General features: G+C 66.5%; 51 protein-coding genes (2 of these 51 running past the window's edge). 26 read left to right on the plus strand and 25 right to left on the minus strand.

From position 1 onward, the window contains the following. Together ACO6D6_RS05010 and ACO6D6_RS05015 are read left to right on the plus strand one after the other, a co-directional pair. On the plus strand, positions 1–1,056 hold the 3' portion of the coding sequence (locus ACO6D6_RS05010) for a hypothetical protein (RefSeq protein WP_484783751.1). Its footprint begins 240 nt before the window's first position; the window shows 1,056 of its 1,296 coding nt (coding positions 241–1,296); the start codon falls outside the window, past its left edge; its stop codon occupies positions 1,054–1,056. A gap of 175 nt (positions 1,057–1,231) precedes the next feature. Then, the gene (locus ACO6D6_RS05015) at positions 1,232–2,119 is read left to right on the plus strand and encodes a fructose bisphosphate aldolase (protein ID WP_484783753.1); all 888 of its coding nucleotides are present in this window, start codon (positions 1,232–1,234) and stop codon (positions 2,117–2,119) included. 19 nt (positions 2,120–2,138) lie between these two features. On the opposite strand, the gene ACO6D6_RS05020 is transcribed toward ACO6D6_RS05015, so the two are convergent. Further along, positions 2,139–3,482, minus strand: a complete 1,344-nt coding sequence (locus tag ACO6D6_RS05020) for an MFS transporter (protein ID WP_484783755.1) — start codon at positions 3,480–3,482, stop codon at positions 2,139–2,141. A 100-nt stretch (positions 3,483–3,582) separates the two neighbouring features. Here ACO6D6_RS05020 and ACO6D6_RS05025 point away from each other — a divergent pair, with 100 nt between their 5' ends. After that, the gene (locus ACO6D6_RS05025; RefSeq protein ID WP_484783756.1) at positions 3,583–4,269 is read left to right on the plus strand and encodes an ArsR/SmtB family transcription factor; all 687 of its coding nucleotides are present in this window, start codon (positions 3,583–3,585) and stop codon (positions 4,267–4,269) included. On the opposite strand, the gene ACO6D6_RS05030 is transcribed toward ACO6D6_RS05025, so the two are convergent. Next, entirely contained in the window at positions 4,259–4,861 is a 603-nt protein-coding gene (locus ACO6D6_RS05030; RefSeq protein WP_484783757.1) for a class I SAM-dependent methyltransferase, read from the minus strand. The two genes, ACO6D6_RS05025 and ACO6D6_RS05030, sit on opposite strands and share 11 nt — an antisense overlap. Before the next feature lie 439 nt (positions 4,862–5,300). Between ACO6D6_RS05030 and ACO6D6_RS05035 the strand changes: the two genes are divergently transcribed. Continuing rightward, positions 5,301–5,828 (plus strand): hypothetical protein, encoded by a 528-nt coding sequence (locus ACO6D6_RS05035; RefSeq protein ID WP_484783759.1) that lies wholly within the window; start codon positions 5,301–5,303, stop codon positions 5,826–5,828. 219 nt (positions 5,829–6,047) lie between these two features. After that, complete coding sequence (locus tag ACO6D6_RS05040) at positions 6,048–6,875, plus strand: hypothetical protein (RefSeq protein WP_484783761.1); 828 nt, start codon at positions 6,048–6,050, stop codon at positions 6,873–6,875. Positions 6,876–6,933: 58 nt separating this feature from the next. Here the strand turns inward: ACO6D6_RS05040 and ACO6D6_RS05045 are convergent, their stop codons facing one another. The 5 genes from ACO6D6_RS05045 to ACO6D6_RS05065 form a co-directional block, all read right to left on the minus strand. Continuing rightward, positions 6,934–8,106 (minus strand): glycosyltransferase, encoded by a 1,173-nt coding sequence (locus ACO6D6_RS05045; RefSeq protein WP_484783762.1) that lies wholly within the window; start codon positions 8,104–8,106, stop codon positions 6,934–6,936. Beyond that, positions 8,103–9,335, minus strand: a complete 1,233-nt coding sequence (locus ACO6D6_RS05050) for an O-antigen ligase family protein (protein WP_484783763.1) — start codon at positions 9,333–9,335, stop codon at positions 8,103–8,105. Before ACO6D6_RS05050 ends, ACO6D6_RS05045 begins: the two co-directional genes overlap by 4 nt. A gap of 15 nt (positions 9,336–9,350) precedes the next feature. Then, positions 9,351–9,965 (minus strand): YveK family protein, encoded by a 615-nt coding sequence (locus ACO6D6_RS05055; protein ID WP_484783764.1) that lies wholly within the window; start codon positions 9,963–9,965, stop codon positions 9,351–9,353. Between the two features lie 8 nt (positions 9,966–9,973). After that, positions 9,974–11,269, minus strand: a complete 1,296-nt coding sequence (locus tag ACO6D6_RS05060; RefSeq protein ID WP_484783766.1) for a nucleotide sugar dehydrogenase — start codon at positions 11,267–11,269, stop codon at positions 9,974–9,976. A gap of 120 nt (positions 11,270–11,389) precedes the next feature. Beyond that, positions 11,390–12,475, minus strand: coding sequence for a glycosyltransferase (locus tag ACO6D6_RS05065; protein ID WP_484783768.1), 1,086 nt, complete (start codon positions 12,473–12,475; stop codon positions 11,390–11,392). A 67-nt stretch (positions 12,476–12,542) separates the two neighbouring features. On the opposite strand from ACO6D6_RS05065, the gene ACO6D6_RS05070 reads away from it, so the two are divergent. The 3 genes from ACO6D6_RS05070 to ACO6D6_RS05080 all read left to right on the plus strand — a co-directional run bounded on the left by ACO6D6_RS05070 (position 12,543) and on the right by ACO6D6_RS05080 (position 16,124). Continuing rightward, the gene (locus tag ACO6D6_RS05070; RefSeq protein ID WP_484783770.1) at positions 12,543–13,832 is read left to right on the plus strand and encodes an O-antigen ligase family protein; all 1,290 of its coding nucleotides are present in this window, start codon (positions 12,543–12,545) and stop codon (positions 13,830–13,832) included. Next, on the plus strand, positions 13,825–15,153 hold the full coding sequence (locus tag ACO6D6_RS05075) for a lipopolysaccharide biosynthesis protein (RefSeq protein WP_484783772.1): 1,329 nt from the start codon (positions 13,825–13,827) through the stop codon (positions 15,151–15,153). The genes ACO6D6_RS05070 and ACO6D6_RS05075 overlap by 8 nt, the downstream gene beginning before the upstream one ends. Before the next feature lie 332 nt (positions 15,154–15,485). Beyond that, a complete protein-coding gene (locus ACO6D6_RS05080) occupies positions 15,486–16,124 on the plus strand; it encodes a PIG-L deacetylase family protein (protein WP_484783774.1) in 639 nt (212 codons plus the stop codon). Positions 16,125–16,142: 18 nt separating this feature from the next. Here the strand turns inward: ACO6D6_RS05080 and ACO6D6_RS05085 are convergent, their stop codons facing one another. Then, positions 16,143–17,996: an SDR family NAD(P)-dependent oxidoreductase gene (locus ACO6D6_RS05085; protein WP_484783776.1), complete on the minus strand. Its 1,854-nt coding sequence runs from the start codon at positions 17,994–17,996 to the stop codon at positions 16,143–16,145. A 145-nt stretch (positions 17,997–18,141) separates the two neighbouring features. Here ACO6D6_RS05085 and ACO6D6_RS05090 point away from each other — a divergent pair, with 145 nt between their 5' ends. From ACO6D6_RS05090 to ACO6D6_RS05130, 9 genes are all read left to right on the plus strand, one after another. Beyond that, positions 18,142–19,470 (plus strand): O-antigen ligase family protein, encoded by a 1,329-nt coding sequence (locus ACO6D6_RS05090; protein WP_484783778.1) that lies wholly within the window; start codon positions 18,142–18,144, stop codon positions 19,468–19,470. Continuing rightward, on the plus strand, positions 19,467–20,546 hold the full coding sequence (locus ACO6D6_RS05095) for a glycosyltransferase (protein ID WP_484783779.1): 1,080 nt from the start codon (positions 19,467–19,469) through the stop codon (positions 20,544–20,546). Before ACO6D6_RS05090 ends, ACO6D6_RS05095 begins: the two co-directional genes overlap by 4 nt. 46 nt (positions 20,547–20,592) lie before the next feature. Further along, positions 20,593–21,846: a glycosyltransferase family 4 protein gene (locus ACO6D6_RS05100; protein ID WP_484783781.1), complete on the plus strand. Its 1,254-nt coding sequence runs from the start codon at positions 20,593–20,595 to the stop codon at positions 21,844–21,846. 52 nt (positions 21,847–21,898) lie between these two features. Beyond that, on the plus strand, positions 21,899–23,056 hold the full coding sequence (locus tag ACO6D6_RS05105; RefSeq protein ID WP_484783783.1) for a DegT/DnrJ/EryC1/StrS family aminotransferase: 1,158 nt from the start codon (positions 21,899–21,901) through the stop codon (positions 23,054–23,056). After that, positions 23,053–23,670: a sugar transferase gene (locus tag ACO6D6_RS05110; protein ID WP_484783785.1), complete on the plus strand. Its 618-nt coding sequence runs from the start codon at positions 23,053–23,055 to the stop codon at positions 23,668–23,670. Before ACO6D6_RS05105 ends, ACO6D6_RS05110 begins: the two co-directional genes overlap by 4 nt. Before the next feature lie 137 nt (positions 23,671–23,807). Then, entirely contained in the window at positions 23,808–25,355 is a 1,548-nt protein-coding gene (locus ACO6D6_RS05115) for a sodium-dependent transporter (protein WP_484783787.1), read from the plus strand. Further along, positions 25,352–25,486 carry a methionine/alanine import family NSS transporter small subunit gene (locus ACO6D6_RS05120; RefSeq protein WP_484783789.1) on the plus strand — a complete coding sequence of 45 codons (135 nt, stop codon included), beginning with the start codon at positions 25,352–25,354 and terminating at the stop codon, positions 25,484–25,486. Before ACO6D6_RS05115 ends, ACO6D6_RS05120 begins: the two co-directional genes overlap by 4 nt. Positions 25,487–25,524: 38 nt before the next feature. Next, a complete protein-coding gene (locus tag ACO6D6_RS05125; RefSeq protein ID WP_484783790.1) occupies positions 25,525–27,903 on the plus strand; it encodes a transglycosylase domain-containing protein in 2,379 nt (792 codons plus the stop codon). Continuing rightward, positions 27,900–28,802 (plus strand): metallophosphoesterase, encoded by a 903-nt coding sequence (locus ACO6D6_RS05130; RefSeq protein ID WP_484783792.1) that lies wholly within the window; start codon positions 27,900–27,902, stop codon positions 28,800–28,802. The genes ACO6D6_RS05125 and ACO6D6_RS05130 overlap by 4 nt, the downstream gene beginning before the upstream one ends. A gap of 122 nt (positions 28,803–28,924) precedes the next feature. Here the strand turns inward: ACO6D6_RS05130 and ACO6D6_RS05135 are convergent, their stop codons facing one another. Continuing rightward, the gene (locus ACO6D6_RS05135; RefSeq protein ID WP_484783794.1) at positions 28,925–29,377 is read right to left on the minus strand and encodes a DUF6301 family protein; all 453 of its coding nucleotides are present in this window, start codon (positions 29,375–29,377) and stop codon (positions 28,925–28,927) included. Between the two features lie 81 nt (positions 29,378–29,458). On the opposite strand from ACO6D6_RS05135, the gene ACO6D6_RS05140 reads away from it, so the two are divergent. From ACO6D6_RS05140 to ACO6D6_RS05150, 3 genes are all read left to right on the plus strand, one after another. Further along, the gene (locus tag ACO6D6_RS05140; RefSeq protein ID WP_484783796.1) at positions 29,459–30,046 is read left to right on the plus strand and encodes an LURP-one-related/scramblase family protein; all 588 of its coding nucleotides are present in this window, start codon (positions 29,459–29,461) and stop codon (positions 30,044–30,046) included. A 283-nt stretch (positions 30,047–30,329) separates the two neighbouring features. Continuing rightward, the gene (locus tag ACO6D6_RS05145) at positions 30,330–30,740 is read left to right on the plus strand and encodes a YchJ family protein (protein WP_484783798.1); all 411 of its coding nucleotides are present in this window, start codon (positions 30,330–30,332) and stop codon (positions 30,738–30,740) included. A gap of 15 nt (positions 30,741–30,755) precedes the next feature. Beyond that, entirely contained in the window at positions 30,756–31,997 is a 1,242-nt protein-coding gene (locus ACO6D6_RS05150; protein ID WP_484783799.1) for an MFS transporter, read from the plus strand. A gap of 144 nt (positions 31,998–32,141) precedes the next feature. On the opposite strand, the gene ACO6D6_RS05155 is transcribed toward ACO6D6_RS05150, so the two are convergent. The 3 genes from ACO6D6_RS05155 to ACO6D6_RS05165 form a co-directional block, all read right to left on the minus strand. Then, entirely contained in the window at positions 32,142–35,459 is a 3,318-nt protein-coding gene (locus tag ACO6D6_RS05155; protein ID WP_484783800.1) for a hypothetical protein, read from the minus strand. A gap of 168 nt (positions 35,460–35,627) precedes the next feature. Next, complete coding sequence (locus ACO6D6_RS05160) at positions 35,628–35,807, minus strand: hypothetical protein (protein ID WP_484783801.1); 180 nt, start codon at positions 35,805–35,807, stop codon at positions 35,628–35,630. A 1-nt stretch (position 35,808) separates the two neighbouring features. Further along, positions 35,809–36,300 carry a peptidoglycan-binding protein gene (locus tag ACO6D6_RS05165; protein ID WP_484783802.1) on the minus strand — a complete coding sequence of 164 codons (492 nt, stop codon included), beginning with the start codon at positions 36,298–36,300 and terminating at the stop codon, positions 35,809–35,811. Positions 36,301–36,957: 657 nt separating this feature from the next. Here ACO6D6_RS05165 and ACO6D6_RS05170 point away from each other — a divergent pair. Continuing rightward, complete coding sequence (locus tag ACO6D6_RS05170) at positions 36,958–37,719, plus strand: hypothetical protein (RefSeq protein ID WP_484783804.1); 762 nt, start codon at positions 36,958–36,960, stop codon at positions 37,717–37,719. A 79-nt stretch (positions 37,720–37,798) separates the two neighbouring features. On the opposite strand, the gene ACO6D6_RS05175 is transcribed toward ACO6D6_RS05170, so the two are convergent. From ACO6D6_RS05175 to ACO6D6_RS05205, 7 genes are all read right to left on the minus strand, one after another. Then, entirely contained in the window at positions 37,799–38,515 is a 717-nt protein-coding gene (locus ACO6D6_RS05175) for a type 1 glutamine amidotransferase (protein WP_484783805.1), read from the minus strand. Further along, positions 38,512–39,786 (minus strand): MurT ligase domain-containing protein, encoded by a 1,275-nt coding sequence (locus tag ACO6D6_RS05180; protein ID WP_484783807.1) that lies wholly within the window; start codon positions 39,784–39,786, stop codon positions 38,512–38,514. The genes ACO6D6_RS05175 and ACO6D6_RS05180 overlap by 4 nt, the downstream gene beginning before the upstream one ends. A 297-nt stretch (positions 39,787–40,083) precedes the next feature. Continuing rightward, entirely contained in the window at positions 40,084–40,587 is a 504-nt protein-coding gene (locus tag ACO6D6_RS05185) for a hypothetical protein (RefSeq protein ID WP_484783809.1), read from the minus strand. 230 nt (positions 40,588–40,817) lie between these two features. Next, the gene (locus ACO6D6_RS05190; protein ID WP_484783810.1) at positions 40,818–41,660 is read right to left on the minus strand and encodes a C40 family peptidase; all 843 of its coding nucleotides are present in this window, start codon (positions 41,658–41,660) and stop codon (positions 40,818–40,820) included. Between the two features lie 211 nt (positions 41,661–41,871). Continuing rightward, positions 41,872–42,726 (minus strand): C40 family peptidase, encoded by an 855-nt coding sequence (locus ACO6D6_RS05195; protein WP_484783812.1) that lies wholly within the window; start codon positions 42,724–42,726, stop codon positions 41,872–41,874. Positions 42,727–44,091: 1,365 nt separating this feature from the next. Further along, positions 44,092–44,571: an NUDIX hydrolase gene (locus tag ACO6D6_RS05200; protein ID WP_484783813.1), complete on the minus strand. Its 480-nt coding sequence runs from the start codon at positions 44,569–44,571 to the stop codon at positions 44,092–44,094. Positions 44,572–44,580: 9 nt separating this feature from the next. Then, positions 44,581–45,657: a branched-chain amino acid aminotransferase gene (locus ACO6D6_RS05205; protein WP_484783815.1), complete on the minus strand. Its 1,077-nt coding sequence runs from the start codon at positions 45,655–45,657 to the stop codon at positions 44,581–44,583. A 241-nt stretch (positions 45,658–45,898) separates the two neighbouring features. Here ACO6D6_RS05205 and ACO6D6_RS05210 point away from each other — a divergent pair, with 241 nt between their 5' ends. From ACO6D6_RS05210 to ACO6D6_RS05220, 3 genes are all read left to right on the plus strand, one after another. Next, positions 45,899–46,717, plus strand: coding sequence for a hypothetical protein (locus ACO6D6_RS05210; protein ID WP_484783817.1), 819 nt, complete (start codon positions 45,899–45,901; stop codon positions 46,715–46,717). A 37-nt stretch (positions 46,718–46,754) separates the two neighbouring features. Continuing rightward, a complete protein-coding gene (locus ACO6D6_RS05215; protein ID WP_484783819.1) occupies positions 46,755–47,162 on the plus strand; it encodes an FKBP-type peptidyl-prolyl cis-trans isomerase in 408 nt (135 codons plus the stop codon). A 119-nt stretch (positions 47,163–47,281) separates the two neighbouring features. After that, positions 47,282–48,592 (plus strand): MFS transporter, encoded by a 1,311-nt coding sequence (locus ACO6D6_RS05220; RefSeq protein WP_484783821.1) that lies wholly within the window; start codon positions 47,282–47,284, stop codon positions 48,590–48,592. Between the two features lie 10 nt (positions 48,593–48,602). Here the strand turns inward: ACO6D6_RS05220 and ACO6D6_RS05225 are convergent, their stop codons facing one another. Next, positions 48,603–49,583 (minus strand): ribose-phosphate diphosphokinase, encoded by a 981-nt coding sequence (locus ACO6D6_RS05225; RefSeq protein ID WP_484783823.1) that lies wholly within the window; start codon positions 49,581–49,583, stop codon positions 48,603–48,605. Positions 49,584–49,934: 351 nt separating this feature from the next. Next, positions 49,935–52,205: an accessory Sec system translocase SecA2 gene (secA2, locus tag ACO6D6_RS05230; protein WP_484783825.1), complete on the minus strand. Its 2,271-nt coding sequence runs from the start codon at positions 52,203–52,205 to the stop codon at positions 49,935–49,937. Between the two features lie 570 nt (positions 52,206–52,775). Between secA2 and ACO6D6_RS05235 the strand changes: the two genes are divergently transcribed. Continuing rightward, positions 52,776–53,951 carry a sensor histidine kinase gene (locus tag ACO6D6_RS05235; RefSeq protein WP_484783827.1) on the plus strand — a complete coding sequence of 392 codons (1,176 nt, stop codon included), beginning with the start codon at positions 52,776–52,778 and terminating at the stop codon, positions 53,949–53,951. After that, positions 53,948–54,610, plus strand: coding sequence for a response regulator (locus tag ACO6D6_RS05240; RefSeq protein ID WP_484783829.1), 663 nt, complete (start codon positions 53,948–53,950; stop codon positions 54,608–54,610). Before ACO6D6_RS05235 ends, ACO6D6_RS05240 begins: the two co-directional genes overlap by 4 nt. 15 nt (positions 54,611–54,625) lie before the next feature. Here the strand turns inward: ACO6D6_RS05240 and ACO6D6_RS05245 are convergent, their stop codons facing one another. The 4 genes in view from ACO6D6_RS05245 to ACO6D6_RS05260 are tightly spaced (each overlapping or abutting the next) and all read right to left on the minus strand, a layout consistent with a single transcriptional unit that may run on beyond the window. Then, positions 54,626–55,522 carry a hypothetical protein gene (locus ACO6D6_RS05245; RefSeq protein ID WP_484783831.1) on the minus strand — a complete coding sequence of 299 codons (897 nt, stop codon included), beginning with the start codon at positions 55,520–55,522 and terminating at the stop codon, positions 54,626–54,628. After that, the gene (locus ACO6D6_RS05250; RefSeq protein WP_484783833.1) at positions 55,519–56,757 is read right to left on the minus strand and encodes a M16 family metallopeptidase; all 1,239 of its coding nucleotides are present in this window, start codon (positions 56,755–56,757) and stop codon (positions 55,519–55,521) included. Before ACO6D6_RS05250 ends, ACO6D6_RS05245 begins: the two co-directional genes overlap by 4 nt. Then, positions 56,754–57,605, minus strand: coding sequence for a hypothetical protein (locus tag ACO6D6_RS05255; protein WP_484783834.1), 852 nt, complete (start codon positions 57,603–57,605; stop codon positions 56,754–56,756). Before ACO6D6_RS05255 ends, ACO6D6_RS05250 begins: the two co-directional genes overlap by 4 nt. After that, positions 57,605–57,671, minus strand: the final stretch of a protein-coding gene (locus ACO6D6_RS05260; RefSeq protein WP_484783836.1) for a flavoprotein. The gene runs 569 nt beyond the window's last position; 67 of the gene's 636 nt are visible here — the last part of the coding sequence; its start codon lies off the right edge, out of view; its stop codon occupies positions 57,605–57,607. Before ACO6D6_RS05260 ends, ACO6D6_RS05255 begins: the two co-directional genes overlap by 1 nt.

The following is a 57,671-nucleotide window of genomic DNA, read 5'->3' on the forward strand; positions in this document are numbered from 1 at the left end:
CCCCCGCCCTTCCGTCTCAAACCTGGTGTGTTCCACCGCGCCCCCCGGCTGCTGTTCAAGGTCCTGCGACATGACCCGGCCCGCTGGCAGCGGGAGGAACGCTCCTTCCGGAACCGGATCAAGCTCTTCAAGCACCGGGCCGCACAGACCGGATCCCTGAACGACAAGGAACTGGCGCGCCTGCTCGAGGACATCGTCGACCTGTTCAGGACCTGCCTGCACGACGGCGCGATGTACTACGGCCTCGGTCTGGTGTGGATGTACTGGAGAACCGGACGCCTGCTCAAGAAACATTCCGGCGACGAACTGGCCGAGAACGTCGCGGCCTATTTCATCCAGCTGCTGCTGACCGATCGGGAAAACCCCCTCTCATCGTTGTTCGAACAGTTCCGGAAGCTGAGCTCCCACACCCAGGATGTGGACCTGCAGGCGTTCGTGGTCTCGATCCCGGATTCCGCCTTCGTGACTGCCAGCACCTCACGGGACATCGAGGACACCATCTTCGAGAAGCTGCGCGCCCTGCCAAAGGGCCAGCGGATCGAATCGCGGATCGACGCCCTCCTGGCTGACCTGCCCGTCGCCCCCGATGCGATCGACTGGCCGTTCTCACCCCGCCCACAGCTCCCGTTCCGGCTGCTGGTGGCCCTCCTCAGCAGCGAACCCATTGAGGGCCTGGACGAGCTGCTCACCGACGAGGACGCCGCGAAACAGGTGGCGAAGAAACTGCCTTTCAGGAAACGTCCCCCCTGGAGGTGGAACGTCGCGAAAACCCGCGGGCTGATGGCCGGGGCGGTGGGGACGGTCTTCCTGCTGCTTGAGATCGTTCCCGTCCTCCAACGGGCTTTCTCCGAGGTGGCGCAACGCCTGCTGAGACGGCACCAGGTGGAGGTAGCGGAGGACCTGATGCTCCTTCGTTTCGACGAGATCATCAAGGCCCTGCTGGATCAGGTGGACCGCCAGGACCTCGTCCTGGAGAACCATCGCGAGCACATCAAGAAACTGGCCGCCCTGCGCTCCCGGCAGCTCGAGGCCAAGGCGGCCGAGGAACTCCGGTAGGGCGACGCCGAAACACCCGTCTCGCGGTGCGGAACCCGGGGAGACCGGCCACGGAAATCCCCGGCTCTTGTGCCCCTCGTGAAAACTATTAACATCGAATCAAGGAGCCGGGCCCGCGTCGCCGCGGGCCGTTGGTCACCGCAACCGGCACTCACAACTGCACCGAGGAGACGCCATGAAAACTCAGCAGATGGACCGAATGCGCAACGGTAAGGGATTCGTCGCCGCCCTGGACCAATCCGGCGGATCCACCCCACGCGCACTGGCGGGCTACGGCATCGGGGCGGAGCGCTACTCCACCGAGGAGGAGATGTTCGACCTGGTCCACGCCATGCGCACCCGGGTGATCACCAGCCCGGCCTTCGACTCCCAGCACATCTTGGCCTCGATCCTCTTCGAACGCACCATGGACTCGCAGATCGAGGGCCGCCCGAGCGCCGACTACCTGTGGGAGGTCAAGGGCATCGTCCCCTTCCTCAAGGTGGACAAGGGCCTGGCCGATGAGGAACACGGCGTCCGTGTCATGAAACCGATGCCCGGTCTCGACGAACTGCTCGCGCGGGCCGTGAAGGCCAACATCTTCGGCACGAAGATGCGTTCGGTGATCCTCCGCGCCGACCCCGAGGGGGTGCGGGCCATCGTCGACCAGCAGTTCGAGGTAGCGCATCGGATCCTCGACGCGGGCCTGGTGCCGATCATCGAACCCGAGGTGGACATCCACGCCCCGGACAAGGCCGAGGCCGAGCAGCTGCTCCTCAAGGACCTCACCGAGCACATCGACGCCCTGCCCGAGGGCCGCGAGATCATGCTGAAACTGACCATCCCCACCGTCGACGGCCTGTACTCCGGTCTCATCGCCCACCCACGGGTGGCGCGGGTGGTGGCGCTGTCCGGCGGCTACAGCCGTGAGGAGGCCAACGAGCGCCTGGCACGCAACCCCGGTCTCATCGCCAGCTTCTCCCGCGCCCTGCTCGCAGGCCTGCGCGACGACCAGACCAAGGAGGAGTTCGACGCCATGCTCGCCGCCTCCGTGGCGGAGATCTACGCGGCCAGCATCACCTGAGAAACCCCACCCGGCGGGGTCAGGCCGGGTCACGCGCGGCCGCGGCCACCAAGGTCGCGGCCGCAATGAAGATCCCGGCTGCCATCAGCATCGCGACGCGGAAACCGGAAGGGGAGGCATCGGCCGCGACCACGCCACCCAGGATGGCGACTCCGGCTACGCTGCCGGTCTGCCGTGCCGCGTTCACAACCCCTCCGGCCGTTCCCGCGAGTTCGTCCGGGACGGCCGAGACTGCTGCGGCAGTCGCGGCGGGCATCGCGAAGGCCATCCCGAATCCCGCGGCGAAGGTGACTCCGGAGACGACCAGGGGCACCGTGCCGGAGCCGATGAGCGCGGTTCCTGCGAACCCCGCAGCCCCGAGGACAAGCCCCGTCAACATCGCGGGAAAGACCCCGAACCTGGCGGCCGCCCTGCCCCCGAGCGGGGCGGCGACAACCGCGCTGCAGGCCTGTGGGGCGAGTGCGAGACCCGCTTCCCAGGCGTCGAGACCCAGGGTTCTCTGGAAGAACAGGGACAGCACGAAGAGCTGGCCGAAGAAACTCACGTTCAGGCAGAACCCGACCGTCACGGCCACCGTGAATCCCCGCCCGGCGAACAGGCCGGGGGGCAGCATCGGTTCGGGAACGCGACGTTCCACGGCGACGAAACCGGTCAACAGCCCGGCGGCGACGGCCGCCGCCGCGAGCTGCGGGACTCCCCAGCCGTGTTCGCCCGCCGAGATCACCGCCCAGGTTCCCGCGGCGAGCCCAAGCGCCGAGAGCCCCGGGCCGAGCAGGTCCAGACCCCGGGGCGCGGTCCCGCGCGTCCCGTCGACCACTCTGACGGTGAGCAGGACGGCCACGGCGATCACCGGAAGGTTGATCCAGAACACCGACCGCCACCCGACCGCGGTCACCAGCATCCCACCGAGGATCGGCCCGACGGCGGCGGCCACTCCCCCGGCCCCGCCCCACAGGCCGATCGCCCGTGCCCGCGCGGCAGGGTCGGGGTGGATGGTGCCCAGTAGCGTCAGCGACCCGGGAACGACGGCCGCCGCACCCACCCCCTGCACGGCCCGCGCCGCCACCAGCGCCCCGCCGGTCGGCGCCATCGCGCAGGCGAGTGACAGGACCCCGAACCCCAGCAGGCCGATCAGGTAGACCCTTCGGGCACCGATGCGGTCGCAGGCGGCCCCGGCGGCGAGCAGCAGGGCCGCGAGCACGAGCGTGTAGGCGTCGACGACCCATTGCAGCGTCCCGATCCCGATCCGCAGGTCGGCCCCGATGCCACCGAGGGCCACGTTTACGACGGTGACGTCGAGCATGACGACGAAAAAACCGAGCAGCACCGCGGCCGTCGCCGCCCACCTGTTGTCGCGCACCATCCGGGCCTCCTCGCTCAACCTCGGTCATCAGAGTTCGGCGACCATGGTCACGCCCGGATGATTCGGTGCGCACCGAACCCGGGGCGACGAGAATGGAGGGGTGCCCGATCGTTCGTTTCCCGAGAGAATGCCGGAGATCTCCTTGGTCGCCGCCGCGTTGGGGGATCCGTCGCGCGCCGCGATGTGCACCGCGCTGATGACGGGCCGGGCCTGGACCGTCGGCGAGCTCGCCCGGTACACGGGCCTGGCCCGCTCCACCACCAGCGAGCACGTCGACGTTCTTGTCGCCCGGGGCATCGCCACCGAGAAACGCCAGGGCCGTCACCGCTACGTCACCCTCGCCGGTGAACACGTGGCGCGGGTCATCGAGGACCTCGGGGTCGTGTCCGACACCCTCCTGCCCACGCCGCGGAGCCTGCGGGCATCCTCCGACGAGGCCCGGTTCCGGGAGGGCCGCACCTGCTACCGGCACCTCGCGGGACGGCTCGGGGTCGTGTTCGCCGACCAGCTGCGCGAACAGGACCTGATCGACGCCGCCTGGCGACCCACGAAACCCGGCCGCGATCTCCTCAACTCGTGGGAAACCGGGCTGGGTTCCCTGGCGGCGAGTTCCTGCATGGATGCGACCGAACGTCGCCTACACCTGGCCGGGCCTCTCGGGACGCGGCTGTGCGGGCTGTTCCTGGAGCGCGGCTGGATCACCCGGGTCGGATCCACCCGGGCGGTCCGTCTGACGGAACGGGGAGAGACAGAGTTCACCGGTTGCGGTATTGATCTCACGTCGTGACGGGGCGGTGCCAGATCAGGGAGTAGCGCCACAACGGGAGGCGCCGCCACACCATCCCGGGCAGCAGTTCGGCGGCCACCCGCTGGACCGTGGTGTAGTCGTGGGGTGGTGGCCACACCGTCGGGGCCGTCTGCTCCCAGAAGCCGTACCGCGCCGAGAACCACCAGTGCTGGAACAGACCCGGGACGTGGATCAGCCGGTCCCCGAGTCTCGTCGCCCGTGCCAAACCGACGATCGCCAGGACCCCACCCGGGGCGGTCAACGCGGCCAACCGTTCCAGGGCCACCCGGAGGTCGGGGATGTGGTGCAGCACGGCCACCGACGCCACCACGTCGAAACGGCGGCCGAATTCATGGGTCAGGACGTCTCCGAACACCCATTCGACGTCTCCGCAGTTCCGACGCGCCTGATCCAGAACCCGCTCATCGGAGTCGATGCCCACGACCTCGGGTACGACACGTTGCAGTTCCCGGGTCAGCAGTCCATCGCCGCAGCCCACGTCGAGGGCCGTCCGGGCCCCTTCCGGTATCTCCCCGAGGATCACGCCGTGGTAGTGGATGTTGTGGTTCCAGCGGCGCGAGGTGGTCGGCATCACCCAAAGCTACGGCACCAGACCGGCAAGACCCAGCCTCGCGTTGAGAACCGGGTCGAGGGTACCGCCCCTCCACACGAACCCCGGCTCTCATACCATGTTCGCGAGGAGATCACACATGAACGGTTACCCTTCAGCCAACAATATGAATCAGCCCGGCGGGCAGTCGCCCTGGGGAGCCCAGCCGAGCCAAGGACCACAGCCCCAACAGGGGTACCCGCAGCAGCCGTCCCAGCCGTACCCCCAACAATCCCAGGGGTACGGGCAACAGCCACCACAGTCATATCCCCAGCAGCCCCAGGGATATGGACAACCGAGCTTTCAACAGCCCTACCCCCAGCAGCCCTACACCCCCGGCTACGGGCAACCCCCACAACCACCCGGCGGAGGCGGCGGAGGAACAAAGCACACCCTGCTAATCGTGCTCATCGGCGTCCTGGTGGTCGCCCTGGGCCTCGGAGCCTGGTGGATCATCACCAAAAACACCACACCAGCCAACCCCGGAACACCCACACCAACCACCACCTCACCCAGCCCAACAGCCACGCAACCCACCAGGACAACCACCTCCCCCAGCCCGACACACAGAAAAACCAGCGCGACACCAACCCCGTCGTCCACCTCCGCGCCGGAGATGCCCAAACAGTTCGGCGATTACAGTTTCGTCAAAACCATTGACAAAAGCAGCGTTTATGAAAATCCTTCGGGTGGCCGGATCGTGGCTCAATTCATGCCACTCGAACTCCTTTTCGAAGTGGAACGCGACAAGCTGGAGAACCCGACCAAGGTCGGGCAGTTCACCTGCGGCCGGAGTTTCTACGAGGACGAGGAAACGAACAAGAAGAATTACTTCACGATGTGCCTAGTCAAAAAGCACAGAGGAGTTCTTGAACTCGGTTCCAGGGAAGACACCTCCGCCCAAGAACTGGGCGCAGAAGGAGAAAAGTTCCTCGAGGCCTGGAAGTAAGAGACCGCGTCAACGAAAACCCGAGGGTTGGGCGCCAGTCAGGAAGACGGGGCGTCAGATCGCCAGACCCGACGTACCGAGGCTGGATGTGGTCTCCGTGGACCCGCACGGAGGCCGGGGATGCTGCGTGCGGTTGCAGCGGCATAGGACCGGCATTTATCGACCCACCCGCCCATCTGACCCGCTCGTTCTCCTACCATGGTTCACGAGGAGCAGTACATGACCAACTATCCCTACCCCAACATGAACCAGCCCGGCGCGCAGCCGCCCTGGGGAGGCCAACCCCAGCAGGGTTACCCCCAACAAGGTCAACCCCAGCAGGGGGGATACACGCAGCAACCCCAGCAAAGCTACTCCCCACAGCAGGGAGGCCATTCACAACAGAGCTACCCCCAGCAGCCACAGACGTATGGGCAGCCTGGATATCAGCAGCCCTACGGCCAGGCTGGCTACGCACAGCCTCCACAGCCGCCCGGCAGCGGAGGGGCGACGCGGACGATTCTGCTTGTGGTCGTTGGTGTTCTCGTGGTCGCGCTGGGCCTGGGGATCTGGTGGTTTGTCACCAAAAATTCCACACCCGCTGACCCCGCCACCCCCAGTCCCACGGCCACCAGCCCCTCGCCCACGCAGTCGTCCCCCAGCCCCACGCCCACTCGCTCGTCGAAGACCCCCACCCCCACGCCCAGCCCCACCCCGACCGCGCCAGCGAAGATGCCCGAGGAATTTGACGGTTTCGTATTCCTCGAAACCCAGGACCACGACAACAACATTTACGAAGCCCCAGACGGTTCGCGGATCGTGGCCAAATTCTTGAAACCCCAGAGACGATTCGAACTACTCAGCAAGGACATCACGGGACAGGTTGCAGTCGGAGATTTCACCTGTGGCTCCATTCACATTGACAACGAGGAAACCAAGGAGAAGGGAGACCTGACGATCTGCATCGCCCGGAAATATGACGGCGTCTTGATGCTCGCCACATCCACCGACAGGACACCTCAGCAACTGGGCGCTTCCGGCGCCAAATTCCTCGAAGTGTGGAAATAAGAAGATAGAAGATTTCCCCGATTGAGGGTTCCCCTCCCTCGAAGCTAGCCGGCCCGCCTCAGGAATCCGTTGCAGTGGCTATTCCCGCTTCAGGGAGGGGTTTTTCTGTGCCCATTTCGCTCTCCGGCACGGGGGCTCCCGTGAGTTCTTCCGCGGCCCGCCGGGCCCTTTCAAGCCAGGTATGTTCGTCGCGCTGGACCAGGACCCGTTCACGAGCCTGTCGAATCTCCTGTGGATCGTTGGCCAGCCTTTCCAGCAGCTCAACCACCGCCTCGGGCGAGTTGTCCACCGTCCAGCCCAGTTCCATCCTTTCGACCATGTCGCCGGCCAACGACCCCTTCGTCACCATCACGGGTTTACCGGCACCGATGTATTCATACAGTTTCACGGGCACCCCGAGTTTCCAGTATTCGTCCAGATCGACGACGATGGCGGCGATATTGGTCCGTTCGAAATACTCCCGCAGGCCATTCCCGTGGGCATGAACCACCTCAATGGCGGGGCACGCCCACTGTTCGTACTCGTGTTTGACCGCGTCCCACTCCTCGGGGCGCAGGCACACGATCAGGCGCACATCCAGGTTCTTCTCCCATGACTGTTTGACACTCGCGAACAGCTCGTGAAGCTTGTAATCGGAGCCGATCCCGCCAACGTAGAAAAGCGACGCCCCTTCCCCCGGGCCGGGCAGCGGTTCGGGGTGCCCGTGTCCTGGTTCAAGGGCCGAGACAGGAACGTTTCCCAGATTGATGTACTCGCCCACCTTCAGGCTCGGCAGGAAAACCCGGTCCACGTGGCGCCGCAGCGTTCGCATGTCCCACTCGTAGGCGGCCAGGGCGGCCTGCAGCTTCAGAAAGGACAACGATTCCCTGTAGTCGGGGAACACCCAGTAGATGTCCCTCAGGAACTGCCCCACCGGAATCCCACTCCCGCGCAGTAATCGGAAGAAACCGACGTCCAGAAACGGGCGCGTCGGTAGGTGACTGGGGTTGGTCATCGTCATGGGCATCGTCGATGACTCGGAGTAGCAGAAATCGAATCGAACCCCACGCCGAATGGCGTAACGCACCTCGGCGGCGAGCCGACCGCGTTCCTTCGTGTACCCGGTGACCTCCCACACCTCGTATCCGAGTTCTTCGAAGGCGCGTCTCATCTGAACCGGCCTGATCCCGGATGCCGATGCGGAATCCGGGACCAGGGGCAGCGGGTGATGGAATATCATTCGTCTGGTCATGCGTTTCTCCGGGTCGAGATTGCCACTGCGGCAGCGGCCGAGAAAAGAAATATCAGGTAGTAGCGGAAGGTTGATGACGGAACAATCCCCAGAATGGGCATCAGAGCGACCACGGCGACGCTGGCCAGGGGTTGCCAGTCAAAGCTCTCCAGTTCCAGTTTCCATGCCCCGCGCCAGACGATCTGGGCCCAGAACACCACGAACAGCAGCGCCACCGGCATACCGAACCAGATCAAGGCCTCCAACAGCACATTGTGGGGATCCATCAACTCGCCCGGGTAGTTCTGATGGGCAGCCAGCTGATAGTTGGAATGCGTACCCCAGCCAAACCAGAACTGCAGATGGGAGTCGGGGGTGATGGACAGAATCCGGTTTATGACTCCCCCTCGTTCCTTGGTCGAGTTGTCCTGAACCCATGGGGAGTTCCACAGGAGCATTCCTCCCGCGATCGCGACCATCAGCACCATCAGCGTCAGCAGCGACATGATCCGCGACGAAACCCGCATCCGCAGATTGATCCAGACCGCTGCCGCGATACCCACCAGCAGCGCCATCAGGGCGCCACGGGAACCCTGGACGAACACCAACGCCGCCGTCAGGACCACCAGGAAAGCCCGCACGGTGGTTCTGAACCACGATGTGTGATCGAACAGGATGCGCACCGCGAGCAGGGTGGCGAACATCGCCAGCACCACGGAGAAGTCGTTGTAGTTCGGATAAAACGCCGACACCTCCAAGCGGCTCGTGGCCAGCTGACTGGAGGATGAGTCCGGGTAGAGCAGGTTGCTCAGCCGGAAACCGGTGGCTATCTCGCCGAGACCGATGAGCAGGGTGAACCCGAAACACCAGTAGCAGGTGGTGATCATGACCCGCACCAGACGCCCTCCGAGAGCGGTTCCGGTCAGCGCCAGGGAGACCAGGAGGAACGCCGCGGTGATGACAGGGAAACCGACCAGCTCAGGTTCCCCCACCACCGTCACGAGGGCGACGGAACTCGTCACCGTGCCGAGCACCAAAGTCCACAGCCACAGCCGCGCCCGCCTGTGGGGAACGTGCAGCGGCAAGGCAAGAAGCTGCAGGACGGCTATCGCCACTGTGACGAACAGGCTGCCCGGAATCCGGAGGACCAGCAGCGTCACCATGACGGCCGTCAACCACTCAACGGTTCGGTCAACCGAGGCGAAATGCCTTGTCAGGCGGGTTTTCTCGGCGGGAGGGAGTGCTGTCAAGGCCGGTTCCCGAGGTCAGGATCGGCGGGGCAGGATGGCTGCGGTTCCCACCCCGACCATCACGCTCACCAGGAACACAGCGGCCAGTAGCACGGCCCGTCCCGAACGCGCCGGGCCCACCGTCACCTGGGGCAGGGGATCGAGTCCGATGCGCAAGTATTCCGGCGACTGGGCGAATGCCTTGGGGGCGTTCTCGGCGAGGCTGGCGGAGACGTCACGCAGCAGGGCCTCGGCCTTGTCCGGGTCCGGGTCCGTGACGGACAGTGAGACGCTGATGAGGCTCGGGGTCTCGAAGGTCACGCGCTCGGTGAGCGCCTGAAGGTTCGGGATGTCGGGGTGTTTCTCCAGGATCGGGCCGCCGACCGACGGGTGCTTCAGCAGAGCCGTGTAGGTGGTCACCAACGCGGGCAGCATCGCGGCCTGCTGGGTGGCCTGGGATTCAGCGGTCGTCTCGGGGAACTTGAACACAAGGAGCTGCTTGGCGGTCTGCCCCTCGGGTTTCGTGAGCACCCAGCCGCATCCGACGGCGAAGACGATCAGGAAGGACAGCAGAAGAGCGACTTTCCTCTTCCAGACGCGTCCCAGCAGTTCGGGAATGTTCAGGATCCGGCTCTGCGCTTCGTTTTCCATGGTTTGCTTCACTCTCCGTCACCGATTCGGAAGAACGCTGTGCCGTCGAAGTTCTCGCGCTTCAGCATTCCGCGTCCGTCGATGATTGCTTGGATTCCGGGTAGGTCTGTGGGGGTGAGGTCGAGGTATTCGGGATGGTCGGCCTGGAGGATCGCGGCATCAACCGGTTCACCCAACCGGTAGGGGGTGAACCCGAACCGGGTGAGTTCCTCATCGCTGTACATCGGATCATGCACCAACACCACGGCCCCCTTCGAGGCGAGGATTTCGACGGTGGGGAACACACCCGAGAACGCGGTCTCCTTCACCCTGCCCCGATACGAGGCACCCAACACCACCACACGACGACCCGCCAGATCCCCCAACAGGCCCTCGACCAAACCAATCGCATACCCCGGCATGGTCATGTTCGCCTCCCGGGCAACCCGCACAATCGACGCCTCCGGATCGGTGTAGAGATACAACCGCGGGTAGACGGGGATGCAGTGCCCACCAACCGCGATACCCGGCCGGTGAATATGACTGTAAGGCTGCGAGTTCGACGCCTCAATCACCTTGTACACATCAATCCCATGCGCGGCGGCGAACTTCCCGAACTGGTTGGCCAACCCAATGTTGACATCCCGATACGTGGTCTCAGCCAGCTTCGCCATCTCCGCGGCCTCCGCCGACCCCATGTCCCACACCCCATTGCCCCGCGGCAGATCAGGACGCTCATCAAAACTCAACACCCGCTGATAGAAGTCAACACCCTTCGCGGTGCCCTCCGCAGAGAGCCCACCAACCAGCTTCGGATACTTCCGCAGATCCTCAAACACCCGCCCCGTCAACACCCGCTCCGGGGAGAACACCAGATGGAAGTCCCGGCCCTCCACCAAACCGGAGACCTCCTCGATCAACGGCTTCCACCTGCCCCGGGTGGTACCAACCGGCAACGTCGTCTCATACGACACCAAAGTCCCCGGGGTGAGGTGCTCCGCGAAGGACCGGGTAGCGGCCTCCATCCAACCAAAATCAGGCTGCCAGGTCTCATCATTGACGAACAACGGCACAACGATCACGATCGCATCGACCCCCGGAATCGCCTCCGAGTAGTCACAGGTGGCACGCAACCCCCCGGCCGGCACCAACCTCGACAGTTTCTCCTGCAGATGAGCCTCACCCGGGAACGGCTCAACACCGGCATTGACCGCATCCACCACGGCCTGCTGAACATCAACACCCACAACCTCGTGCCCCATGTCAGCAAACTGGACAGCCAACGGCAACCCAATCTTCCCGAGTGCGATGACGGCAATCTTCACGAACGAATCCTCCCAACGGTGAATGTGGCGCGCTGCCGCAGGTGATTCTACCCATCGGGATTCGCGGATCCCGCACAAGCGGTCGACCGGCTGCCCCTCGTCATCGACGATTCCCCTTCCTCAGGTGCCGTTCGACACGCCGAGGTAGGAGCTGAGAGCCCCGGCCGAGGCCCTGCCGTTGTGCCAGCTGCGCGTGAACTCGACCCCGTCTCGTCCCAACGGATGGTAGTGGTCGCGGTTCTCGACGATCTTGACTATGGTCTCCTCGAGTTCGTCAGGGGTGGTCTGCACGATGGGCGGGACCTCGGGCATCAGGTCCAGCACCGGGCCGGCGAGACGCCCGACGGTGATCCGGCCGGCGCTCATGGCCTCGATGGCCGCCACCCCGTAGGAGCCGGCCAGCAGCTGGTCCACCACGATGTCGACGCCGTGCACGAGGGAACGCATCTCAGAGTGTGGGATCGACTCGGGGCAGACGTACTCGATCTTTCCCGCGCGGTCGAGCTTCCGGAGCACCGGATCCACGAACTGGGTGCCCTTGATCGGGGGGTTGCGTTTGCTCGGGACGTGCAGCACCCGCGGTTTGTCACGTTCCAGCAGCGGGGCGTCGGTTCTCCAAGCGTTGAGGTTCAGGCAGACCGGTAGCCACTCGCCGTCCTCCAGGTCGATCCCCAGGTCGGGGGTGGAGTAGAAAACCGGTCGCCCGGAGCTCTCCGCGATGGCGCGGTGCAGCCGGGCGGCGCGGGCCAAGTCGTCACGCCATTCCGCATCCCCGGCGAGATACATGGACCATTTCCCGTTGATCTCGATGTGACGGCGGGGGTCGCGGACATCGCTTCCGTGCGCGATCAGAGCAGTTTTGTAGCCCGCCATGTTCAGCCAGGCGAGGTCGCCGGCGAACTTGTGTCTGCGTTTCAGGTGGAAATAGGGCTCGAAACCGTCGAGGGCGACGTGGGTGACGTTCGCGAACAGTTTCCTGCTTCGTATCCCGCGCGCCATCGGGTTCCGGAACAGGGCGCGATGAATGGGTTTGTCGACATCGAATCGGAAGCCGCCCTTGCCGACCGGCGCCTCAGCGAACGACCACGCGCTCACCTTGAGGTATTTCTCGACGGCGGCGGCCCAGGCGGTCGCCTGCCCGGCATAGTTCGCCGGACCGATGGCCAGACTCGGCGGTTTCAAACTTTTCGAGGTGTGGTCCGACACGGCCCAAGGCTATCGCAGCGACGAGCAACCCGGGGAGTCCCGTCTGCGGACCTCCTATACTTGCCGCGTGCCGAGCCAAGCCAGGACGTGGGTCGGGCCGCTCGCTTTGGCAGCGGCCTTTCTGCTCCCGATCCTCGCGACCGTCGCCCTGTACCTGCCCGGCGGGTTGTTGATGCCGGCCCGGTTGGTGACGCTGCTGCTGGCGGGGATCGCGGTGGCGCAGTTTCTTTTCCGCCGTGAACCGCCGCCCAGGGGTGTCGGCGTCGCGGTGGGGACGGTGTGTGGCGTGTTCGTGGTTTGCGGGATCGTGGGGGCCATCCGGTTCCCGGGGGCCTCGTCGGTCGAGGTGGCGACGGTGTTCTTCCTGTTGCTCGGGCTGGCCGCTTCCCTGGTCCTGTCGGAGCGTCTCCGTTTCGTGGGTGCGTTGATCGCGGGTTGGGAGGTTTCGGCCGCGCTGGCGGCCGTGGTCGCGATCTGGGAGGTCGTGACCGCCAAGCATCTGCCACTCAGCGTGGGCACCCGTTCCTTCGAGGGCGTCGAGGACTGGAACGAGATCACGTCCTTCTTCGACAACCCGAACCTCTACGCCTACCACTGCGTCGTGGCGCTCCTGTTGCTGCCGATGGCGTGGGGTTTGCTGGGGAGTTCCCGGTGGCGGTGGGTGTTGCCCGTTCAGGGTTTGCTGTTGACCGGGTTGTTGTTGCGTTCCCACGGTCAGATGGCGTTCATGGCCTTCGTCCTGGGCGCCGCTTGGTGGTGTGCGAGGTCGCGGTGGGGACGGGTCGCGTTGCTGGGTGGGCTCGTCACCGTGGCGGGCACCATGGCCCTGCGGTTGCCTCCCGGGTGGAACCTGTACCGTTTCGTGGAGGTTGCCCTCGACGGCCTCCGCTGGGAGGACAAGTCGGCCTACATCCGTGCGCATCTTGTGCAGAGCGGCTGGTGGATCTCGGAACGCACCGGTTTCCTCGGTGCCGGACCCGGGGGGTTCGAACGGATGGCCCTGGACGAGGCGAATCCCCACCGATCCACTGGTTTCTCGAACGCCCATTGGGGAATGATCGAGGTGCTCGTCAACTACGGGGCCCCGACCCTGGTGGCGCTGTTGGCCGCCCTGGCGGCCGGGGTGGTGTGGGCGGCGCGTTCCGCGCGGAGGCTCCGGATCGGCGGCGACTCCGCGGGGGCCGCTGTGATATTCGGGGCGGGCGTGCTGGCGTTGACCCTGCCGGTGGTGTCCATGTCGCACTCGACGTGGCTGGTGCAGCCGCTGACCTCGGTGCATCTGATGATCTTGGTGGCGGCCTTCGCCGTCGGCGGGCGACGCCTCGGGAAATTGGAAGAATCTGGAAGTAATGATTGAGAAGCTCCGCGACAAGCTGTCGAAGCACGAGTTCCTGAAACACGTGCTGGTGCTCATGAGCGGCACCACCATCGCCCAAGCCATCCCGATCGCGGCCTCTCCCATCATCTCGCGTCTCTACTCGCCCCACGAGGTGGGGGTCTTCACGATCTTCATGTCCTTCGTGGCGGCCCTGGTGACGGTGTGCACGGGACGCTACGAACTGGCCGTGGTGCTGCCCCCCGAAGAACCCGAGGCGCGGGCGCTGGTGAAGCTGTCACAGCGGGTCAGCACCTGGGTCTGCGCCATCGCCGGCGCCATCCTGCTGCTGTTCGGGGGCCCCATCAGCGAGGCCGTCAACGCCCCCGAGGTGAGGTTCTGGCTGCCCTTCGCGGGCCTGGTGGCCTGGGCCTACGCGCAGGTGTCGATCTTCAACTACTGGTGCAACCGGCGCAAGAAGTACCGCCTGATGGGCACCAACCGGATCAACCAGCAGGCCACCACCGTCAGCACCCAGCTCGGCATGGGGTTCCTCCACTTCGGGACCACGGGGCTGATCGTCTCCACGCTGCTGGGGCAGCTGGCGGCCAGCTTCACCATGTGGCTAAAGAACCGCTCCGAGGTGAAGGAACAGCCGGTCGGCTCGCTGAGGGCCGTCGCCTCCGAGCACAGGAAGATGCCGCTGGCAAACGCCCCGGTGGCGGCCCTCGACGCGGTCCGCACGGAGGGCACCCCGCTCATGATGGCCGCGATGTTCTCGACTGCCGCGACGGGCCAGTTCGGGCAGGCCTGGAAGTTGCTGCAAACCCCCGCCAGCCTGATCAACACGAGCCTCTCGCAGGTGTTCTTCAGGTCCTTGGCGACGACCCCGCGAGGTCACATGTCGTCGCTGGTGCGCAAGAGCATTCTGCGTTCCGCCCTCATTGGCGCGGTTCCGTTCCTGATCATTTTCTTCGCCTCCCCACCGCTGTTTCCCTTCGTTTTCGGTGATCGCTGGGCCGAGGCCGGTTTGATCGGCTCCGCCCTGGTTCCATGGCTGTACGTGAACTTCATCACCTCGCCGATCTCCATGCTGTTCGTGGTGACCCGTCGGCAGGGAATCCAGCTCTGGTTCGCGATCCCGTTCACCGCCACCCCATTCGTGTCGATGCTCCTGTTCCACGACAACATCCTCCAGGGCATCTGGGCGCTGTCCCTGGCCATGGCGACGATGTTGTTGGTGTTCCTGGGGTTGGCGCTGTGGGTGGCGTACTCCTACGACCGGGAGACCGAACCCGAGCCCGACAAGCCAGCCGAGGCCACGGAGGAGCCCGTGGAAACCGAGGAGCAGACCACCGACTGACCGGCAGGCCGGCTCCTTGAAGCTCCTTCTATCACCCGGGTTGGAGCTCTCCTCATACCTCGGTCCATTCCTTTCCGAAGCGCTTTTTCTTCACGACCCGAGGGGTTACGCTTCCGGCGTGCCCCGGTTCGGGAGGTGCCCGATCGGGCACCTCCCGGCATCCACCGGAAAGCACACCAGGTATTGATTGAGGTGTTTCCACCGAACGGCAAAGCCGCAACACCGCCGCGTCGCCGTCGGGAATTCCTCGAAACGGAAATTCCCGGGTCCTCCCGGCGACAATTCGGGTCTGACCCCGGGAATGCTCCCGGGCCGGCGGAAAGGCAAGCACCTTGAACCTCCCACGACGCATCCTCGTCCTCGCCCCGCACACGGATGACGCCGAACTCGGGGCGGGCGCCTCCATTGCGAAATGGATCGAGGAGGGCAGTGAAGTCCACGTCTGTGTGTTCTCGACGGCGGAGGATTCCCTTCCGAAGGGATCGCAGCCAACCCGCCTCGCGGAGGAATGTCACGCATCCCTGGATGTGCTGGGCGTCCGCGACGACCGACGCATCGTCTTCCGCTACCCGGTGCGCAAGCTCAGCTACCACCGGCAGGACGTGCTGGAGAGCATGGTGCAGCTCGGGCAGGAGATCGCCCCGGAGTGGGTGGTCATCCCATCCGGTTCCGACCTCCACCAGGACCACGCCACCATCCACGACGAGGCCCTGCGCGCCTTCAAACACAAGACCGTGCTGGGCTACGAGCTTCCCTGGAACCACATCACCTTCTGCGCCTCGGCCTTCGTGACCTTGGAGCGCCGGCACCTCGACAGGAAATGGGAGGCCCTGACCCGCTACACCTCCCAGCTCGAACTGGGCAGGCCGTATTTCACCAAGGAGTTCCACGAGTCCCTGGCCCGGGTGCGGGGCCTCCAGGTCAAGAGCGACTGGGCCGAGGCGTTCGAACTGATCCGCGTGGTTTTCTGACCCCTGCGGGGCCTCCGGTCAGCTCTCGGGGCGTTCCAGTTCGATGCCGTCGAGACCCTCCCGGGCCTCCTGCAGCGACTTCTTCCGGGCGGCCTCCGCGTTGTGCTGGTGGGTGAGTTTCGTCAGCGACTCCGGATCGGAGCCGTCGACGGTGTCCAGCAGCTCCGGGTCGAGCGGCGGGACGCTGACCCGGTTGATCAGCTCGTGGTTGGTGGCGGTGCGTTCCTCGTCGCCGCTGAACAGCACCTCGTGCATCTTCTCGTTGGGACGCAGACCCGTGAAGATGATCTTGATGTTCTTCCCGGAGCGGCGGATGAGACCCTTGGCGACGTCGAGGATGCGCACGGGCTCACCCATGTCGAGCACCAGCACGTCGGCGGGCCGCCCGATGGCTCCGGCCTGGATGGTCAGCTCGCAGGCCTCCGGGATGGTCATGAAGTAGCGGGTGATGTCGGGGTGGGTGACGGTCAGCGGGCCGCCCGCCTCGATCTGGGCGGTGAAGGTGTGCAGCATCGAGCCGCGCGAGCCCAGCACGTTGCCGAACCGCACCGAGAGCCAGGTGCGGCCCGTCTTGTGGGCGTAGAACGCGGTCAGTTCCTCGGCCAGGCGTTTGGTCTTGCCCAGCACGCTGGTGGCGTCGGCGGCCTTGTCGGTGGAGACGTTGACGAGCCGCTGCACCCCGTACTTCTCGGCTGCGCGCAGCACGTTGAGGGTGCCGAGGGTGTTGGTCTTCCAACCCTCGAGGGGGTATTGCTCCAGCATCGGGAGGTGTTTCAGCGCCGCGGCGTGGAACAGCACGTCGGGGCGGTGGTCGGCGAACACCTTGTCCAGGGCGTCGTAGTCGCGGATGTCGCAGAGCACCATGTTCGGGGTGTCCAGGAGACCCTGGTTGAAGATCGACAGCTGCGTGCCGTGCAGACCGGACTCGTCGCGGTCCAGCATCACGAGTTCCTTGGGGCCGAAACGGTAGACCTGCCGCGCGATCTCCGAACCGATGGACCCGCCCGCCCCTGTGATGAGAACGACCTTCCCGGACAGGTAGTCGGCGATCTCACCCAGGTTGGTGTGGATCTGGGCGCGACCCAGCAGGTCGGTGACGTCGAGGGCGTGGAGGTTGGACAGCTGCACCTGTCCGCTGACGATCTCGCGGGTCGGCGGCATGACCAGGACCTTCAGGTCGGCCTCGTCGGCGATCGCGGAGATCTCGCGCATGAACTGCCGGTCCGCCGTCGGGATCGCGACTATCACGGTGCGGGCCCCGTTCCGGGACGCGGCGTCCACGAGGTTCTCGCGCGTGCCGAGCACCTTCGCGCCGGAGATGTGGAGGTTCTTGCGGCTCGGGTCGTCGTCGATGAAACCGACGATGCGGTAGGGGGCGTCGGGGTCGTACTCGAGGAGCCGGCCGAGCTGCTGACCCGCGTTGCCCGCGCCGTAGACGATCACCGGTTCCGCGGACGAGTCGTGCCGCGACGGCCGCATCACGGAGCGGGCGATGAACCGTCCGGCGGCCATGAGGATCACGGCGACGAAGGGCACCGTGAAGGTCACGACCCTGGGGTAGGTGGAGGGGGCGTAGAGGGCGAACAGCACAGCGAGCCCTGCGCCGATCCCCAGCGCCACGACCGCGAGGAGCGAGGTTTCCTCGAACGACGCGATGCCGTGCCTGCCCCGGTAGAGCTTGGTGGCGAACCCGATGGCGATCTGCAGCGCCATCGCGGAGGCCGCGTAGATGAAAACTATCTGGGTCTGTTCACCGGTGAGGACGAAGTTGTAGCGGGTCAGCACGAGCCCCAGGGCGGCAACCGCCCAGGTCAAGGCGTCCCAGACCGCCAGTCCGGTCCGCACCAGACCGATGCGATTACTCTTGCTCAACGCTTCACTCCTCACAGCCGGAACCTCAAGCGCGATCCTATCGCGGTCGGCGGGGCGAACCGCCCGGCCGGGCCCCGCGCGCCGACCGGAAAACCGGGCCGCGTGGTAGCGTTGCGGCATTGTCCCGACCCGGTTTCGAGAGGTGATGGTGCCCGAGCGCGACGCCCCGACCAACGGATGGCGCATGCTCGGGACGGTTGTTTCGTTCGGTGTCGTCCCCCTGATCCTGCTCCTCGGCGTGGTCGATTCCAGGCGGATGCCGAACGGCCAGTTCGGGCCGTGGACGCTTTTCCTGATCGTCGGTGGCGTGGCCGTCGCCGCCGGGGTGCCGTTGGCTTTGAAGGCGGGGGCCTGGGCGCGCACCTCCCGTCCCGGACGCTGGCTGGTCGCGGCCTTCGCGGCGCTGATCGCCTGGGGAATCGTCTCGGGTCTCAGCCACGTCCAGGTCGCCTACGAACGTCTCGGTTCCCGGGGGTCGGTCGTCGTTCCCCACGTCTACGTCGTGGTGCCGATGCTGAGCGCGCTGATCGCCTGCCTGCTGGGCTGGGCCGTCGCCCACGCCATCGAGCGACGACTCCTGCCCGCGCTGCTGGCCTGCGTCGGTTGGGCGGTCCTGGCGGTGGTGGCCGTGGCGATGGTCCGGATGGCGATCAGCGGCTCCTGGGGGCAGCGCCTCAACACCCCCATGGCGGGGGCCGCGAGCGTCCACGTCGCCCTGCTGCTGGGGGCGGCGGGCTTCCTGGGGCTGGCGGCCGCGGGACGGGCACGCGTGTTGAACGCGACCGCGGCGTGCGCCACCCTGCTGGGTTTGTTCCTGACGGCCTCCCGCGCGGGGGTGGCCTCGGCGGGGGTGCTGCTCCTGGTGCTCCTGTTCAGGTGGCGTCCGCGACGCCACGCCGTCGCCTTCCGGCTGGCCCTGGGCGGGATCGTGGTGGCTGCGGTCGCGGGTTTGGCGCTGCTGCACCCGGAATTCTCGCGGCTGCTGAGCCTCACCGACGAGTACCGCGCACGGAACACCGAGACGGGCCTGGTGGCCGTTTCCCAGGACCTCGTGACGCTGCTGTTCGGCAAGGGCGAGGCAACGATGTGGCCGTGGATGGCCTACGAGTCCGGTCTGGTGCGTCTCGAACCCGACTGGGACCTGTGGACCCCGTTCGGTCCGGTGCTGCCGAATCCGCACTCCACCTACCTGTGGGCCTTCGTGGAGTTGGGGATCGTGGGTCTGGTGCTGCTGCTGGCGGCCCTGTGGCCGGTGCTGCGGGGCGGGCTGCGCCGGGGACTGCCGCCGCTGGTGACCCCGGTGGCGATGGCGCTGCTGCTGTCGCTGGTCTCGTTCGCCACCGACACCCACCTGGTCAAGAACTTCCCCGTCGCCCTGGTGTGGTGGTTCGGGGCCTTCGTGATGCTGCGCGTCATCACCGAGGACGACGGAACCGGGACCGAGGTCCCCGTCGAGGAAAGGAACAGGTCGTGAGAATCCTGCTGCTGGGCAATGCCGCGTCGATACACACCGTGAAGTGGATCAACGGGTTGGCCTCCCGTGGACACGAGGTTCACCTGGCCACCCAGGACGACGCCGCCGAACACCGGATCTCGGACGAGGTGAGGGTCCACCGGATGCGTCACGGCGGCGGGCTCGGCTATTTCCGCAACTCCGGTCAGCTGCGGCGGCTCGTCGCCGCGATCGGACCGGACGTGGTCAACGCCCACTACGCCAGCGGCTACGGCACCACCCTCAACCTCGCCCGCCTGAAGGTTCCCACCGTCATGAACGTGTGGGGTTCGGACGTCTACGACTTCCCCCACACCTCGTGGCTGCACCGGGCGTTGATCCGTTCGAACCTGCGCCGCCCCACCCGGATCGCCTCGACGAGCCGCTGCATGGCCAGGGAGATCGTTCCCCTCATCGAGAACCGCGACGTCGCGATCACGCCCTTCGGTGTGGACGTGGCGGCCTTCTCCCCGCCGGAACCCGACGAGCGGCCGACGGGGCTGATCGGGACCATCAAGAAACTCGACTCCAAGTACGGCATCGACACCCTCATCGAGGCGTTCGCGAAACTGGAGTCGCAGGTGCGGCTCGTGATCGCGGGCAGCGGACCGGACCGGGAGGCCCTGGAGGCCCTGGCCACCCGGCTCGGGGTTGGGGATCGCGTCGACTTCCTGGGGGCGATCCCGAACTCGGAGGTCCCCGACCTGCTGCGACGGTTGGACGTCTACGTCGCCCTGAGCCGCCTGGACTCGGAGAGTTTCGGGGTGGCGATCGTGGAGGCCGCGGCCTGTTCCTGCCCGACGCTCGTCTCCGACGCGGCCGGGCCCGCCGAGGTGGTCGTAGACGGGAAGACGGGGATCATCGTTGCCCGCGACGACGCGGACGCGGCCGCCGCGGCCCTGACCCGGTTGCTGCAGGACCCGGACCTGGCGCGGCGGATGGGAGAGGCCGGCAGGCGCCACGTGGTCGCCAACTACTCGTGGGATCACTGCCTGGAGGTGATGGAGGAGGTCTACGAGACCGCCATCGCCGACCACCGGGCAGGCAGGCGACGCTGAGAGGCGCGACGGGGTAGCATCGTCGGCCACCACAGGAAGGATCCCAATGAGCGCAGCACCGAGCCCCCCGGGCTCGCACCGTCACGTCTGGATCGTCAACCACTACGCCGACATCCCCTCCAAGGACGGCGGATCCGCGCGACACCTGGACCTGGCCCGTTACCTGCCGGAGCACGGCTGGTCGGCCTCCCTGATCGTCGCCAGCACCACCTACCCGCAGGGGAAGCAGGCGATGAAGGGGTTCCGGTTCAGGAAGATCACCGAGGAGCTCGGCGTGCCGGCGTTGTGGGTGCGCACCATGGCCTACGGCACCTCGACGGCCCTGCGCTTCGTCGGGATGGTGATCTTCGCCCTGATGACCCTGATGCCGGGCATGACCCGCGGGTTGCGCCGCCCCGATGTGGTGATCGGCAGCACCGTGCATCCGTTCGCGGCCTGGGCGGGCATGCGACTGGCCCGCCGCTACCGGGTGCCGTTCATCTACGAGATCCGCGACGTCTGGCCCGAGACCCTGATCCATCTCGGCAAGCTGTCGGAGAGCAGCCCGCTGGCGAAGGTGATGTCGCGGTTGTCGCTGAAGCTGTGCCGCAGGGCCTCGCTGGTGCTGTCCCCGCTGCCCCACGTCGACGAGTACCTGCGGGAGAACGGCATGGCCGACAAACCCTTCCTGTGGGTTTCCAACGGTTTCGACGGTGCCCCGGAGGATCCCGAACCGACCCTGCCGGAACGCGACACCTTCACCTTCATGTACCTCGGCAACCACAGCACCGGCGATGTCCTGGACGGCGTGATCGAGGCCTTCGACAAGGCCAGCGCCGCCCGCCCCGACCTGGAGCTGAGGTTGCGGCTCGTCGGCGACGGCACCCTCAAACCGGAGCTGCAGAAACAGGCCGCGGCCCTCCCGTCGGCGGCGAACATCGTCTTCGACGACTGGATTGCACCGACGAAGGTGCTGGAGCGTTCCCGGGAGGCCGACTGCCTGACGGGCAGCCTCCTCGACAGCCCCCTCTACCGCTACGGGATCAGCCTGAACAAGATGTTCAGCTACATGTACGCCTTCCGTCCGGTGGTGTTCGCCACCAGCGCCCCGAACAACCCGGTGCGCGAGGCGGATTCCGGGATCGTCGTGGCGGGCGACGACCGCGAGGCGCTGGCCGCGGCGATGGTGGAGATGGCCTCCGCCCCGATCGAGCGGCGCAGGCAGTGGGCGAGGAACGGTTACCGCCACCTGCAGGAGCACTACACCCCGCGGATCCTCGCGGGCCTGCTCGCCGAGGGTCTCGACTCGGTGACCCGCTGAGAGGTTCCGCACGCGGATGCCGCCGCGGGCCGGGGAAAGGTATCCTCGGCCCGTGACCGAACGCATCTTCCTCTCCCCACCCGACATGACCTCCTTGGAGCAGGAGGCGCTGTCCCGCGCCTTCGCGGGGGGCTGGATCGCGCCGCTGGGCCCGGAGGTGGACGCGTTCGAGACGGAGCTGGCCGCCTACTGCGACCGCAAGCACGCCGTCGCCCTGTCCTCCGGCACCGCTGCCCTGCACCTGGCGGGCCTCACCCTGGGGTTCAAACCGGGGGACGTGGTGGTCACCGCGTCGATGACGTTCGCCGCCACCACCAATGCGATCCTCTACACGGGCGCCACCCCCGTGCTGGTGGACTCCACCCCCGAGGGTGACATCGACGTGGAACTGACCCGGCAAGCCGTCGCCGAGCAGCGGGACAAGGGACGCAACGTCGTCGCGATCGTGCCCGTCGACCTGCTGGGCCACGTCGTCGACCAGGAGGGTCTCAGGTCGGTGGCCGACGAGTTCGGGCTGCGCATCCTCAACGACGCCGCCGAGTCGCTGGGCGCGGTGCACAGGGGCCGGCCCGCCGCGGCCTACGGGGACCTGGCGGCCGTGTCCTTCAACGGCAACAAGGTGATCACCACCTCCGGTGGTGGCGCGGTGCTCACCGACGATGCGGAGCACGCCTCCCACATCCGCTACCTCGCCACCCAGGCCCGCCAGCCGGTGCTGCACTACGAACACACCGACGTCGGCTACAACTACCGTTTGTCGAATCTGCTGGCGGCGCTGGGACGTTCCCAGCTGGAGCGGCTGCCCCGGATGCTGGAGCGTCGGCGCCAGCACCGCCTGTTCTACCGCGCCCTGTTCGACGGGGTCCCGGGAGTCACGTTCTTCGGGCAACCCGACGGCTCCGAGCATCCCATCGGCCAGGGCGACCACGACAACTTCTGGCTGACCTCGGTCGTCATCGACCCGCGGGTCGCGGGTTTCTCCCGTGACGACGTGATCAAGGCCCTGGCCGACGACAACATCGAGTCGCGGCCGCTGTGGAAACCGATGCACCTGCAGCCGGTGTTCCGGCATCTCGACGCCTACGTCAACGGCAACTCCGAGCGCCTGTTCGCCAACGGCGTCTCCCTGCCGAGCGGATCGGCCCTCGACGACGCCGCCATGAAACGCGTCGCCGAGAGTCTGCGCACCGTCATCGGACGGTCCCGATGAGACGCCGCCCCTACGACCTCTTGAAACGGGCCCTCGACATCCTGATCGCGGGCCTGGCGCTGATCCTGACCGCCCCGATCCAGCTGGTGGTGGCGCTGCTGGTGCGCATCAACCTGGGTTCCCCGGTGCTGTTCAAGCAGGAAAGACCGGGCAGGAGCGGTCGCATGTTCAAGATGTACAAGTTCCGCACCATGCGCGACATCACCGAGGATCTCGTCAGCGACGAGGACCGCATCACCCCGTTCGGTTCGTGGCTGCGCTCCACCAGCCTCGATGAACTTCCCGAACTGTTCAACGTTCTCAAGGGCGACATGTCGATAGTGGGTCCCAGGCCCCTGCTGCCGGAGTACCTCCCGCTGTACACGGCCCGGCAGGCCCGCCGTCACGAGGTGCGGCCCGGGGTGACGGGCCTGGCGCAGGTCAAGGGCCGCAACGCGATGCCGTGGGCGGAACGTCTGGCCTGGGACGTGCGCTACGTCGAGACCCGCTCCTTCGCCCTCGACTGCCGCATCGTCCTGGACACCTTCAAGGTGGTGCTCGCACGTGAGGGCATCACCGAGGAGGGGCAGGTGGCCATGACCGACTTCGAGGGCGCCCCGGACGTGGAGGTCTGAAAAATCGCCCATTTCGTGGACATTTTTTCGTTTCACATCCCGGACGTACTAGGTTGAAGCGTTCGTCGTGAAAGTTCCGCGGCCCTCGGGAGCACAACCCAGCCGCGGGACCTCGTAAAATCCTTGGAGCTGATTCGATGGAAAAGCGTGTGCCCAAGCAGGAGAGCTTCAACTCCCGCAACTACTTCATCCTGGCGGCCATCGGGTCGGCCGTCGGGTTGGGCAACATCTGGCGCTTCCCGTACGTCGCGTTCAAGAACGGTGGCGGGGCATTCATCCTTCCCTACCTGATCGCGCTGCTGGCGGTGGGCATCCCGCTGCTGTTCTTCGACTACGCCCTCGGGCACCGCTACCGCGGCTCGGCCCCGCTTTCGCTGCGGCGGATGGGGCGCTGGACGGAGAGCCTCGGCTGGTGGCAGGTGATGGTCTGCTTCGTGATCGGCATCTACTACGCGGCCATCATCGGCTGGGCCGGGATGTACACCCTCTTCAGCATCAACCAGGCCTGGGGGTCCGACCCGAAGGCCTTCCTGATGCAGGATTTCCTGCACGTCGCGGACACCCCGGGGGTCGGCCTCGACTTCGTGCCCTCGCTGTTCGTCCCGATCCTGGCGGTGTGGGCGGTCACCCTGATCACCGTCGCGCTGGGAGTCAACAAGGGCCTGGCGATGGTGAACAAGATCTTCATGCCGCTGCTGGTTGTGATGTTCCTGATCCTGGTGGTGCAGTCGCTGTTCCTGCCCGGCGCGGGCACGGGAGTGAACGCCTTGTTCACCCCCGATTGGAGCGCGCTCGGTGACCCCGCGGTGTGGGCGGCGGCCTTCGGACAGATCTTCTACTCGCTGTCGGTCGGGTTCGGCATCATGCTGACCTACTCCTCCTACCTGAAGCGCCGCACCGACCTGACCGGTTCCGGTCTGGTCGTCGGTTTCGCCAACTCCGGTTTCGAGCTGCTGGCGGGTATCGGTGTCTTCGCGGCCCTCGGTTTCATGGCGAACCAGGCGGGCCTCGGGGTTTCCGATGTCGCCGGCCAGGGCCTCACGCTGGCCTTCGTGGCCTTCCCGACGATCATCTCCCAGGCCCCGCTGGGTTCCCTGATGGGTGTGCTGTTCTTCGCCTCCCTGACGGTGGCGGGGCTGACGTCGCTGCTGAGCATCGTCGAGGTGGTCGTCTCCGCGGTGCGTGACAAGCTGGGCATCCCCAAGGTGCAGGCCACCCTCGTGATCGGCATCCCGATGACCATCCTGTCCGTCTTCCTGCTGTCCACCACCACCGGGCTGTACTTCCTCGACATCACCGACGAGTTCATCAACAAGTACGGCATCCTCGGCGGCGCCCTGGCCTGCATCATCGCGACGGTGTGGATCGTCCGCAAACTCCCGGTGCTGCGCAACCACCTCAACCGTTTCTCCAGTTTCAAGGTGGGTTGGGGCTGGATGGCGCTGGTCGGCGTTGCCGCACCCCTGGTGCTGGGCTACATGCTGATCAACGACTTCATCAGCAAGCTCGGCAAACCCTACGAGAACTACCCGCAGCACCTGCTGGTGATCTTCGGCTGGGGCATGTCCGCGGCGCTTGTCATCATCGCAGTGGTTTTGACACTGCTCCCCTGGAGGCGCAGTATCCACACCAAGTTCGACGAACAGAACAACGAACACGAGGTTTCCGAGGAGGTATCCGCATGAATGCAGCGGCCATCGTCATGATGATCGTCGCCATCCTGACCCTGTGGGGTGGGCTGGCCGCCGCGACCGTGAGCCTGTTCCGCCGGCCGGATCTGTCCGCCCTGGACGACGAAATCCCCCAGGAGGCATGAATCTTGGCCTGTCGTGAACCTCACGTACACTTTGGGCCATGAAGACGCGCGCGCCCAGAAGCAGGGGCAAATCCGTGGCGATGTTCTTGGCCGTCAGCGTACTGTGTGGGCTTCTGCTCTCAGGGTTGGCGGTACCGTTCGTCGCTCTCGCAAGCGGCTTCACCAAGGCGGCTTCCGACAACATGCAGTACCTGCCGGCGGAGTTCGAGACCCCGCCGCAGTCGGAGAAGTCCAAGATCCTGATGGCCGACGGATCGGAGCTGGCCACCTTCTTCGAGGAGAACCGCACCTACGTCGCACTCGAGCAGATCTCCCCGCTGATGCAGAAGGCGCAGATCGCCATCGAGGATCACCGCTTCTACGAGCACGGAGCCATTGACCTCCAGGGCCTGGGGCGCGCTTTCATCCGCACCCTCAGCGGCTCCACCCAGGGCGCCTCCACCCTCACCCAGCAGTACGTGAAGCAGGTGCAGATCGAGGCGGCCAAGGACCGCGGCGACGAGGAGGGCGTGCAGGCCGCGCAGGCCGTCAGCATCGACCGCAAGATCCGTGAGATGCGTTACGCCATGGCGGTCGAGGAACGTTTCAGCAAGAACGAGATCCTGGAGCGCTACCTGAACATCGCCTACTACGGCGACGGCGCCTACGGGGTCGAGGCGGCCGCGCACCACTACTGGAACACCACCGCCAAGGACCTGACCCTCGCCCAGGCCGCGATGCTGGCTGGCATCGTCCAGAACCCCGTCGCCTACAACCCGGTGAAGAACCCCGAGAAGGCCATCGAGCGCCGCAACCAGGTGTTGAAGCGGATGGCCTCCTCCGAAGTGGGGGTCATCACCAAGGAGGAAGCGGATGCCGCCATGCAGGAGGGCTTCGACAAGTCCAACCTGCAGACCACCCCGAACGGCTGCACCGCCTCCCAGTTCCCGATCCTCTGTGACTACGTGGTGCGCACCCTGACCTCCGATCAGATGCCCTCGCTGGGATCATCCAACGAGGAGCGGACGAACCGGCTCAAGCGCGGCGGCCTGACCATCAAGACCCTCATCGACCCGGCGGCCCAGCAGGCCGCGGAGGCGGCCGTCTCTCAGACCGTCGGTGCCACGGACCCGGTCTGGGGTGGGTCCGTGCTGATCCAGCCGAGCACCGGCCTGATCACCGCCATGGCCCAGAGCCGCACCAAACTGGGCAGCGGCGAGGGCGAGACCTGGCAGAACGTCAATGTGTCCACCCAGTACGGCGGTATCGAGGGCTTCCAGCCCGGGTCGACCTTCAAACCCTTCGTGATAGGCGCCGCCCTGGAGCAGGGCGTGCCGACCAGCACCTCTTTCGACGCCCCGCAAACCATGCAGTTCAGGGGAGCGAAGTTCAAGAACTGTGAGGGCACGTTCACCTTCAATGGCAACTGGGAACCCAAGAACTACGACAAGGCCTACGGCGTCATCGACATGCTGAAGGCCACCCAGAACTCGGTGAACACCTACTTCGTCCAGCTGGAGCAGAAGGTGGGCATCTGCGCCTCCATCGACATGGCCCAGAAACTCGGTGTGAAACTCGCCGACGGCACCGACATGCGCAACATGGCGGGCTACCCGTCGTGGGTGCTCGGCACCGCGTACGTGACGCCGCTGTCCATGGCCGAGGCCTACGCCACGTTCGCGAACCGGGGGGTGCACTGCAACCCGATCATCCTGCAGAGCGTGCAGGCCAAGGACGGCACCGAGATCGAGATCCCGTCGGCCGACTGCAAGAAGGTGATCGAACCCGAGGTGGCCGACGGCGTCAACCACGTACTTTCGACGGTCATGACCCAGGGCACGGGTAGCAGGGCGCGCATGTCGGACGGCAGACCCCAGGCGGGCAAGACCGGAACCACCGACGACTCCATGTCCGTGTGGTTCGCCGGTTACACCCCCGACATGGCGGGCGTGGCCTACATCGCAGTCGACAACATCAACCCGTACTACCAGAACCACAAGAAGTCGATCGACGGGATGCGGCTGTCCACGGGCACCGTCCTGGAGGGTTCTGGTGGCAAGGACGCGGGCGGCATCTGGCGGGCCGCGATGGCGGCGGCACTCAAGGGCGTCTCCCCCACCAGCTTCGAGGCCCCGAACAAGCGGGTCCTGGAGGGCGAGAAGATCCCGATCCCGAGCGTCGCGGGCATGAGCTACGAGGAGGCGAAACAGACCCTCGAGGATGCCGGGTTCACCACGGCCAGGATGGATGTCTTCAGCCCCCAGCCCGCTGGAACCTATCTGGGCAAGATCAGCCCCTCGGGTAGCGCGGCGAAGTTCTCCACCATCCGGATGCAGTTCTCCAAGGGACCCCAGCCGACCACCGCCCCGACGGTGGGGCCCCCGACGGCCGCCCCAGGGCAGCCGATACCCTCCCCGGTCCCGACCGGTGAACGGTGACAACGCCGTTCAAGGTGGCGAGGGGGCTCGCCGCGGTGGCGGCGGGCTGCTTCGCCTGGGGATTGGTGGAGGCCACCCGTTTCCGGGTGCGTCACGTGACGGTTCCGATGCTGCCCGCGGGTGGGCCTGAGCTGCGGATACTGCATCTCAGCGACATTCACCTGCTGCCCGGCCAGCAGCTGAAACTGAACTTCCTGCGGTCGCTGGCGGAGCTGGAACCCGACTTGGTGATCAACACCGGCGACAACATCGCCAGCGACGCCGCGACGCAGCCTTTGATGTCGGCGCTGGGACGGTTGCAGGAGGTGCCGGGCGGGTTCGTCTTCGGGTCCAACGACTACCACAAACCGGAGTTCAAGAACCCGCTGTGCTACGTCCTCCGGGGGCGTTCCGAGGTGTCCGGGACCCCCCCGGAGCGGCTGGCCACCGACCAGCTGCGGGAGGCCCTGACCCGCAGCGGCGCCTGGCTTGACCTGAACGACCGCCGAGCCGTCGTCGAGGCCGGTGGGTATCGCATCGAGCTGCGCGGCACCGACGACGCCCACCACGACCTGGACCACTACCCCGCCGTCGTCGGGCCCCCCTCCGCTGGGGTGGATCTCAGCCTGGGTGTCACACACGCCCCGTACCGCCGCATCCTGGATGCCATGACAGCCGACGGGGTGGAGTTGATCCTCGCTGGTCACACCCACGGAGGCCAGGTGTGTGTTCCCGGTCACGGGGCGTTGACCACCAACTGTGACCTCCCGACGGACCGTGTCAAGGGCCTGTCGGAGCACAGGGTGGGGGAGCACCACGCCTGGCTGCACGTCTCGGCCGGGATCGGCACCTCGCCGTTCGCCCCGTACCGCTTCGCCTGCCCCCCGGAGGTCACGGTCCTGACCCTGGTGGCGCGCTGACCAAAACCCTCCAAAGCCGGCTGAGTCGAAACCACCCGGCAACCGAAAACCAAACCCGACCACATGCCCCGAGGCGATCACCATGGTTTAGACACGACCGGCTCAACCGGCTTCGGGCCGGCTCATCCGTAGATGAAAGACCCTTGGGGTGTGAAGAAGGTCGAGAGGATCAGGTCGGGGCCGCCGACGATCTCGGCGACGGTGTTGTTGGGAAGCCGCCAGGCGACGGTTGGGTCCTCGCTCGGGTCGGTGTAGAACGCTTTGCCCCAGGCCTGCGTCCCGGCGGTTTCGTAGGAGACGAACAGCTCGTTCAGTCTCGCGGCTTCCTCCTCGGATTCGCCCGGGGGTTTGATGAGGGGGAAGGACATGTTGTGGATTCCTCCCGATCTGCCCCCGAACAGCACCATCCGTCTCGACCCGCTGGTGAAGTCCACCACGAACTCCCAGGGCCTGTCGGTCGGGGACCATCCGAAACCGACGGCCGTTGCCCGGAAGGCATCAAGGGTGAGGGGCCAGGGCAGCCTGGCGAGCTGGTCGGCCCAGGCCACGAAGTCTTCGGCACTCAGCGGGTTCATGACCCCTCCTTGGATCAAACGGCCATCGCATTTCCCCCTGCGTCAGCCTATCCTGAGCCTCCGGCCTCCTACCCTTGGGATATGAGCAGTCAAGCAGGTCTCCTGAATCAGGATCTACTCATCCTGCAGCAGTTCCGCAGCGGTCTCTCCCCCGAGTTCGACATCCTCGACGACCAGGGACGGGTCGTCGGCATGGTGGCTGGCACGGAGAGCGGTACCCGTCGATTCTTCCTGGGGGCTCGCGAGTTCGACGTGCTGGATACCGACGGCAGCCGGTTGGCGCACGTCAGCGACGTTCGTGACCTCTGGCGGGACACCTACGAGATCGTGCGAGGTGACGGTTCCATGTTGGCGACCATCACCAGGAAGGTGGCGTTCTTCTCCCACAGGTTCTCCATCGCGCTCACCACCGGGGAGGAGTTCACGGTGGAGGGAAATTTCTTCGACCGCGAGTTCGATGTGGTCAACGCGAACAGCGGAGGGGCCGTCGCGCAGGTCAGCAGGGAGCGGGTGGGCTTCGCCAAGGCGTTTCTCGGCCACGACCGGTACGCCCTGTACTACCCTGCCGGCACCTCCCCGGACCAGCGGTTGGCAATTCTCGGCGGCATGATCGCCCTGGATCTGATGCGTTCCAAGGACGCCAATTCCGCGGCCAGCAACAGCTCGTGAGCGACCCTCCTCCCCGAAGCTGGCTGAGCCCACACATGAGCGACCCTCCTCCCCGAAACTGGTTGAGCCGGACCGCGAGGAACGAGCGGCCCGAGTCGAAACCACCTCTGGCACCCGGTAGCCAGACCCGACCACAGGACCACCCACACCCTCACCGAGGTTTCGACTCGGGTCGCTTCTTCGTCGCAGGCCGGCTGAACCATTCGCCCTCCCCCGACCTCACCATTTCCCATTTGACGACATCGATTGAGCGTTATTGACCGTCAGGCGACATACTGGGTTTGTGAGCGATCCCCCCGACATCTGCCCCTGCGACACCGGTCGCCCCTACGAGACGTGCTGTGGCCCCCTCCACGACGGCAGCCGACCCGCGGCCACCGCGGTCACCTTGATGCGCTCGCGGTACAGCGCCTACGCGCTGGGGCTCAATGATTACCTGTTGGAGACCTGGCATCCCAACACCCGCCCCGAATCGATCGATCCCGAACCCGGACTCCGCTGGACCGGCCTGACCATCGAACACAGCGGAGCAGGCAAGGCCTGGGACGAGGAGGGAATGGTCGCGTTCTCGGCCTCCTGGGAGGAGAACGACCAGACCGGCACCATGCGGGAGGTCAGTTCCTTCCTCCGGGTGGACGGCCGCTGGTTCTACGTCAACGGCATCCCCCACACCGCGGGCCACCACACCCCCTGAGGGGCACGAGAAGACGTGACGAAACGGGCCGGCCCCACCGGCTCCCACGCGAGGCAAGTGCTGGTCGTCTCGGTGGCGCAGGCGCTCAATGCGTTCGGCAGCGGCATCGCCCCCATAGCGGTGGCCTTCGCGCTGCTGGGTGACCGCGACGGGGTGGCGAAGTTCTCGGCCGTGCTGGCGGTGGGTGCGCTGGCCCCGGTGGTGATGACCCTCGCGGGGGGTGTCCTGGCGGACCGGGGACGCAGCCCGATCCGCACCACCCAGGTGCTGCGGTGCCTGGCGGGTGTGGTGCAGGTTCTGCTCTGGGTGGGTCTGCTGCACGCCAGGTCGAGCATCGTCGTGATCGGCGGTCTGTTGTTCCTGGGGGAGGCGTTGTCCTCCCTGACCCTTCCGTCGTCGCGGCGGATGATCGCCGAGGTCGTCGAGGGCGAGGAGTTGACCAGGGCCGTCGCGACGCAGGCGACGCTGGTCAATCTGGCGCGGATCGCCTCGCCGGCCGTCGCCGGTGTCCTGATCAGCGTGGTCTCCGCCGAAGTGGCCGTCCTGGTCGACGCGACGACCTTCCTGCTCTCCGCGGCACTCCTGCTGGCGGTCGGGAAAGGTTCCGGTCCTGCCGGCGGCGATGTAGACGAATCGGATGCCGGGGTTTCTGCCGGGGGGTTTCGTGCGCTCCTGCGGGGCTCGCCGTGGCTGGTGGCCTGCGCCGTCTGTGGTTTCCTCGCGGCCGGCGCGTGGCTATCCGGTTATCAGCTGCTCGGGCCCGTGCTGGCCGCCCGCAGTTACGGCGGTGCCGCCGGCTGGGCGATGTTCTCCACCGCCCATGTCGCGGGCCTGCTGGTGGGTGGTGTCGCGACCCGCTGGGTTCCCGATTCGAGGCCGCTGCTGGTCTCCTCCGTCTGTTCCGCGGTGGCCGCCGTCGCTTTTCTCCCGCCGGGTCTCGGCCTGCCCGGTGCGGTGGTGGTCGCCGGGTTCTTCCTGGCGGCCGTCGCATTGGGGATGGCGATGAACCTCTGGTTCGTCGGATGTGTGAAGGTGCTGCCGAAACACTTCCTGGGTCGCGCCATGGCGGTTTCCAGTTCGAGCGAGCTGGCGGGCGGGTTCGTCCTCATCTGGGCCTGCGGGCTGCTTCTTCCGCACGTCTGTCCCGCTCTGCTGGCCCTCGCGTGTGCCGGGGTGCTGCTGCTGTCGGGAATCGCGCAGGTGTGGGCGCTGTTGGTCTGGCCTCCCACCCCGACGGCCCCACGAACCACCCACTGACCCCCACCCTCGATGTCGTTATGTCATTTGGAAAGGTTCTGTCGAGATCGTGAAAGATTTTGTGGCGTGTACGGTACAAATTCTTTCCAAATGACATAACGACGGGAGGGGCCGGGGTCGGGACGGGAGGTCGGGACGAAGTGGCTACCGGGGGCCGACGTGGATTTCCCGGGCCCAGGCGGCGACGGCCGGCACCGGGTGGGAGCGGGCGGTTCGCAGCCGGGCGCGCCAGGCGTCGTCCCAGCCCACCTCTTCGCCCGCGTGCCCCAGCAGCGCCAGGGCGATCGCTCCCCCGACCGGGTCGCCGCGGGCCAGCAGTTCGTCGGTGACCTCGGCGAAATCGACGTGCAGCCGCGCCTCACGCAGCTCTTCGAGCGTCTGCTGGGTGAGTTCGAGAAGTTCGCGGGCGCGCAGCGGATCGGTGACGACCTCGGCGAGCTCGGTCAGATCGGCCAGCGGATCGTTCCAGTCGGTGGCGGCCAGCAGCACCTGCCAGTGCTGCCGGGCCGTGTGCGGGAAGGCCGCCAGGGCCGCGGCCAGTTCCTTCAACCGGGCGCGCCGCTCCATCCGGACCCGGGGGCCGTACGGCAGGAGAGCGGCGACCACGTCCTCCAGCAGGCGCTGGTTGGGAAGTTCCTCCATGGAATCGTCCGGCTCGTCCGCTGCTGCCGCGGCGATCCCGGCCACCGCCACCAGCAGCATGCCCCAGCGCAACCCGGAACCCGCGCTGCCCAGCGCCCGGACCGCGGCCTCCCGGACGGGAATCTCCTTCGAGGAGAGCAGTTCGACGATTCGCCCGGTGATCTTCGGGGTCCAGAAACCCCACTTGGGCAGGGCGTCCACCAGTGCCGGTTCCGGCCAGGCCTTCGCGAGGATCTCCCCGAACCTGCCCCGGTGCCTGGCCGACATCCGGCCCGGGTCGATGCCGGCCAGGACGATGGCGGACTCGCGACCACCCGCCGCGGCCTCGGACAGCGCCTCCCACGCCCATTCGTCGCCGAGGAGTTCGATCAGCCCTGCGGTCGCCGCCAGCCGCACGTCACGGTGGATGGTGACATCCATTGCCAGGTCAACCAGCATTTCGGCGGCCTCGGGACGGTGCAGGCGCGCCACCTGCCGCACGGCCTGTTTGCGGACGTTCACCTTCCGCCACTGGTCGGTGGCGACGACCATCAGCGCCTCGGTGGTCTCGGCGGGCGGCAGTTCGTCGATGACACGGTTGGCGGCCAGCATCGCGGCCGGGGCGAGGTCGGTGTCCAGCACGGTCAAAAAATCCGTCAGCGACCACTCCACCGCGGGAGACCGGAACGCCGCCGTCAGCTGCGCCTCCCGGATCACGGTTTCCGGGCTGTCCGGTTCGAGCGCGTCGGGGGCGAGCCAGGGAAGCCGGCCCAGCACCTCGACGGCGGCCAGCCGCCGCCACCGGTCCTGGGTTTCGTCGTCGACGAACCTGGCCAGGGCCTGCGAGTAGGAGCGGCTCTGCTCGGGCAGCCACCCGTCGAAGGGCCCCGGGGCGATCCCGACATAGGGGGTATCGTCGTGCAGGCGCCCGGAGATCGGGATCTTCCGGTACAAAATGGCTGCCAGATCGGGACGGTGACGGCAGATGTCCGCCTGGACGTGTCCGAGGGTCGCGAACGAGGGATCGAGTTTCAGCAGTCCCGCCAGCCTTTCGCCGCGGGTCCGCGGGGGCGCCAGCCACACCAGGATTGCGCGGTCGATGGTGTTGGGGTCGTGGGATCTGATGGCCCGGCGCAGGATGCCGGTGATCTCCGGCAGGTCGTGGCGGTCGCGGCCCAGCAGCACGGCCAGGCAGTTCACCTGGTCGTATTCTCCCCGGTCGGCCTCGGTCCTGAAGGTCTGCGAGAATCCCGCCACCAGGGTTTTCGCGGCGGCGGCCGGGATGGGCAGGAACAGTTTCCCGCCCACGCCCAGGACCCGGCCGGCGGCAAGGACCGCCCGGGCGGAGCAGGAACCGGGCAGCCAGGCCAGCAGCTCCACCTGCTCCTGGACCGGTTCCCCCAGCTGGGCCCGGTGGACCAGCAGCCGCCAGAGCGCGCCCTGCAGGTTCATGAAGGTGGCGGAGGATGTGTCGCGGGCGTCGATCAGTATGCCCGCCAGCTTCTTCAGGCGTTCGATGGGGATCAGCTCGAGGGTCCGGCCGCTGGCCACCGCGAGGGCCGACATCGCCGTGTTCCGCACCGGGTCCTGTTCACCTGCCAGGGCCTCGATGCGAGCGAACGCGACCACCACCGCCCGCGGGTCGCGGCTGCGCAGCGCGGCTGCTAGGACCGCCCGCCAGGCGGCTCCGCGTTCCTCGGCGTCGCTGGAGTTCAGGCAGGGTTCGGCGACGGTGATGGCCTCGCCGGGAGCGAGGCAGGCGGCCAGCCACAGCTGATCTCCCCGCGCCTGGTTGACGGGCAGCGCCGCCATCCGGGCCGCCTCGGTCTCCCGCAGCTCCCGGGGCAGGGCGTCGAGCAGTTCCTCGCTCCATTCCCGGTCGCGCAGCTCGACACCCTCGTAGGCGTCGCTGAAGGCCTGGGCCCGTTCCCGTGGCGGCAGGCCCCGCAGGAGGTCGGCCACCCGGCGGTCGTCGTTGCGTTCGGCGCGCAGGATACGGGCGCGTTGTTCCCGGTTCAGTTCCCGGAAACGCCGGCGCACCTGTTTGCGCAGCACGACGCCACCCCAGAGCCAGTCGGTTGGGGTGGCCGCCAAGAGCCGGGACATCTCCTCGGGGGCAGCGTTCAGCAGCGTCCCGGCGACGCCACGAAACAGCGGCGGCAGCCCCTGCGAGGCCTCCGAGGCGGCCAGCAGGAGCGCCAGTTCCCGGGGACGGTTGTGGGCCAGGTGACGTGCGGCGGGCGCGGCCCACAACCAGATCGCGGAGCGGCGATCCGTCGGTGCCCCCTCGAGACGACGACGCAGCTCGGCCAGCAGGGCGTCGGGATGCCGGTTCGCCAGGGCCGCCAGGTTCGGCACCAGGTCGCCCAGTTCGGGCATGTGATCCGCGACGACCTCGGGGTCGCAGGCGATCAACAACCCTGCGCGTTCCCGGTCGGGCAGGGGGGCCGCCAGCAGCGCCGCCGCCAGTTCGTGATGGCCCTCGTCGATGATCCGGCGGCGAAGGCGTCGCCGCTCCCCGATCGGCCGGGTCGCGTAGTCGGCGGCAAAGGCCTCCGGATCCTTCACCCTGAGGGGAAGACAGGCCGCGGCCCGGAGCCGGACGCGCCGCGACGAGTGCTTGGCGAGTTCCCGCAGCCGGTCCTCGTCGCCCAGCGCCTTGGCGGCCTCCACCGCCAGCAGGGCGTGGTAGCTGGACTTCCCCGCCAAGGCGTTGAGCAGCACCCGTAGCCGCGGATCGTCGGCGTGCGCGCGGACGAGTTTCACGACGTGGTGCACCCGGCTGGAGTGCGACGTGACGGGCAGGCTGCGGTTCAGGGCCGGCAACGATGGCAGGGGCACCCATTGAGGCTATCGGATGATCAGCCGCCCCGGGGACCGGGCCCAGAACCGATGGAGGGGGCTCGCGCAAAGCACACGGTTGCGCAACCGCTGTTTCACCGCCACCGAGGATCAGGTCAGGACGCCACCGCTGATACGACTCCGAAGCGCCCGGTGTCGTCGCGCTGGTCAGAGGTACTGGTTGATTTCTTCCTGGAGCGCGGCGATGGTCGGGGAGCCCTCGTCCAGGACGCCGTCCCGGGCGAGCCCGTAGCGGCCATGATGGTGGCGACACCTGGAACGCGCAGGCCCGGGGCGGAGATCGAGGCGACCGGTGCGGCCGTCCTCCCCCGGACCTGCGCGGGCCACCTCATCCGACGTGCTTGTTGATCTCGTCCTGGAGCGCGGCGATGGTCGGGGAGCCCTCGTCCAGGACGCCGTCGGTGATCGTCCCGTAGTGGGCCTGCAGGGCCCGGATGGTGGTGGGGCCGATCAGCCCGTCATCACCGACCCCCAGCCAGCGCTGCATCAAGGCGATGGTCGCCGAGCCGCTCGCTTTATCGTCGGGAACCCATTCCCAGGCCGATCCCAGGCCGGGATTCACCGATGCCCAAGAGGCGGGCTGGCTGCGGATCCACCCGCCCTGGTTGAGTCTTATCCCGCGGAACACGATCTGCCCGAGGAATTTCTCCAGGGCCAGCGAGGTTCCCATTCCCCACATGCCGTCAACGGTCAGCTTGGTTGCCTTCGCCGCGGGGGCGCCGAACAGGTTCACCGCGCTCAGCACACCCATGGCGGGCACACCGATGGCGGCGGTTCTCAGCAAATGACGACGCGACATTCCGGGTTTTTCAATGGTCATTGTTTGATCCTTGTCTCTTGGATTTTGGGCACACTTCACCAAAGGCGGGACAGCTGTGAGGGGTGGAAGAAGATTTTCCGAGAAACGCATCCCGAATGGATGCGGAAATCGCGTCCCGGCCGCGGTTTCACCGGTTCAACGGCCCGGCTCAGGGCAGGGCTGAACCCGAGGGTTTGATCACCCTGAGGGGAATCTGGGTTTGTGGGAAAGCACTGATTCTGCTCCTGTCGATCCGTCTCGAACGTCTTTCGCGTTCGCCGAGTCGGCGACGCCGGGAATCCGGGGTTCACCGACTCGAACCGGTGCCCACTGGTGGGCACGTGATCATCTGGACATTCAGTTTTGTCGCGGAAACACGAGCCGTTCCGTTCGGCGCGTCCGCACACGTCCCGGCAAATGATTTACTTCCGCAAGCTCCGGTGTCTCCACACTAAGAGGCGAGGGGGTCACCTTCAACCCTGCACGCCGATTTTTCCCGGGGTTTCCCCTGCCCGGTGGGTGTTTGAGTCCCACCCTGCGGGGTTGAAAAAAATTTCGGCCCGGGACCCGCCGCGGAGTCGCGCGTCCCCGACCCGCTCCGGTAATAATTTGTTGTCGGGGAGCGCATAGCGCATCGATCAGCGCCTCCCCCGTGGACACCGTCGTTGGGAGACAGGCATGGACGCATCGAAGAAGGAGACCCCGCTGTACGTGACCCTGGAGGAACCCGTCACGGTCGGCGTCCTCTGCCGTTGCCTGACGAACCTGCTGGCCGGGGCCCTCCTCGGTTTCGCCCTTATCCTGTTCAGCGCGGTCCCCGGAGGGTCGCCGTCCGGCGGCCCGGCCCAGACGCCTCCCGCCAGCATTCTCCTCGGTCTCGTCGTCCCGGTGGTGATCGGGTTCCTCTCCCAGGGGAATGCCGCGGCCCTCTTCTCGGCCGGCACCGGCACTCTCCTGCTGGTCCTGCCGCTGTCCATGGCCGCCCCGCTCAAGTCGATGCTTCCCTGGATGGGCGGGGCCACCTTCATCGCCGCGGGAGCGGCCCTGCTGCTGCGCCACTCGTCACCTCCCGACGACAGTCCCGAGCCGATGGGACACCTGAAGTCGGTGGTGGCCGGGATATTCGCGGGGTTGCTGGATTGCCTTTTCCTGTCCTTCCGGGTCACCCCGACAGCGGCCCTGGAATCGGGACTCATCCCCTGCCTCGCGGTCGTCGCGATGACGCTGCTCAGCTTCAGGATGGTCTCCAACGGAACCTTCCTAGGCCCCATCGCCCTGGCCATCACCTGCACGGCCATGGCCGTGTACACGAACATCGGAAAGGACGGCTTCCTGATCGCCATGCTGTTCGGGGTGATCACCCTGTCGGCGGCGCTCCCTTCGATGATCGAGGAATCCCGCGAACCCCGGATCCTCAAGGTTCCGGTGCTCCCCGATTAGCGGCGCCACCCGGGCCGTGAGATCCCGCATGGCAGGGGGCAAGGACCCGGCCAGTCGGCTCCACCCCGTCCCCGGGGTTTCATCGCGGGCGGTTCTTGGCGGTGCGGTGGGCCTTCGCGGCGACCTCGTCGACGGGCAGCGCCGCCAGGTCCGCCGGCATGCCGCGACGTTCGAGGGCCTTGGTGATCAGGAAGTCCGCGACCCTCGGGTTGGCGGGCAGGATCGGGCCGTGCAGGTAGGTGCCGATCACGTTGCGGTACCGCAGCCCCTCCTGCTGGTCCTCACCGTTGTTGCCCGCTCCCCGCAGCACCTTGCCGAGGGGCTCGTGGCCGTCGTCGACGTAGGTGCGGCCGGAATGGTTCTCGTAACCGACGACCTCCCCGAACTCCGGGGATTCCAGGGTGACGTTGCCGATCAGCCGGTCGGTGCCGGCGCGGGTGTCGAGCGGCAGGATGCCCACGCCCTTGATGATCTTTCCCTCGCCGGTGACGAAGGTGCGTCCCAGCAGCTGGTACATGCCGCAGATCAGCAGCATCGGCGCGCCGTCCTCGACGAGGCGGCCCAGTTCGTCGATGTGGCGTTGGAGGTCTTCCTGGATCTTGTCCTGCCCGGCGTCCTGGCCGCCGCCGCCGAGGAAGATGTCCCCGGATCCGAGGTCGGTGTCATCGCCGGGGTTGTGGTCGACGATCTCGGCGTCGATTCCCCGCCACTGGAGGCGTTTCTGGAGCACGCGCGCGTTGCCCCAGTCGCCGTAGAGGTTCATGTCGCGCGGGTAGAGCTGAACGATGCGGATCATGCCACCGCCTCCTGGTCCTGGCCGAGGGCCAGCCCGGACATCAGTTTCCGCAGGGCTGTCATGGCGGTGTATGTGGTGTAGATGCGTTTCGGTCTGCCCGGGTTGAGGGCGGCGAAACGGTCGAGGGCGCGCTGCAGGTCGGCCTCCATCCCCCCGACGGGGACGTCGTCGTAGGCCAGGCGCAGCGCCATCCCGTCGGCGCGGGTGCCGGTGACCAGAGCGACGGAGTCGAGGGGGGTGAAGTCGACGTCCCACAGCCAGCTGATGTCGCGGCCGTCGGCGTAGTTGTCGTTGATGGCGATCATGTTGTCCGCCCTGCCGTCGGCGAAGGACAGCAGCGACAACCGGAAACCGCTGGGGTTCTTCACCAGCACCAGTTCCATCGGGACACCCTTGTAGGTGATGGTCTCGCCGCGGCCGAACGCGGGCCGCACGTTGCCGAGGGCCTCGAGGAGTTTCTGTGTGGGCACCGCGTCGCCGACGATCCGCCGCACCAGGGTCAGGGCGGCGGCGGCGTTGATGAGGTTGTAGACGCCGTTCAGGCTCATCTCGACGACGTGGTCGGTCCCGTCGATCTCGTAGGTTGCGCGTCGCCCGTCGATGGCCTTCAGCAGCACATCGGCGTGGGCCTCGTGGTTGGCTTGGGCCTGGCCGCCCTTGAGGGTGTCGTCGGTGGGCATCAGGGCAAGCAGTTCGTCGGTGGTGCCGAAGTAGACGGCCTCGGCCTTGGCGCGTTCCCGGATGCGGTAGACACGTGGGTCGTCGCGGTTGAGGATCACCGCCTCGGTGGCGGCCTCGGCGTTCTTGGCGAGCATCTCGGCGGCGGTGTCGATCTCACCGAACCGGTCGAGCTGGTCGCGCATCACGTTCAGGAACAGGCTCATGCGCGGTTTGACCTGGCGGACGAAGTGCACGGCCCAGGCCTCGTCGAGTTCCAGGACGGCGATGTCGGCATCGAGTCTGCCGCGCCAGTTGACCAGCGGCAGCAGCTCGGAGATCACGCCGCGGGAGAAGTTCGATCCGGTGCGGTTGGTGAACACCTTGTAACCGACGGCCTGCAGCAGCTCGGTGACCACCTTCGTGGTGGTGGTCTTGCCGTTGGTGCCCGAAACCAGCACGACGCCGCCGGGGAGGGGTTCCAGGGTGCGCCTGAGGTATCCGCGATCCATCCTCTCGACCACCAGCCCGGGCAACGCCGAACCACTGCCCCTGAGCCGTGCCACCTGTTTGACGAGCTTCCCGATCATGGTGCTGATGGTGTGACGAGGCATGAGGGGAATCCTAGCTCCTGCCGCTCGCAGGTCGACTCAGCCGGCTTCACCACTTCCAACCCGGTTGAGCCGGACCGATGGACAGCAGCATTGCATGCCCCTCCCGTGCACGACTCACGGAGGCTCGACGGTTCAACGTCACCACACGACGTTGAACCGTTCCTCTTCCGCGATTCGTGTACAGGGGAAGCGGGAAGGAGTGTGGCTTAGCCAGCACAGCCCCGGACACCCCCGCCATGGTTTCGACACGCCCGGCTCGCAGAGCGAAGGGCGGCTCAACCAACTTCGGGGGAGTCGCTACTCGTTCCCGGGTTGCTTGTACTCCTCGCCGTATTCCTCACCATTGGGTTCCGCCGGTTCGGGTGCCGCGGGTTCGGGATCCGTGGGCTCGGTTTTCTCGGTTTCCAGGTTCACGGGCCTGCTTTTCATGACCTCGCGGCCCTTGTCGCTGAGTTCGCGGAAACCCTTGTTGATCTCGTCGACGAACCGGTTCAGGTGGCTGCCGAGCTGCTCCAGGAACTCCTTGGCACCCGGGGATTCGACGTCCGGATGGGTCTTGGCGTACTCGGAGCGCTGCTCGTCGTAGAAGGCCCTCGCCTTCTCCCCCACGAACCCGGCGAATCCGGCGACGGCGTAGGCGGCGTCCGCCATGAACCTGAGTGCGGCGTCGTCGAGCCTTTCGTTGTCCGTCCTGTCCCGCCCGGTCCCCTCGGGAATGATCTCCCCCTCGGGAGCCCCGGCCTGTCCGGGTCGGGTGTTCTCGGCCTCGTGATTCTCCTGGCCGCGTTGTTCTTCACTCATTTCGTCCTCCGTTTCACAACGCCTCGAACTCCAGTGTCTCCGCACGAGCACGAAGACACCAGAGCCTCGTGCCCCTGAGCTTCCCCGGAACGGCCCCTGAGATCAGTTCGACGGCCCGGGGCGCCGGCACGATCCTGCCGGGTTTCCGTGGTGGAGGTCTCGTTTTCTTTCGCCACAGGAGAAGATGCCGGGGCGTGGGCCCACTCCGGTCCCACGCCCCGGGGCATCAATCAGAGGGCGCCGTTGTTGAGTTTCTTCTGCAGTTCCATGATGCAGGCCGAGCCTTCCGAGAAGTACCCGTCCTGGGGCGTGCCGCAGTATCCCTGGAGCGCCTTGATGGTGTTCGTGCCGATCAGACCGTCGGCACCGACCCCCAGCCGCTGCTGGAGAGCCTTGATGACCGTCGACCCGGTCGCCTGGCTGTCGGAAACCCAGTCCCAACCGCTGGTGAGTCCCGGATTCTTCGCCTGCCAGGACACGGCCTGACTCGAGACGATCCCGTCGACGGGGGTGCCGAGCACCTCTTGGAGGCGCCGGGTGGTGGTGGTACCCCAGTAGCCGTCAACGGCCACGGAGCCGCCGCCGGGGTCACGGCCGTAGTCGATCCCGGGAACGAGCCCGCCGTTGGTCCATCCGGGGTCGGTGTTGAAGTAGCCAACCGGCACGGACTCGTCGCGGGCCTCGAAGGAGGTGCTGTTGTCGCCACAGGAGATGCCGATGTGCCCCTCGAACCACAGGATCGCGCCCGGGGTCACCCAGGCCTGCTCGAGGCTGATCGGCTGGCAGGCGTTGTACTGGGCTTCGGAGACACGCGGGAATGAAATCCCCAGCCGGGCGAGCGACCACTGGACCAGCCCAGAACAGTCGAAGGCATCGGGGCCGGTGGCACCCCAGACGTAGGGGCACCCGGCCCTGGTCTCGGCCATCTGGAGAAAGTCACGCCCGGAAGGACCAGCCGAGGCGGGCGCGGCGCCGATGAGGTTGGCCGCACCCAGGAGCCCCATGGCGGGGACACCCAGCGCGGTGGTGGTCAGCAGGCTCCTGCGGGACATCTGTTGCTTTGCGGTGTTCATTGATTTCCACTCCTTGAAGTCGTGGTCAATCCCTGGCAGGTCAGGTCCTTCCGCCAGTGGATCGAACCTTTTTCCTTTGCGCCGGTCCTCACGACATAGCCGTCAGGTCAGAGGCGACGCGGCCTCTTCCCCCCAAGCACAGTGGCGGTGATCATCCGCACGCCACCCGGGTCGGTCTCCGCTTCCGTGGCTGGCCCGGGCGGCCCCACGGTCAGAACGTGTTGTTGTTGAGCGCCTCCTGGAGGGCCTTGACGCAGCTCGAGGATTCCGTGATGGAGCCGTCCTCGACAGTTCCGAAGTGCGCCTGGAGCGCCTTGATGGTGTTCGTGCCGATGAGACCATCCGCCTCGGTGCCGAGTTTCTGCTGAACCGCGCGGATCATCTCCGATCCTTGGGCGGAATCGTCGGGTTTCCATTCCCATCCGCTGGTCAGGCCCGGATTCCTGCTCTTCCAGGATTCGCCCTGACCCGAGACCAGGCCGTCGGCGGTGGTGCCGAGCACTTCCTGGAGGCGGCGGGTGGTGCTGGATCCCCAGTAACCGTCGACGGTCAGGCTGATGGTCTCGGACAGGTCGGGGTAGATCAGGCCCGGGACGAGACCGCCCGAGACCCACGGGCTGGTTCCCGGCTCGGTGTCGAAGCGTTGGAGCGGGTAGTCGTAGTTGCGTGCCTCGAAGGTGTGGACGCCGTCACCGCAGGAGATACCCACGTGACCGAAGTGCCACATGATGGCCCCCGGGGTTTTCCTGGCCAGTCCCAGGTCGATGACGCTGCTGGCCCCGATCTGCAGCTCCGAGGTGCGGGGGAAGTCAACCCCCAGCTGCCGGAGCGCCCACTGGATCAGACCGGAGCAGTCGAAGGCATCGGGGCCGGTGCCACCCCAGAGGTAGGAGCAACCGGTCCTGGTCTCCGCGGTCCCCAGGAAGTCGGCCCCGGTCCTCTGGGCGGCCGCTGCGGGCGTGGCTCCGGAGAGGCCGAGCACACCCAGGCTTCCCAGCGCGGGGAGGCCGAGCATCGTGGTTGAGAGAAGTTTTCTTCGGGACAGTCGTGATTTTGTGGTCTGCATCGCCTTGATTCCTTGATCGTGATTGGTTCGCGGCGGATGAGGTTCCTCGTAATCAGCGGGCTGGGCCCTTCTAGCCCGCACTGAAACCCTGCGACACCGGGTACGTTGTTCTGTTTTGAACGTCGCGCCCTGCTGCGGATCACCCGCCTGGCACGTCCTTGCCCGGTTACCACCTTCGTAACACATCCCGACCCTGCACTCAAACCATTCCTGAGGATTCTCAGCTCATCCCCGGGGGCGGTGACACCGTCCGACCTCCTCCCCAGTTCACCCGGCCGGACCTCACTGGGATCGTCGATTTCGCCCATCACAAGGGGTTTTCTCAGGGTTTCCGTTTGCGAACGGGCCGGAGGGACGAGAGGGACAGGTCGCCGGTCGCGACTCCGGAGGGTCATCCAAACGTACGACACCTCATTTTCTGAGAAATTACTGAGAAGCCCCGGGGGTTCCGGCCGGACCCCCGGGTCGCCCGATCAGGCCTTCGTCGCTGGTTCCGTTCTCCGTTTTGCAGAACCTCTGGCTCCGGCGCCACCGCTCGATCCCGGTGACACCAGGTCTTTCCGGAACCCCCCTGAGGCGACTGAGCCGACGGAACACCTGCGGTCGCGGTCAGATCGTGAGATCCGTTCCCCTTGGAACTCACGCGCCGCGGCGGCCGATCAGGCGACCCGGGCGGGGTTGGGGCTGTTTCCGAACCCCAACCCCCTCGGTTTGGAGACATCACCCGTTGTCGTCCCCAGGTGGGCCTCCTTGAACCTCCCGGAGTCCGACACGCCTTGCACCCCATGCACGCAGCGGTTTTCTCCGCGAGGTTCTCGTCCGGGATGATCTCGAACCGTCACCGCGCAGCCCGGGACAACCGGCCCAACGCCAGTTGACCCCGCCCTCGAGCCGGAACACAGGACCGCGCGACCGCCGGATTCATGACCGTGGAACCGTGGCCGCCTCATGTGCTCTCAACTCCTTTCGCGGTGGGACGGAATCGTTATCCATGCCGACGCGCCGAGACTAGCATCCGGAGAAAGGTTTCCTAAAATATTCTCAGGCTTCTATCAGGCTCCCGGGACGGCCTCCCAGCGGGCCCGGAAAACCGTCGAAACGGGCCCCGGAAGAGAGCAAAACCCTCCCGGCCGAAACCGCCAAACCGGCTTTGACTAGGTGGTTCACCGCTTCCCGCGGCGCGGCGGCGCGCGGCGGCGGACGGGCGAGGTACACGCCAGGTCTCACAACCCCCGGAATAAGACAACCACCCCGCCGACCAAAAGTACGACAGCCAGGCTTGTTCAGCACATTGCCTGAGGTTTATCTGAGAGCTCCCTGAGACGTCTTGCCGCCCCCTCCGGTGCCGGGGTTTCCTCCGCGGATTCAGGTACGCGTGACCCTCACCGCCCCGGGAATCACCCGGCCGTCGCGGTAGGGGATGACGGCGTGGAACTGGGGTCCGCCGTCGAAGACCAGGGGCAGGAAGTGGCGGTCGCCCTCCCACATGGGCAGGTCACCGAGTTCGGCGAGGGGAACCCAGCGCAGCGGGCCGTCGTCGTTGCGCTCCGGGGGTTCGCCGTCGAAGGCGTCGACGAGGAAGACCAGCCCGAACCAGTCGCTGCCGTCCGAACCGAATCCCGGCCAGGCGATGCTGCCGCGCAGCCGCAGGGAGGTCGCCTCGATCCCGGCCTCCTCGCGCAACTCCCGCCTCAGGCAGGCGACGGCGTCCTCACCGGGTTCCAGTTTGCCGCCGAGACCGTTCCACTTGCCGCGGTGGTCGTCGCCGGCGCGCTGGCGGTGCACCAGCAGCACCCGGCCGTCGCGGACGACGTATCCGAGGGTACCGATGACGGCCCGGAACACCACCGGACCTCAGACCACGCGGCGCAGCCAGCCGTGCCGGTCCTCGGCGCGGCCGAACTGGATGTCCAGGAGGTGGGAGCGCAGTTCGCGGGTACGCGGCCCGGGCTCCCCGTTTCCGACGGTCTGCACGCCGTGCTCGGGGGAGTTGAAGCCGACGATCGGGGTGATGACGGCCGCCGTGCCGCAGGCGAAGGTCTCGGTCACCCGGCCCGAGGCGATGCCGTCACGCAGCTCGTCGATGGAGATGGGTCGCTCGACGGGAGTGAGGCCGTGCTCGGGCGCGAGGGTGAGCAGCGAGTCGCGGGTGACGCCCTCCAGGATCGACCCGAGGGCGGGGGTGACGAGTTGGTCGTCGGCGGTGACCATCATGAAGTTCATGGTTCCGCACTCTTCCAGCCAGCGGTGCTCGGCGCCGTCGAGGTAGAGCACCTGCCCGCAGCCGTGGGCGGCGGCCTCGTTGGCGGCGGCGAGGCTGGCGGCGTAGTTGCCGCCGCACTTCGCGGCGCCGGTGCCGCCGGGCGCGGCCCGCGTGTAGTTGGGGGTGACCCACAGCTTCACGGGAGCCGGGTAGTAGGTGCCGACGGGCGAGGCGAGCAGTCCGTAGCGGTAGTTCTTGGCCTCGCGCACCCCGAGGTAGGGTTCGTCGGCGATCTCGAAGGGACGCAGATACAGGCTGCGTTCACCGTCGGGTTGCGGCACCCACGCCTGCTCCAGCGCGACCAGTTCGTCGAGGGAGGCGAGGAACAGTTCCTCCGGGAGGGGGGCCATTTCGAGGCGTTCCGCGGAGGAGATGAAACGCCGCGCGTTCTTCTCGGGACGGAACAGCCACACCGAGGAGTCGGCGTGGCGGTAGGCCTTCAGCCCCTCGAAGATCTCCTGCCCGTAGTGGAAAACCGCGGCCGCGGGGTGCAGCTGCCACTGTCCCGTCGGGATGATGCGGGCATCGCGCCAGCCAAGTCCCTCGGTGTACTCGGCGACGGCCATGTGATCGGCGTAGAACTTACCGAACACCGGATCCGCCACGATGGCGGCGCGCTCGGCCTCGGGCGTGGGATGGTCGGTGCGGTGGAGTTCAAACAGTGACATGACCGAAGAGTAGTCCACCGGCCGGGATGAAACGGGCATCACACCTGTTCGCGGAACACCGCGGCACGACCACCCGCCCTGAAACCCGGGACCCGGCGGCCATCCCCCCGGCATCGGCTCATATCACACGATCCGGTCAATTTGGATATGCCAGGGTTCACCCCGACTCTCCCCTGAACTTGACTTCCTGAGAATCCTGAGAGAGTCTTTCCCAGTCCGTACCCGAAAACAGGAGATGCCGATGCGCAAGCTTGTGATCTGGTTGACCGCGGCCGCGGTGGCCATCGCAGGAATTGTTCTGGCAGCATCTGCAACCGCCAAGGGCGAGAAACCCACGGTGGGACCTTCGGTGGTCGGCATCCACGCTCCCTGCCCCGCCACCCATCCCTGGCCGGGCGACAAGACCCCGATCTCCGAGATCACCAAACAGCTGGCCGACAACTTCGGCGTGACCTTGGCCGGCAACGGCTGGAACGACACGAACCGCACCCAGATCAGCGTCGTGTGGCAGGCCCTCGACGCCGTCTCCTGCACCGACTTCCTGCCCAGCCTCAAGGCCAAGGCGAGCGGCACCATCGGCATCAACGCCGCGAACATCGGCGGATTCGCCTGGGGTGACTGGTCACTGACGAAACCCGGCTACCTGACCTTCGACTTCACCAAGTGGAAGGAAGCCGTCGACCTCGGCGACATCGGCCGCCTGTCGCGCATCGTCATCCACGAGTTCACCCACATCTTCAACGCCGACCGGGACTCCAACCCCAAGTACTGGACCGAGTTCCAGGCTCTCGCGGCCAAGCAGGGCGTCTTCAGTTCCTACGCGGGCAGGAACAACCTGGAAACCCTTCCGGAGGTGGTCGGCTACTACGTGGCCCGCTGCGCCAAGGACAACCCCTACGACACCGGCCAGTTCAACGCCTACTACGAATGGGTCAAGACCAACATCTTCGCGGGCCGCGAGTTCGGTCCCGCCCCCGGCACCAAGGCCAACTGCGACGTGACCCGGGAACAGATTCCCACCCCCACCCCCGACTGGGTGAAGGCGCTCAGCGGCGACTGACGGCGACCGACCCCGGGAGTCGATAGGCTCCTGGCACATGAGCAAGACCAACATGCCCTCCGTGCAGGGCGCCAAGGGTTCAAAACCAACCCTCACCTTCCCCGGCACCGAAGCCCCCGAAGGTCTTCACGTACAGCTGCTCGACGCCGGAACCGGCCCGGAGGTCAAGGCGGGTGACACCATCTCGACCCACTACCTCGGGCAGTCCTGGGCAGGCACGGTCTTCGACAACTCCTACGACCGGGGCCGGCCGCTGAGCTTCCGCGTCGGCGTCGGCGAGGTGATCCGCGGCTGGGACGACGGCCTCGTGGGTCAGCGCGTCGGTTCCCGGGTCCTGCTGTCCATCCCCGCCGAACTCGGCTACGGCGACCACGGCGTCCCGCAGGCCGGCATCAAGGGCGGGGCGACCCTGGTCTTCGTCACCGAGATCCTCGGCATCGCCTGAGCGCTCCCTTCCCAAGCCGGGTGAGCCGGGTCGCGAGGAACGAGCGACCCGAGTCGAAACCGACTGCACAGCCCGGAACCTCTACACTTTCCGCGGACGTGGTGGGAAAGGAGCACGAGGTGGCAAGGACCGGGCGGCTGGCCTGGATCGTGTGGGGCGTCGGCATCCTCGCCTACTGCATCGCGATCATGCAACGCACCAGCCTGGGGGTCCTCGGGATCCAGACGGCGAACCACTTCGGCACCAGCGTCGGTATCATCTCCACCTTCGTGATGGTCCAGCTCGCGACCTACGCGCTGGCGCAGCTGCCCGTCGGGGTGCTGGTCGACCGCTACGGGTCGCGGGTGGTGATGATCGCGGGTTCCGGGGTGATGGTCGCCGCGCAGGTGATCATGGCCTTCGCCGACTCCCTGCCCCTGGCCTTCGCCGCCCGCATCCTGCTGGGCATCGGCGATGCCTGCATGTACGGTTCGGTGCTGCGGCTCATCCCCGAATGGTTCGCGCCGTCGCGGGTGCCGGTCCTGACGCAGCTGGCTGGGTTGCTGGGGCAGATGGGGCAGGTGGCCTCCGCGACCATCCTGCTTCCTCTGTTCAACACCCAAGGCTGGGTGTGGGCCTTCCTGGGTGCAGCCCTCGCCTCCGTGGTCGCGGGGGTCATGAGCGCCGTGTGGGTTCGCGACGTACCCCCCGGCCGGACGCGACCCGCCCCGAAGGAGGAGAAACTCTCCGACCTGCCCCGCGGCATCGCCGACGCCTGGCGGCATCCCGCGACCCGGCTCGGGTTCTGGGTGCACTTCACCAGCGGCTTCAGCGTCAACGTGTTCGCGATGATCTGGGGCATCCCGTGGCTGCAACAGGCGGAGGGACGCTCGGAGGCCGAGGCCGCCTTCCTGTTCAGCCTCACCGTCTACGGCTCCATCGTCTTCTCGCCGCTGCTGGGCTGGCTGACCTCGCGTCACCCGCTGCGTCGCAGCAACCTGGCTCTCGCCGTCATCGGGTTCAATGTGCTCGGATGGGCGGCGGCGCTGCTGTGGCCGGGAAGGGTGCCGTGGTGGCTGCTGATCCTCCTGGTGGTCGCGATGTCCGCGGGCGGTCCGGGCACCGGCATCGGATTCGACTATCCCCGCACCCTGCTGCCCCCGCACCGCCTCGGCGCGGCCAACGGCCTGGTCATCACCGGTTCCTTCACGGGCGCCACCCTGAGCCTGCTGGCCATCAGCGCCTTCCTGGGCTGGCTCAACCCCTCCGGCGACTACACCGCCGAACAGCTCGACCAGGCCATGGCTTTGCAGTTCCCGTTCTTCGCCGTCGGCCTGATCGGCATCTTCGGCACCCGCCACCGGCTGCGCACCATGATGCGTCCCCACGGGGTGATCGTCCCGACCTGGCGGGAGGTCGTGGAAAGAATCCGCGCCAGCAGGCGGCGCTGAACAACCGGAATCAGAACAGGCCCTCGGGTTCCTGGGGTTGGGCGTAGGCGGGATCGACCCCGTTGAACAGTGTCGAGACCGAGTTTCCGCTGTGAATCCGGGCGATGGCCTCCGCGAACAGCGAGGCGACGCTCAGCACCTTCAGGCCCGGGAAGTTCTCGGGTGCGGGGACGGTGTTGGTGGAGACCACCTCCGAGATGTGGGTGGCGGAGGTGAGCCGCTCCACCGCCGAGCCGGTGAACAGTCCATGGGTGCAGGCGATGGAGGCCTCGACGCACCCGAAATCGGCCAGCCGGGAGACGATCTCGACGATCGACCCGCCCGTGGCGATCTCGTCGTCCAGGACGATTGCCTTCTTGCCCGCGACGTCACCGACCACCGACGAGATCACCACCTTGTCGTCGGCGAGGCGCTGCTTGTTGCCGGCGGCCACTGGCAATCCGAGGAGCCGCGCCAGCAGCGTCGCCTGTTTGGCGTTGCCGAGGTCCGGGGAGACGACGACGTGGTTGCTGAGGTCGCGGCCGCGGTAGTGGTCGGCGATGACGCCGAGCGCCGTGAGGTGATCCACCGGCACGGAGAAGAACCCGTGGACCTGCGGGGCGTGGAGGTTCATCGTCAGCACCCGGTCGACGCCGGCGGTGACCAGCAGGTCGGCGACGAGACGACCGCCCAGGGAGATGCGGGAGGCGTCCTTCTTGTCGGAACGGGCGTAGGCGTAGTGCGGGATCACCGCCGTGATCTGCGCCGCCGACGCGCCACGGGCGGCGTTGACCATCAGCAGCAGTTCCATCAGGTGCTCCTGGGTGGGTGGCACGAGCGGCTGCACGATGTAGACGTCGCGTTGTCGGCAGTTGGCGAGCAGCTGGGCCTGGAGGCAATCGTTGCTGAACCGGGAGATCTTCACGTGACTCCGGGGAACCTCAAGGTGGTCACAGATCTCGTCAGCCAGCGCATGATGGGCGGAACCGGAGAAAACAACGATGCCCTTCACGGTCTCTCCTTGTTAGACGGCTGTACATCCCCACCCTAGTGGGGAGGTCATCGGCGAGACCGTCAAGGTCGTCGCGACACGGTGGAGCTTGTCAAAAACTCTTCTCACCGGCCGCCAGCTCTCCCGTCAAACGCCAGCTCTCCCGTCGTTCGCTTGCTCTACCGTCGTTCGCTTGCCCTACCGTCGTCCGCCTGCCCTACCGTCGTTCGCCTGCCTTCCCGACGGAAACGCCAGCCCAACCGTCAAACGCCAGCGCTACAGCGCAAGCAAACGACCACAAGGCAAGCGAACCCCAACTGGCCCCGCCCCGGACAAGCGAACCCCACCCCCACCCCACGAGGTAGGCAGACGCTATCCCCGACCCGCGAGGCGACGACGCAGGGCACGACCCATCCGGGTGAAGTCATCGCCCAGTTCGTTGTCGGTGACGGTGTAGGCCCAGGTGGCGCTGGGAATCCGGGCCCCCAGCGACTCCAGGTCCAGCCGCCCGTCGACGACCGCAGCATCCAGGAGGGTGGCGACGGCGTCGTCGAGGATGCGTCCGGAAAGACCCTGGTAGGCCGCCCCCATCTCCTTCTCGAACTCGGTCAGCGGATCCTCACGGGCCAGCACCCGCAGGTGGATGCCCTCGCGCAGCTCGGCGGCGTGCCCGAGGTGCGCGCTCCAGGCGGCGTCGATGGCTGCGACCAGCGCCAGTCGCGCCGCCGCCTCGAGTTCGTCCGCCCCGACCCGCTCCCCCAGCCCCACGACCTCCTCGGGTGCGTGTTCGGCGAGCCGGTCGAGGGCCTCGGGCCCCTCGAGACAGGTTTCGCGCACCTCGACGAGGTGGGCGCGTTGGCGGCGCAGCAGTTCGCCGTAGCGCCACGACAACCACCTCAGGTTGCGCTGCTCGCCGTCGCTGACCCGCTGCGCATGGTCCACGGCTCCCAGGACGCGACGGTTCGCGCGGCACTGTTCGACCTCACCGTCGCCGTCCACGACCGCGGGTTCGGGATGGTCAGGGTCGTTGTCGGTGACGAGACGGTCCGCGAGGCTGGCGAGGAACACCGACTCCCCCGGATCACCCTGCCGGCCGGCGCGGCCGCGGAGCTGGTCGTCGAGCCGGGCGCTGGGGAAACGCCCCACCCCGACCACCAGCAGCCCACCCGCCTCGACGGCCTCGGGTGAGGGCACCACGTCGGTGCCGCGCCCGGCCATCTGCGTCGAGACCGTGACCCGGCCCGCCTCACCGGCCCGCGAGATGATCGCGGCCTCCTCGGTGGTGTTGCGGGCGTTCAGCAGCACGCATTCGATGCCGAGGCCGCGCAGCAGGTCCGCGATCCGCTCCGATTCCCTCACGCTCTGGGTCGCGACCAGCACGGGTCGCCCCCGCTCCCCGGATTCCCGGACGAGGTCCGCCAGGGCCGCGTCGCGATGCTCGGAGGTGGCGTGGAGCCGGGTGGGGTGGTCGGTGCGGCGGCACGGCAGGTGCGACGGGATCACCGCGACCTGCAGCCCGTACAGGGATTCGAGTTCCTCGTCGGCGGACCGCATGGTCGCGCTCATGCCGACGAGCCTCTCGTAGCCGCCGACCAGTTCCGCGATGACGAGCTGGTCGAGGACCTGGAGTCCGGGGGCGGTCTCGAGGGCTTCCTTCGCCTCGACGGCGAGCTGCAGCCCGTCGGGCCAGCGTTGCAGCCGGTCCACCCTTCCCCGCGACCCGCTGACGAGCCAGACGCGGTCGTCGGCGACGAGGTAGTCGACGTCGCGTTCCAGGGCGGCGTGGGCGTGGAGGGCGAGGTTCAGCGAGACGAGGAACTCGGAGTCGGTGCCGAACAGGTCGCGTCCGGGGTGGTCGTCCTCGACGCGGCGCAACCCGTCGTCGGTGAGGTGGACGGTGCGGCGGTCGGGCGCGACGACGTAGTCGCGGCCCGCCTCGAGGCCTCGCACGTAGGCGGCGAGCGCCAGGGCGTGTTCGTCGCGGTGCGGTTCGGCGTCGGCGGCGAGCACCAGGGGCACACGGGCCTCGTCGAGCAGGACCGCGTCGGCCTCGTCGACGAGCACCACCTCGCGGCGGGCCCCGGTGCGGTCCCCGGGCCGGGCGGCGAGGCGGTCGCGGAGCAGGTCGAAACCGGCCTCGGCCACCGAGGAGTAGGTGATGTCGGCGGCGTAGGCGACCTGCCGGGCGGGCAGGTCCTGGTCGGCCTGCACGGCCGCGCAGGTCAGTCCGAGGCCGCGGTACAGCGGACCCATCCAGTCGGCGTCGCGGGCCGCGAGGTAGTCGTTGGCGGTCAGCACGTGGACGTGGCGCCCCTCCAGGGCCCAGCCGGCGGCGGCCATCGCACCCACGAGGGTCTTGCCCTCCCCGGTCGCCAGTTCGATGGAGAACCCTCGCAGCAGGGCGGCGGTGGCCAGGTACTGGTTGGGGAAGGGGTCGAGCCCCACCTCCCGCCCCGCCACCTCACCTGCGACCGCCAGGAAACCGGCCAGTTCGGCGTCGCCGGTCACATCGAGCCGGTTCGGGGCCTCGGGAGGGTCCTGCGGCATGGCGTCCACCACCCGTTGGAGGCGTTTGAGGCGCTTGTCATTGGCGGAACGCCACATGGACTCGCGCAGGCGGTCGGCGACGGATGTGAGGGGCAAGATGACTCCTGGGTCGGGTGCCATCCAGCCTAGATGGCCAAGTCCAAGGGGTGTTGGCGGTCATGAGTGGAGGAATGGGAGTGTTGGTAAGGCCGTTGCCCCGGCGTTGCTGCGGAAAGATCTAGGCCTTCATCATCCTTGTGGACACCCGCAGTACGCACGACCGACTCGGAATCCAGCTCAGCAGACTCCGAAGAGCCTACAAATAAACGAACGGGCGTTCGGTTCGTGCTTGACTGACGCATGTGTCGAAGGTTCTGGGGTCGAAGTGGCCGCGCAAGCGACTTCCGGGACGAGCATCAAGGCGGCGATCAGGGCGCTGACAAGGAGTTTTTTCATGGCTGAGCTCTCTTTTCGTGGTGCTGGTGCCAAGCGTGTTCTCGGCTGTGTTCCGCAGTCTTGCAGCGCCCCCTCGTCCGCCTTCTGTACCGGAGGCTATTTGCCACGTGTACGAAAGTTCTGCCATCGGGCAGCTTGGGAGCAATCCTCATCTAGACTTTGTCCATGGCGCAACGATCGCAGGGGTGGGTCGGCCAGGCCCGACGACTACCCGGGGGAAGAGTCACTCGGGTGCTTCTATTCGTCGTTGTTGCCGCCTTGGCCGCAAGCGACGTCCTCAACGGCGATGTCGACCTGTCGACCTCCTCGGGGTGGTTCGAGCTCATCCTCCCTCTCTTGCCACTCCTGGCGCTGCTGGCGGGCCCGTATCTGGCCGCCGCCACATGGATCGCAGTCGTCATGGCTATCGCTCTGCTTGGCGCGCCGCTGCTGTTGATATACGCCACGACGATTCCCATGGTATTCGCTGTGGGGTTCACAACTTTTGCGCTGCCGCGAATACCTGCTCTGGTCTTTGCCGGTTTAGCCTTGATCACCGGCCCCGTATTTGGCATGATAAACCCTGACTCTCAAAAGGGCATGGTCGCCATGATCATCGTCGCATTGTGTGCGGCTGCTGCTGGCCTCGCGGCCAACACTTTTAAGTCGAGGGCAGAGCGGGCTGCCGATGAGGTTGAAAAGCTACGCGAGGAGCAAATCCGTATTCGTAACGAGGAGCGAACGAGGCTCGCACACGAATTGCACGACATTGTCGCACACGACGTCACGGTAATCGCGATGCAAGCGCGACGCGCAGAGACCTATGCCGATCCCGCGAAGAAGGACGAGTTGCTTGAGACGATCGGCGACGCGGCCTCGCAGGCCTTGCAGGACCTGCGCAGCCTCGTCCTCCTCCTGAAGCAGAACAACGAGGGCGACTCCCCCACCCCGGGCACGACGCCTGAGGAGGCTTTGGAGATCGCGGCGCCATCCGGCGAAACAACGACCGCCGCCGGGCTTGTCCACGACGCGAAGAACGTCGCGGCCGCCCTGGAAAAGGCCGGTTTCCGTGTCAACTTGGAACTGACCGGCCCCGTCGCGCGCGTACCCGAGATTGTGCGGCAGGTACTGCGCCGCACCGTCCGCGAGCTCGGGACCAATGTGTTGAAGCACGGCGCTCCCAACAGTGAGGTGCGGCTCGCTCTCACGGTTGAGGAGAATCGGGTAGCGCTTTCTTCGTCAAATCACATTGCTGCTGGCAAGCCAATAGCCTCTTCGCGGACCGGAATCGAGTCGATGAAGGCCAGAACTGAGGTATTCGAGGGCAGCGTTGTCGCCGAAGCCAAGGGGGGAGTGTGGACGACGACCATGATCATCCCGACAAAACTCAAGACTCTCGCCGCTTCAAGAATGGGAGAACTGATATGACCCGCGTGCTGCTGGTCGACGATGAGTCATTGACCCGCGAAACCCTGCGCGACTATCTCACACTGGACCCGTCCCTCCACGTGGTTGGCGAAGCCGCTGGCGGGCAGGTGGCGCTGCGCCAGACAGCAGCCCTGCGACCAGACTTGATCCTCATGGACATGCAGATGCCGATCCTTGACGGAGTTGGCGCCACCGCAAAAATTCATGCGGAATACCCCGAAGTAAAAATCTTGGGTCTCACCACGTTCGCGACGGACCGATACATCGTCGATCTCCTTCGCGCCGGAGCTTCCGGATACATAGTGAAAGACACCAAACCGCGAGACCTGATCGCCGCAATCCATACCGTGATGGCGGGTGAGGCTGCTTTGTCTCCGGAGGTCACAAAATACGTCATCAAAGGACTGGAAACATCCATTCCCGCAACCACGAGGCCAAACCAGGAACTCCTCAACAAACTCACCGAGAAGGAGATGGAGGTCATTCGTCTCCTGGCGCAGGGAATGAGCAACCGGGAGATGGCAAAGGAACTCTTTGTCACCGAATCGACAATTAAGCAGCGCTTCGTGAAAGTGATGGAAAAGATGGGGGTCCGAGACCGGATCCAGATCTTGATCGAAGCAATCCAGCACGGCTTGGTAAAAATCAACCGCAGCTAGGCCTGATCGTTCCGGTCACGCGGCTACCCCTAGAACCTCGCTCAGTGGCTCCAGCAGCCCAGCGAACCCGGCTCGCAGGTTGGGCGCGGCATCACGGACGGCGGCGTCGGGGTCGTGCACGAGGCAACCACCCCAGCCCATCACCTCGTACTCGGCGATTGCATTGGCCAGACCACCCGGCGACTGCCAGGCACGCCGCAGGTTCGCCCCGGCGAAGGCGATTGCGGATTCCGGCTCCGCTACAACGTCGCGCGCGAAGTCTCCCGCAACGTCGATGACGTCGTAAATGCCCCGTCCCTCGGCCTCGATGGCGAACGTCCAGACTACAGCAGGAATTCCGTTGATCAGCCTGCGGCTGATGGTCACGGCTGCGGGAAGTCCGGCTTCTTGCAGCACATCCTGGAGGGTTCGATGTGGGCCAGCGAGTAGCGCGCTGAGGGCAACGAATGTCGCTGCATGCCCGGCCTTGGCCGCCGGATCCAGCCCGATGACCGTCGTGTGCTCAATTCCTTCCTGACGTTTTTGCTGGAACGAGCTCACGATCTTTTGATCAGCCCCTTCCAGGTCGAGCGGGCCCCAGGCAGGCGCTGCTGCAAACTCCCCGGGCTCGCCCGGCCCGACCGCGACCACGACGGGGTGGGTCACCTCATCAGGTCGTGTGCGCAGCGTCCTGGCCACAGCTTCGCTCCACGCCTCGGCGCCCGCTTCTGGAAGGGTGGCGACCAGGCAGCTCGCCCCGGCTGCATGCCTCCAGGTGGTCTGGACAGGACGCAGGCGAGCCGGCAGCGGGGCGGCTGCCCCCTTGAGCGCTGTACGCTGGCCGGCGGCTGCGTCGTCATTCGTCCGCCACGCGATCGCGAGGCTGTGAAAGGCAGAACGGTCATCTGGAACGAAGAAGTGTCGAGGTGTCATGTCGCGTCTTCCTTTACCTGGATTCGAATGGAAGCGAAGGGTTGGCTGGCCAGGCGCGTGCTGGCTTCGGCCACGAGGGTTCGGATGCCTTTCGGGTGCGTCAGCAATCCGCGGAGTCGCGTGACGAGGTCGGGCGCGAAGGTCGGTTCCCCTCGAAGCAGCACATCGCGTGCGACGGCCCTTGTCAAGCAGCCATCGTCGGCGGTAGAGGCTTCGGCGCGGGCCGCAGCGCGGCCTACCGCGTGTAGCAGCAGGTCGTCGTCGGTCACCGAGGCAGCACGCAGCCGATCTGCGGGGTCAAGGGCGAATGCCGTGTCGTCGACGACTACGAACAAGTCGTCGTGCACCATGTCACCAGGGCCGAACAGCCCTGCACTGGCGTCCAGGCCCCTCTGGGCTGCCAAGAGTTCCGCGACGACGAGATCCCCCAGCATCGGTGGGGTTGGTGTCTTGGGTGCCGCAGCCGTCGCCGACAACAGACGTGGCCTTTCGCCAATAGCCGTCATCACCGAGCTTTGCGTGATTGCCTGCCCTGCCTGCTCCGGCACCTCCGCTTCGTCCCGGCGTCCAGGGACAGCACTCATCGCTTCGGCCAAGGCGGCCACGACCTCCTCGCCGGGCTGGTCGGACAACGCGACGACCGCAGCAGTGTCAGGCCGATAGCGCTTGGCGTGGAGATTTCGCAGCACGGTGGCGGTGGCGCGATCAGAAAGGTCCATGTCGCCACTGCCATCATGGGTATTGGAGTGGTCGCGCCAGTAGAGGGAGGTGAGATGAGGCCAGGGCAGCAAGCCGCCGGGGGCTTTGGCGAGTCGGTTCCGACGCTCCGTCGCTACCGCAGCGATCTGCTCCAGGAGCTGTTCCCCCTTGAACGCCGGGTAGAACGCCTGCTCTACGAGGCGCCGGATCATGGTTGAAACGTCGTCGAGACCTGCCGTCTCGCAGAACTCGGTATAGTCCATGTGGGTGTGTGCGCCGAGCACGCCAGCGGCCCGCGCCACCTGTAGTTGTCGCTCGAGCCCCTGACTCAGCGAACTGTCCTGATAGACCATGTGCTCGATCAGGTGCATCATGCCCTCCTGCCCGGGCAGTTCATCACGCATACCGGCGCGAACAGCCAAGGCGACGGTACGGTTGCGGGCGTGCGGCGCATGGATGGCGACCACAGTGGCGCCGTTTTCAAGCACAGTTTGAAAAGCCAGATGACCGCGGATACGTAACGTGCTGAGGTTCATAGGAATCCTTCCTCTGTCTGGCCATCGCATGCTTCCAGGTAGGTGCGGGCCAGCTGAATGAGGAGATTGGCGTGCTTGATTTCTGCTCCGGCGTAGTGATGCCAGTCGAAGGCATGCTGGAGGAGCCTGAAGGCTATGCCGACGCGCACCTGGTTCGGTGCAGGGAACGAACCGTAACCGGCTTCGAGTCCCTTTCGGAGGGCAAGTATTTGTGATCGGAGGCCAAGGTAGAAGTGATACAGCTCGGACAGTTCGCCGAGAACCCATACGATGTCGTAGCCCGGGTCGGCGACTCCGATGTCCTCGCCTGTCAGCAAAGCGATTTTCGAGCCTGTGCTATTTACGGTGCAGTGGGCCATACCGGGGCTGCCATGCACCACCCTCGTGTTCTGGTTCGTGGCTTGTGACGCCCAGCGTTGGATCTCCAGCATGCCGTCGGTGCCGAGGATGCGGTGGATCGGTGGCCACCCACCCGCGATCCAGGCGCGAGCTCGAATCAGCGTGCGGGGTGGGACCGCGCGCTGGGTGGGGACCGCGTGCTCGTGGATACGACGAATGGCGTCTCCCCAGCTGCGTCCGAGAGAACCGAGATCAACCGCTTGCTGGGCGCTGAACAGGTTCTGGAGAAGACTCGTGGTCGATGTGGCGTACACGCGTTGCGTTTCGTCGCCGGCTCCGAGAACCACCGACGCCACATCGCATTCGAGCCTGATCGACATCGACGAGAAGGGGATTGGGGCGTGGGGTCCGAGCCGATGGCTCCACCGGACACCGTCACCGTCCCCCTCGACGACGGTGTCCAGGAGACCCGTCCGTGTCGCGCGGATCGGAGCCAGCGGACCAGACATCACGCGGTCCTCGGTGAAGTCTGCGTTTCGAGAGCAGCACGGCGCCGTTCCAACTGTCGTAGAACC

This window comes from Arachnia sp., assembly GCF_057238465.1.

Bases quoted from the DNA above. Each gene is read 5' to 3' on its own strand.
- ACO6D6_RS05180 (WP_484783807.1), bottom strand. From the start codon at position 39,786: ATGCCTCGTCACACCATCAGCACCATGATCGGGAAGCTCGTCAAACAG.
- ACO6D6_RS05120 (WP_484783789.1), top strand. From the start codon at position 25,352: ATGAATGCAGCGGCCATCGTCATGATGATCGTCGCCATCCTGACCCTG.
- ACO6D6_RS05045 (WP_484783762.1), bottom strand. From the start codon at position 8,106: ATGACCAGACGAATGATATTCCATCACCCGCTGCCCCTGGTCCCGGAT.
- ACO6D6_RS05185 (WP_484783809.1), bottom strand. From the start codon at position 40,587: ATGAGTGAAGAACAACGCGGCCAGGAGAATCACGAGGCCGAGAACACC.
- ACO6D6_RS05090 (WP_484783778.1), top strand. From the start codon at position 18,142: ATGGTGCCCGAGCGCGACGCCCCGACCAACGGATGGCGCATGCTCGGG.
- ACO6D6_RS05135 (WP_484783794.1), bottom strand. From the start codon at position 29,377: ATGAACCCGCTGAGTGCCGAAGACTTCGTGGCCTGGGCCGACCAGCTC.
- ACO6D6_RS05210 (WP_484783817.1), top strand. From the start codon at position 45,899: ATGCGCAAGCTTGTGATCTGGTTGACCGCGGCCGCGGTGGCCATCGCA.
- ACO6D6_RS05165 (WP_484783802.1), bottom strand. From the start codon at position 36,300: ATGACCATTGAAAAACCCGGAATGTCGCGTCGTCATTTGCTGAGAACC.
- ACO6D6_RS05170 (WP_484783804.1), top strand. From the start codon at position 36,958: ATGGACGCATCGAAGAAGGAGACCCCGCTGTACGTGACCCTGGAGGAA.
- ACO6D6_RS05195 (WP_484783812.1), bottom strand. From the start codon at position 42,726: ATGCAGACCACAAAATCACGACTGTCCCGAAGAAAACTTCTCTCAACC.
- ACO6D6_RS05055 (WP_484783764.1), bottom strand. From the start codon at position 9,965: ATGGAAAACGAAGCGCAGAGCCGGATCCTGAACATTCCCGAACTGCTG.
- ACO6D6_RS05015 (WP_484783753.1), top strand. From the start codon at position 1,232: ATGAAAACTCAGCAGATGGACCGAATGCGCAACGGTAAGGGATTCGTC.
- ACO6D6_RS05030 (WP_484783757.1), bottom strand. From the start codon at position 4,861: ATGCCGACCACCTCGCGCCGCTGGAACCACAACATCCACTACCACGGC.
- ACO6D6_RS05100 (WP_484783781.1), top strand. From the start codon at position 20,593: ATGAGCGCAGCACCGAGCCCCCCGGGCTCGCACCGTCACGTCTGGATC.
- ACO6D6_RS05115 (WP_484783787.1), top strand. From the start codon at position 23,808: ATGGAAAAGCGTGTGCCCAAGCAGGAGAGCTTCAACTCCCGCAACTAC.
- ACO6D6_RS05245 (WP_484783831.1), bottom strand. From the start codon at position 55,522: ATGACACCTCGACACTTCTTCGTTCCAGATGACCGTTCTGCCTTTCAC.
- ACO6D6_RS05175 (WP_484783805.1), bottom strand. From the start codon at position 38,515: ATGATCCGCATCGTTCAGCTCTACCCGCGCGACATGAACCTCTACGGC.
- ACO6D6_RS05255 (WP_484783834.1), bottom strand. From the start codon at position 57,605: ATGTCTGGTCCGCTGGCTCCGATCCGCGCGACACGGACGGGTCTCCTG.
- ACO6D6_RS05040 (WP_484783761.1), top strand. From the start codon at position 6,048: ATGACCAACTATCCCTACCCCAACATGAACCAGCCCGGCGCGCAGCCG.
- ACO6D6_RS05190 (WP_484783810.1), bottom strand. From the start codon at position 41,660: ATGAACACCGCAAAGCAACAGATGTCCCGCAGGAGCCTGCTGACCACC.
- ACO6D6_RS05240 (WP_484783829.1), top strand. From the start codon at position 53,948: ATGACCCGCGTGCTGCTGGTCGACGATGAGTCATTGACCCGCGAAACC.
- ACO6D6_RS05205 (WP_484783815.1), bottom strand. From the start codon at position 45,657: ATGTCACTGTTTGAACTCCACCGCACCGACCATCCCACGCCCGAGGCC.
- ACO6D6_RS05125 (WP_484783790.1), top strand. From the start codon at position 25,525: ATGAAGACGCGCGCGCCCAGAAGCAGGGGCAAATCCGTGGCGATGTTC.
- ACO6D6_RS05250 (WP_484783833.1), bottom strand. From the start codon at position 56,757: ATGAACCTCAGCACGTTACGTATCCGCGGTCATCTGGCTTTTCAAACT.
- ACO6D6_RS05140 (WP_484783796.1), top strand. From the start codon at position 29,459: ATGAGCAGTCAAGCAGGTCTCCTGAATCAGGATCTACTCATCCTGCAG.
- ACO6D6_RS05075 (WP_484783772.1), top strand. From the start codon at position 13,825: ATGATTGAGAAGCTCCGCGACAAGCTGTCGAAGCACGAGTTCCTGAAA.
- ACO6D6_RS05215 (WP_484783819.1), top strand. From the start codon at position 46,755: ATGAGCAAGACCAACATGCCCTCCGTGCAGGGCGCCAAGGGTTCAAAA.
- ACO6D6_RS05110 (WP_484783785.1), top strand. From the start codon at position 23,053: ATGAGACGCCGCCCCTACGACCTCTTGAAACGGGCCCTCGACATCCTG.
- ACO6D6_RS05020 (WP_484783755.1), bottom strand. From the start codon at position 3,482: ATGGTGCGCGACAACAGGTGGGCGGCGACGGCCGCGGTGCTGCTCGGT.